Here is a 40,454-nt window from a genome sequence, read left to right as displayed (position 1 = left end):
GCGCAGCCGCCACCCGACAATCTTTGAAACCGCTTACACTATGCCGGATATACCCCGCTTTCAGAATATTCTCTTTGCATGATCGTAATTCTTCTGCTGTTACATTCCCTTTCAGTTAAGTCTGAAATTCATGCAAACGCGATGCATATCAATTAATTTACCTCTATATTTTCAAAGCTTTAATTATTTTTACGGTTACGGGTTAGTGTAACCGATTACACCATTGTGATTTGTCTCACATATTTTTATGAGCCGCTCACCTACTCTTAATATCGATAAAACTGATAACCCAACTGGAGGGCATAATGCCTGACAATAATAAACAGGGGCGTACGTCCAATAAGGCAATGACGTTCTTCGTCTGCTTCCTTGCCGCTCTGGCAGGATTACTCTTTGGCCTGGATATTGGCGTCATCGCCGGTGCATTACCTTTCATCGCCGATGAGTTCCAGATTAGCGCACACACTCAGGAATGGGTGGTTAGCTCCATGATGTTCGGCGCCGCCGTCGGCGCGGTCGGCAGCGGCTGGCTCTCCTTTAAGCTCGGGCGTAAAAAGAGCCTGATGATCGGCGCGATCCTGTTCGTTGCCGGCTCATTGTTCTCTGCCGCTGCGCCTAACGTTGAAGTGCTGATCCTCTCCCGCGTGCTGCTGGGTCTGGCAGTGGGCGTGGCGTCTTACACTGCTCCGCTGTACCTGTCTGAAATCGCGCCGGAAAAAATTCGCGGCAGCATGATTTCCATGTATCAGCTGATGATCACCATCGGTATTCTCGGGGCTTATCTCTCCGATACCGCGTTCAGCTACAGCGGCGCATGGCGCTGGATGCTGGGTGTGATCATCATCCCTGCCGTCCTGCTGCTGATCGGCGTCTTCTTCCTGCCGGACAGCCCGCGCTGGTTTGCCGCCAAACGACGCTTCCACGATGCCGAACGCGTGCTCTTACGCCTGCGTGATACCAGCGCCGAAGCGAAAAACGAGCTGGAAGAGATCCGCGAAAGCCTGAAGGTGAAACAGTCCGGCTGGGCGCTGTTCAAAGAGAACAGCAACTTCCGCCGCGCTGTGTTCCTCGGCGTGCTGTTACAGGTTATGCAACAGTTCACCGGGATGAACGTCATCATGTATTACGCGCCAAAAATCTTCGAACTGGCGGGTTACACCAACACTACCGAGCAGATGTGGGGCACCGTGATCGTCGGCCTGACCAACGTGCTGGCAACCTTTATCGCCATCGGTCTGGTGGACCGCTGGGGACGTAAGCCAACCCTGACGCTGGGCTTCCTGGTGATGGCTGTCGGTATGGGCGTGCTGGGTACCATGATGCACCTGGGCATTCACTCTTCAACGGCACAGTACTTCGCCGTGGCGATGCTGCTGATGTTTATCATTGGGTTTGCGATGAGTGCCGGTCCGCTGATTTGGGTACTGTGCTCTGAGATCCAGCCGCTGAAAGGGCGTGATTTTGGTATCACCTGCTCTACCGCAACCAACTGGATTGCCAACATGATCGTCGGCGCAACGTTCCTGACCATGCTCAACACCCTGGGTAACGCCAATACCTTCTGGGTCTACGCGGGTCTGAACCTGTTCTTTATTGTTCTCACTATCTGGCTGGTTCCTGAAACCAAACACGTTTCACTGGAACACATTGAACGTAACCTGATGAAAGGTCGTCCTCTGCGCGAAATCGGCGCACACGACTAACTGAACGCCGATGAAGGTCCGTAAAGAACCTTCATCGGCGTTATTATTTAATCATTCCATTTTTTAAAATGGTTTTTTTTGTACCATCTTGGTAATTCATTACAATACCTAGAATTTGCTCAGCGAAGTCAATTTCAAAAGTACTTTCAATTGGTTTCGTGAATACATAATCCACGATAAGAGCTTTTATTTTTACTTTAAAATTATCCTTCGGAACTATTAAAAAACCATTTTCAAACTTTTCAATGAACTGTCCCTTTCCATAAGGCAACTCTGGGTTTGCAGCAATAATCCTCCCTCCAATATGTTGTAAGGTGTAGTTCTTATTTTCGTCATCATTTTGTATAATAACTTCATTATTTTGAATTCTAGATAATGAATGTTTTATCTGTGATTCATCAATGTCTGTTTGACTATCAAACCAAGTTTTATCGATCATTACATTAAAAGATCTTGCTGATGGCTGCGTAATAGCTTTCATTTTAAAAACAATTGTTTTTAAAAATGGTTCGCCATCTTCATCAACCCAATCACTATCATTTGTTTCGCGGATCACCAATAAATCTATATTATGTTGTTTAGCTTTTACTTCTGCTCCTTTTTGATAACCTGTTTTGGTTGCATAAATACCTCTTAAATTTGGGATGTCATGTAATTTACCAATGAAAGAATCAATTTTATCGATCGATATGGACGAGCTATAATCTTTACATTCAATGACTGTTTTGTATAGATACCCCCCCAAAGAAAACTCCCAATACAAATCAAATTCTCTTTCAACACCACATCTATCAGTTATTTTTTTGTTTTTCTCGATATTTATATTTCTTATTGAATTTTCACCATCGTAATTTAGCAAAATAACATGAATTTTTTTAACAAACTCTTCATAATCTCTGCCATTATTTTTCATTTACAGTACCTTTAGCTGATGAAGATAAAGATGATAAATCTAATTGTATGTAAATTGCGAAACTTAGATCACTGTTTTATGATGCATAAATGAAAGCTCCCCGTCTCCCCATCGCCATTCAGCAAGCCGTTATGCGCAGCCTGCGGGAAAAACTCGCCCAGGCCAACCTGAAGCTCGGCCGCAGTTATCCTGAACCGAAGCTGGTCTATCAGCAGCGCGGCACCGCGGCAGGCACCGCCTGGCTGGAAGCCTACGAGATCCGCCTGAACCCGGTGTTGATGATGGAAAATCAGCAGGCGTTTATCGGAGAAGTGGTGCCGCACGAGCTGGCCCATCTTCTGGTGTGGAAACACTTTGGCCGCGTCGCGCCGCACGGCAAAGAGTGGAAGTGGATGATGGAGGCGGTGCTCGGCGTTCCGGCACGCCGAACCCATCAGTTCGAGCTGGAATCGGTGCGCCGCAATACCTTTCCCTACCGCTGCCAGTGCCAGCAGCATCAGCTTACCGTCCGCCGCCACAACCGCGTGGTGCGGGGCGAGGCGACCTACCGCTGCGTGAAGTGTGGCGAACCGCTGGTCGCGGAATAATCAACTGAACTATCAGGAACTTTCCTGATCTGACTGATTGCATACAGGAACAACATTCGTTACGTTGCGGGCTCGTTTTGACACGGAGTGTAAGATGTCCCGTAATGTTTCTCTCGCGGTCGCTTTTCTGGCGACGGCGCTTTCCGGCCATGCTCTGGCCGACGGTATTCACAGTTTTTCTCAGGCTAAAACGGCAGGCGTAAAGATTAACGCCGACGTGCCGGGTGATTTCTACTGCGGCTGTAAAATCCACTGGCAGGGTAAAAAAGGGATCGTGGACCTGGAGTCCTGCGGCTATAAGGTGCGCAAGAACGAGAACCGCGCCAGCCGAATCGAATGGGAACACGTTGTTCCGGCCTGGCAGTTTGGCCACCAGCGCCAGTGCTGGCAGGATGGCGGACGTAAGAATTGCGCAAAAGATCCGGTCTATCGCCAGATGGAAAGCGATATGCACAACCTGCAACCCGCCGTGGGTGAAGTCAATGGCGATCGCGGTAACTTCATGTACAGCCAGTGGAACGGTGGCGAAGGCCAGTACGGTCAGTGCGCCATGAAGGTCGATTTCAAAGATAAAGTAGCCGAACCGCCTGCGCGCGCGCGCGGCAGCATCGCCCGTACGTACTTCTATATGCGCGACCGCTACCATCTCAACCTTTCCCGCCAGCAGACGCAGCTGTTCAATGCCTGGGACAAACTCTATCCGGTGACGGACTGGGAATGCCAGCGCGACGAACGTATCGCCAACGTCCAGGGGAATCACAACCCTTACGTCCAGCGGGCTTGCCAGGCGCAAAAGAGCTAACCTACACTACGGCCATTCGCTTATATCGCATGACATATGGAATTTCTGACTATGCGCATTCCTCGCATCTATCACCCTGAACTGATTACCGCTGGCGGCGAAATCGCCCTGTCTGATGATGCTGCAAACCACGTAGGCCGCGTGCTGCGCATGGGTGCAGGCCAGGCCATTCAGCTCTTCGACGGCTCTAATCAGGTTTTCGACGCTGAAATTACGCGCGCCGACAAAAAAAGCGTGCACGTAAAGGTGCTGCGTGGCGAAGTGGACGACCGGGAATCCCCGCTGCACATTCACCTCGGCCAGGTGATGTCGCGCGGGGAAAAGATGGAGTTCACCATTCAGAAATCCATTGAACTGGGTGTAAGCCTCATTACGCCACTTTTTTCTGAGCGCTGCGGCGTTAAACTGGATGCGGAGCGTCTGAACAAAAAGCTCCAGCAGTGGCAGAAAATTGCCATTGCGGCCTGCGAACAGAGTGGCCGTAACCGTATTCCGGAGATCCGCCCGGCGATGGATCTGGAGGACTGGTGTGCAGAAGAGGAAAGTGGGCTTAAGCTTAATCTTCATCCGCGCGCCAGCGCCAGCATCAATACGCTGCCGCTGCCCGTTGAGCGCGTACGCCTGCTGATTGGCCCGGAAGGCGGCCTGTCGGCTGACGAAATCGCCATGACGGCGCGTTACCAGTTTACTGATATTCTGTTGGGACCTCGCGTTCTGCGCACTGAGACAACGGCACTCACAGCCATTACCGCGCTACAGGTACGGTTTGGCGATCTGGGTTGACCCATTAACGGAGAAGAAGATGATTAAGCTCGGCATCGTGATGGACCCCATCGCAAACATTAACATCAAGAAAGATTCCAGCTTCGCTATGCTGCTGGAAGCGCAGCGTCGCGGCTATGAACTCCACTACATGGAGATGAACGATCTTTACCTGATCAACGGTGAAGCCCGCGCACGCACCCGCATCGTTAACGTCGAGCAGAACTACGACAAATGGTACGAATTTGGCACCGAGCAGGATATTGCCCTGGCCGACCTCAACGTCATCCTGATGCGTAAAGATCCGCCGTTCGACACCGAATACATTTACTCCACCTATATCCTTGAGCGTGCCGAAGAGAAAGGAACGCTGATCGTCAACAAGCCGCAGAGCCTGCGCGACTGCAACGAGAAGCTTTACACCGCCTGGTTCTCTGACCTGACGCCGGAAACGCTGGTCACCCGCAGCAAAACGCAGCTGAAAGCATTCTGGCAGAAGCACGGCGACATCATCATGAAGCCGCTGGACGGCATGGGCGGCGCGTCGATCTTCCGCGTGAAGGACGGCGACCCGAACATTGGCGTGATTGCCGAAACGCTGACCGAGCTGGGAACCCGCTACTGCATGGCGCAGAACTATCTGCCTGCCATCAAAGACGGCGACAAGCGCGTGCTGGTCGTAGACGGCGAGCCGGTGCCTTACTGCCTGGCGCGCATCCCGCAGGGCGGCGAAACCCGTGGCAACCTGGCGGCCGGCGGCCGTGGCGAACCGCGTCCGTTAAGCGAAAGCGACTGGGAAATTGCCCGCCGCGTCGGTCCTACGCTGAAAGCTAAAGGTCTGATCTTCGTCGGCCTCGATATCATCGGCGATCGCCTGACCGAAGTGAACGTCACCAGCCCGACCTGCATTCGTGAAATTGAAGCGGAATTCCCGATCTCGATCACCGGAATGCTGATGGACGCTATCGAAAAACGTTTACAGAAATAACCTGTGACAGCGCCTGTGTTTATCCCCATACTGGGCGCTGTCGCTTTTTAAACCAGGAAACAGTACCTCTGACAATGAATTTACAGCATCACTTTCTTATTGCCATGCCTGCTCTCCAGGATCCGATTTTCCGCCGCGCCGTGGTGTACATTTGTGAATACAACGAAGACGGCGCGATGGGGATTATCATCAACAAGCCGCTGGAAAACCTCCAGGTTGAAGGGATTCTGGACAAGCTGAAAATCCCCGCTGAAGCGCGACTGCCGGAGATCCGTCTCGATAAACCGGTGATGCTGGGCGGCCCGCTTGCAGAAGATCGTGGCTTTATCCTGCATACCCCGCCGGTTTTCTCGTCCAGTATTCGTATCTCCGATAACACCGTCGTCACGACTTCTCGCGACGTGCTCGAAACGCTGGGCACGGCAAATCAGCCTTCTGAAGTGCTGGTTGCGCTCGGCTACGCCTCATGGGAAAAAGGGCAGCTGGAACAAGAAATTCTGGACAACGCCTGGCTCACAGCCCCTGCGGATATGAATATCCTGTTTAAAACCCCTATTGCCGATCGCTGGCGCGACGCGGCGAAGCTGATTGGCATTGATATTCTGACCATGCCTGGCGTTGCGGGGCACGCGTAATGAGCGGCACCCTTCTCGCCTTCGACTTCGGCACCAAAAGCATCGGCGTCGCCGTGGGTCAACGGATCACCGGCACCGCCCGCCCGCTCACGGCGCTGAAAGCTAACGACGGCACGCCGGACTGGAACCTTATTGAGCGCCTGCTCAAGGAGTGGCAGCCGGACGACGTGATTGTCGGCCTGCCGCTGAACATGGACGGCACCGAGCAACCGCTTACCGCCCGCGCGCGCAAGTTCGCGAACAAAATCCATGGCCGCTTTGGCGTCTCCGTTAAGCTGCACGATGAACGTCTGAGCACCGTTGAAGCGCGCGCTGGCCTGTTCGAGCACGGCGGCTTCCGGGCGCTGAACAAAGGCAGCGTGGATTCTGCTTCCGCCGTCATTATCCTCGAAAGCTATTTCGAACAAGGTTACTGAGCGCCGGGGCCTACAGCCGCCCCTGCGCCCGCCGCTCTGCCAGACTCTGCTCAAAGTTCTGCATCCCCGCCTGCTGCCCCGTTTGGATAATGCCCGGAAGTTGCCAGGTTTTGCCTTCGCGGATCAGGTTCGCCGCCGCAGAGGTGTTCACCAGTAATTCGTACAGCGCCACGCGCCCGCCCTGGAGATCCTGACGCAGCTTCTGCGCCAGCACCGCGCGCAGGCTTCCCGCCAGCTGATTGCGCACCGGATCTTTTTCCTGTGCCGGGAAGGTATCGACCAGGCGCTCAATGGCCTGCGCCGCCCCGCGCGTGTGCAGCGTGGCTAAAACCAGATGGCCGGTCTCAGCCGCCGTCAGCGCCAGGCGTATCGTCTCGCTGTCGCGCAGCTCGCCAAGCAGAATCACATCCGGATCTTCACGCAGCGCGCTGCGCAGGGCCTCGGCAAAGGACGGGCTGTGCTGGCCTATCTCGCGCTGCTGGATCAGGCAACGTTCGCTCTGGTACATAAACTCCACCGGATCTTCCAGGGTCAGAATATGCCCGTCCGTCTGGTGATTGAGGAAATCGACCATCGCGGCCAGGGTGGTCGATTTTCCGCTGCCGGTGGCGCCGGTGACCAGAATCAGGCCATTGTCATGGGTCAACAGCGCCGGGATCGCTCGCGGCACGCCCAATGCAGAGAGCTGCGGGCACGTCATCGGCAACAGCCGCAGCGCGATCGAAACGCCGTGCATATGCTTAAACGCACTGCCGCGCAGCCGCTGACCGCCTGCGAGGGTAACGGCAAAATCCACCTGCCCGTTTGCCCACCATGCGCCCTGCTGTTCGTCGTTGAGCCACGCTTTTATTAATCCCTCCACATCCGGGGGCGGAAACGGCGCCGGTTCAAGCCGGCCTAACCTGCGCCAGCGCGGTGGCGAATCACTGCACAGGTGTAGATCGGAGACGTTATGCTTTACACTAAGGGCCACAATTTCTTCCACATCCATAGACTACTCCTCGGAAAATGAACGACATTGCGCATAACCTGGCACAGGTCCGGGACAAAATCTCAGCCGCTGCAACGCGTTGCGGCCGTGCTTCAGAAGAAATTACGTTGCTTGCAGTCAGCAAAACCAAGCCTGCGAGCGCCATCGCAGAAGCGATTGCCGCCGGCCATCGCGCCTTCGGCGAAAACTATGTGCAGGAAGGGGTGGATAAGATTCGCGCTTTCCGGGAACAGGGCAATACAGACCTGCAATGGCACTTTATCGGCCCGCTACAGTCGAACAAAAGCCGACTGGTAGCAGAGCACTTCGACTGGTGCCACACCATCGATCGTCTGCGCATCGCCACCCGTCTGAGCGACCAGCGCCCGGCGGAGATGCCAGCGCTTAACGTGCTGATTCAAATCAACATCAGTGATGAAAACAGCAAGTCCGGCATTACGCTGGGCGAGCTGGATGCGCTGGCGGCTGAGGTGGCGGCGCTGCCGCGCTTAACCCTGCGCGGGCTGATGGCAATTCCGGCGCCAGAGTCAAGTTATGAAAGGCAGTTTGCCGTGGCACAGCAAATGGCTGTAGCATTTGAGGCGCTTAAAGCGCGCTATGACACGGTAGACACGCTTTCTCTGGGCATGTCGGACGATATGGAAGCCGCCATTGCGGCAGGCAGCACCATGGTGCGCATCGGCACGGCTATTTTCGGTGCGCGCGATTACACCCAATAATAAGGAAAACTGAGGAACGCCATGAAGACGTTGACTTTCCTGCTCTCAACGGTCATTGAACTGTATACGATGGCGCTGCTGCTGCGCGTCTGGATGCAGTGGGCCCGTTGTGATTTTTACAACCCATTCTCACAATTTATCGTGAAAATCACGCAGCCCGTTGTGGGGCCGCTTCGCCGCATCATTCCGGCAATGGGGCCGATTGACAGTTCATCCCTGCTGATGGCGTTTATTTTGAGCGTTATCAAAGCGATCGTGCTGTTTATGGTCATTACTTTCCAGCCGATTATCTGGATTTCAGCCGTTCTGATCCTCGTGAAAACCGTCGGCCTGCTGATCTTCTGGGTCCTGCTGGTGATGGCGATCATGAGCTGGGTAAGCCGGGGCCGTAGCCCGGTGGAATACGCGTTGATTCAGCTGACGGAACCGCTGCTGCGTCCGATTCGTAGCCTGCTGCCTGCCATGGGCGGGATCGACTTCTCCCCGATGCTCCTCGTTCTGCTGCTGTACGTGCTGAATATGGGTATCGCGGAACTGTTGCAGGCGACGGGCAATATGCTGCTGCCGGGGCTGTGGATGGCGTTATGAGTGCAGTAAGCCCCTGCGCCGACGGGCTGGTTTTACGGCTGTACATTCAGCCGAAAGCCAGCCGCGACAGCATTGTTGGGCTGCATGGCGACGAATTAAAAGTCGCCATCACCGCCCCGCCGGTTGACGGCCAGGCGAATGCGCATCTGACCAAATACCTGGCTAAACAGTTTCGCGTCGCTAAAAGCCAGGTCATCATTGAGAAAGGTGAACTTGGCCGCCATAAACAGGTAAAAATCCTTAATCCGCAATCTCTCCCGACGGAAGTCGCGGCTCTGACAGAACAGGACTAAACCATGCAGAAAGTTGTTCTCGCCACCGGTAACGCCGGTAAAGTGCGCGAGCTGGCCTCGCTATTAAATGATTTTGGGCTGGACGTGGTGGCTCAGACCGAGCTGGGCGTGGATTCCGCCGAAGAGACGGGCCTGACGTTTATCGAAAACGCCATTCTGAAAGCGCGCCACGCCGCGCAGATCACGGGGCTGCCCGCGATTGCCGATGACTCCGGTCTGGCCGTAGATTTTCTCGGCGGTGCGCCGGGGATTTACTCCGCGCGCTATTCCGGGGTGGACGCCACCGACCAGCAGAATCTGGAAAAGCTGCTCGTGGCCCTGAAGGACGTTCCCGACGAACAGCGTACCGCGCAGTTCCACTGCGTGCTGGTCTACATGCGTCATGCGGAAGACCCAACGCCGATCGTCTGTCACGGCAGCTGGCCGGGCGTGATTACCCGTAAAGCGGCGGGCAACGGCGGCTTTGGCTACGACCCGATTTTCTTTGTCCCGACCGAGGGCAAAACCGCTGCGGAACTGACCCGCGAAGAAAAAAGCGCGATCTCCCACCGTGGTCGCGCGCTGAAACTGTTACTGGAAGCATTACGTAATGGCTAATTTGCCGCCTCTGAGTCTTTATATTCATATCCCGTGGTGTGTGCAGAAATGCCCGTACTGTGATTTCAACTCGCACGCGCTGAAGGGCGAAGTGCCGCACGATGATTACGTCGCGCATCTGCTGGCCGATCTGGATGCCGATGTACCGTACGCACAGGGACGTGAGGTAAAGACCATTTTCATTGGTGGCGGTACGCCGAGCCTGCTCTCAGGCCCGGCGATGCAGACGCTGCTGGACGGCGTGCGTGCGCGCCTGAACCTGGCAGCGGATGCTGAAATTACGATGGAAGCCAACCCCGGCACCGTTGAGGCCGACCGTTTTATCGAGTATCAGCGCGCGGGCGTAAACCGTATCTCCATCGGGGTGCAGAGCTTTAGCGAGCCGAAGCTGAAGCGTCTGGGGCGCATTCACGGCCCGGAAGAGGCAAAGCGGGCGGCGAACCTGGCGACGGGACTTGGGCTGCGCAGTTTTAATCTCGACTTGATGCACGGCCTGCCGGACCAGTCGCTGGAAGAGGCGCTGGACGATTTGCGTCAGGCGATTGAACTGAACCCGCCGCATCTGTCGTGGTATCAGCTCACCATTGAGCCGAACACGCTGTTTGGCTCCCGCCCTCCGGTACTGCCGGACGACGACGCGCTGTGGGATATCTTCGAGCAGGGCCACAGGCTGTTAACCGCGGCAGGGTATCAGCAATATGAAACCTCGGCGTATGCGAAGCCGGGCTATCAGTGTCAGCACAACCTGAACTACTGGCGTTTTGGTGATTATCTGGGGATTGGCTGCGGCGCCCACGGCAAAGTGACCTTCCCGGACGGTCGCATTCTGCGTACCGCCAAAACGCGTCATCCGCGCGGATTTATGGAAGGCCGCTACCTGGAGCGTCAGCACGACGTCGAGGCGGCGGACAAGCCATTTGAGTTCTTTATGAACCGCTTCCGTCTGCTGGAAGCCGCGCCGCGCGCCGAGTTTTCGCGTTATACCGGGTTACCGGAATCAGCGATTCGCCCGCAGATTGACGAGGCGCTGGCGCAGGGGTATCTGACGGAATGTGATGATTACTGGCAGATCACCGAGCACGGTAAGCTGTTCTTAAACTCCCTTCTTGAGCTGTTCCTCGCTGAATAATCCTGAAGGCTGATTCAGGATTTTGCATCCCGTTCTGCCGGCTGAGGGAAAGGCTGGCAGAGTGTGGGGATGGAAAAATCAAAACAACTCCGCAAACAAATGACACCCGAAGAATTACGCCTCTGGTATCTGCTCAGAGGTCGCCGCTTCTTTGGGTATAAGTTTCGCCGACAGATGCCGGTTGGGCCGTACATTGTGGATTTTGCCTGCTTTAAGGCGAAGCTCATTGTTGAGCTGGACGGGGGGCAACATCAGGATAAAGAGGCCTATGACTCTCGTCGCACCGAGTTTTTGAATGTGAACGGCTGGGAAGTCGTACGGTTCTGGAATCATGAATTCAGGGCTAATGAGGAGGAGCTGCTGATGGCAATTCTGCAACGATTGCAATGCCTGATGCCCTCACCCTAACCCTCTCCCACAGGGAGAGGGAACTGGTTACTCCCTCTCCCCTGGGGAGAGGGCCGGGGTGAGGGGCCCTGTGCGCAGAGGCGTTACTTCAACGTCCCCACCAGCGCTTTCCGGCTATCTTCCAGCGACACCACGCGCTTACACACGTCTTTGCCGAACTGCTGGAAATCGGCTTCCTGATTCTTCCACTCGTTCTGAATCGAGGTTTGCAGTCCGCCCAGGCTACCCAGTACGCCCTGCAACGGATTACCGCCGCCCTTCAGCACCGCCTGGGCGCCCATCTCGTTAATGCTGTCCTGGAGAATGCCGCCCATCGCCTGGTTCACCAGCTGCTGACCGTCGGCACGCACCTGATCGATCGCCTTATAGTGGAACGTCAGGCCATCAGAGCGCGTCTCGATAATACGGTTCATCTGCTCTTTCAGCTGTTTATCCAGCTTGGTCAGGCGGGTACGCATATTGCTGCTCTCCCCCACCTCTTTAGTGATGATTTTATCCAGCGCCACGCGGCTCTTTTCAACGCGGGTCAGCGCGCCGTTGTTGATCCACGGCAGCGCGGTGCGCAGCTCGGCCTGGTAGTCCATCGCCTGCTCGCGCTGGGCGGCCGTCAGGTTTTGCGGTTTGCCGTTAAAGGTCACGTTGCCATCCGGCGTAATCACCAGATTGCCATTCTCGCCCTTAACCTGCACGGTTTGCGGACTCAACACCACGTCATCGCGCGGGGTGACGCTACATTTATATTCCGCATGGGCGGTGGATCCGATTGCCAGTAAAGCAACAGCCAGCAACGTTTTGCGCATCTTTAACACTCCCTCAGACAAAATGGGCCAGCTAATGCTGGCCCCGTACCTGCTTTATTAGTCCCACCAAACGTCGAAAAGTTCGCTCACGCGGACATCTTCCATCTTGTGGTCTTCAAGCCATTTGCGTACCAGCGCCTGGTGTTCTTCGGTGCATTTACCCACTTCCTGGGTGCAGATCAGACCTTCCCACGCCAGATAGCCGCTACCGTCGAAGGCCAGCTTGTTTGGCTCGATGACCTCGTTGATGAACGCATCAACGTCCTGATCGATCTGCTCAACGCTGGTGCCTTCCGGGAAACGCCAGGCAACGGAGAAGCCCACTTCCTGGAATTCTTCGATGTGCATCTTTTTACGCAGACGACGGCTACGATTCTTTGCCATTATTTCACCCTCTCGAACATTAAGTCCCATACGCCGTGACCAAGACGATGGCCACGCTGTTCAAATTTTGTCACCGGACGTGAATCCGGACGCGGTACGTAGTCGTTGCTCTCGGACTGGTTTTTATACCCGTCCAGCGACGACATCACTTCCAGCATGTGTTCCGCATAAGGTTCCCAGTCGGTCGCCATGTGGAAAACGCCGCCCAGCTTGAGCTTACTTTTCACCAGCTCGGCAAACGGTGCCTGAACGATACGGCGTTTATTATGACGCGCTTTATGCCATGGGTCAGGGAAAAAGAGCTGAACCATGTTCAAAGAATTGTCAGGAATCATTTTGTGCAGCACTTCCACCGCGTCGTGACACATCACGCGCAGGTTCTCAACGCCCTCTTCGTGGGCCGTTGCCAGGCACGCGCCGACGCCCGGCGAGTGTACTTCAATGCCGAGGAAGTTCTGCTCCGGGCGCGCTTTCGCCATTGTGACCAGCGAGGTGCCCATACCAAACCCGATCTCCAGCGTGACGGGCGCGTCGCGGCCAAACAGCTCGGTAAAGTCGAGCGGCTGCTCGCTGAACTCAACGCCCATCACCGGCCAGTAGTTGTCCAGCGCGTGTTGCTGCCCTTTTGTCAGGCGGCCCTGACGGCGGACAAAGCTGCGAATACGGCGCAGCGGGCGACCGTTTTCATCAAATTCCGGTGAAATGACGTCGTTTTTCATAAAAGAGTTGTCTGCTTGTGAGAGTGTTCGGGAAACGGGCATTATCCAAAGTTAAGGCTTCTATGCAAGCATGGGAAAGATCCGGTTTACAGCAGATTGACGCTGTGCTGCAATCTGCGTCCCTGATTATGCGAATCGATGACCATGCAAGCCTCTCAATTTTCAGCCCAGGTGCTGGACTGGTACGACAAATACGGGCGTAAAACCCTGCCCTGGCAAATTGAAAAAACGCCCTACAAAGTATGGCTCTCCGAGGTGATGTTGCAACAAACGCAGGTCGCCACCGTGATCCCTTACTTCGAGCGTTTTATGGCGCGCTTCCCGACGGTCACCGACCTGGCAAACGCGCCGCTGGACGAAGTGCTGCACCTGTGGACCGGGCTGGGCTATTACGCCCGTGCGCGCAACTTGCATAAGGCCGCGCAGCAGGTCGCCACGCGCCACAACGGTAAATTCCCGGAAACCTTCGACGAGGTAGCGGATTTACCCGGCGTCGGGCGTTCAACCGCAGGCGCGATCCTCTCCCTTTCATTAGGCAAGCATTTCCCGATCCTCGACGGCAACGTGAAGCGCGTGCTCGCACGCTGCTACGCCGTTGACGGCTGGCCGGGTAAGAAAGACGTTGAAAAACGCCTGTGGGAGATCGCTGAAGCGGTCACCCCGGCGAAGGGCGTAGAGCGTTTTAACCAGGCGATGATGGATCTCGGCGCGATGGTCTGCACGCGCTCAAAACCGAAGTGCGAACTCTGCCCGGTGAACAACCTCTGCGTGGCGTATGCCAACCAGTCATGGGCGCAGTATCCGGGTAAGAAACCCAAACAGACGCTGCCGGAGCGCACCGGCTATATGCTGCTGATGCAGCACGGCGACGACGTCTTCCTCGCCCAGCGCCCGCCGAGCGGCCTGTGGGGTGGTCTATACTGCTTCCCACAGTTTGAAGATGAAGCCTCGCTTCGGGAATGGCTTGAACAGCGCGGCATTGCGGCAGATACCCTGACGCAGCTGAACGCGTTCCGCCATACCTTCAGCCATTTCCATCTGGATATTGTGCCTATGTGGCTTCCCGTGTCCTCGTTCACCTCCTGCATGGATGAAGGCACCGCTCTCTGGTATAACTTAGCGCAACCGCCATCAGTCGGGCTGGCGGCTCCCGTGGAGCGCCTGTTACAGCAATTACGTGTCGGTGCAATGGTTTAGCATCGGCAACACAAAGAGGAATGAGTATGGCCAGAACCATTTTTTGTACTTTCCTACAGCGCGACGCTGAAGGCCAGGATTTCCAGCTCTACCCGGGCGACCTGGGTAAGCGCATCTATAACGAGATCTCCAAAGAAGCCTGGGGACAGTGGCAGAAAAAACAGACCATGCTGATCAACGAGAAAAAGCTCAGCATGATGAACCCGGAGCACCGCAAGCTGCTGGAGCAGGAGATGGTGAACTTCCTGTTCGAGGGCAAAGACGTCCACATCGAAGGCTATACGCCACCGGAAAAATAATACTCTGCGGCTGTTGCCCGGCGGCGCTTTGCTTGCACGGGCCTACGGTTTTGTAGGCCGGCTAAGCGCAGCGCCACCCGGCGAAAGCAACGACTAAGCAAACACAACACGCACTCCCGGAATGATGAAAAAACTTTTAGCGCTAGCACTTGTTGCGCCGTTGCTTGTGTCTTGTTCTTCCAAAAAGGGCGATAGCTATAACGAAGCCTGGGTTAAGGACACCAACGGTTTTGACATTTTGATGGGGCAGTTTGCCCACAACATCGAAAATATATGGGGATTTAACGAAGTCCTGATTGCCGGACCGAAGGACTACGTTAAGTACACCGACGCCTATCAGACCCGTAGCCACATCAACTTCGATGACGGTACGATTACGGTTGAAACCATCGCGGGGACTGAACCTGCGGCGCATTTACGTCAGGCCATCATCAAGACCCTGCTGATGGGCGACGATCCGGGGTCGATTGACCTCTACTCTGATGCCGATGACATTACCATCTCCAAAGAGCCGTTCCTGTATGGGCAGGTCGTAGACCAGACCGGTCAGCCGATCCGCTGGGAAGGCCGCGCCACCAAATTCGCCGACTACCTGCTGCAAACCCGCCTGAAAAGCCGCACCAACGGCCTGAAGGTGATTTACAGCGTGACCATTAACCTGGTGCCGAACCACCTCGACAAGCGTGCGCATAAGTATCTGGGCATGGTGCGTCAGGCGTCGCGTAAATATGGCGTGGACGAGTCGCTGATCCTGGCGATTATGCAGACCGAATCCTCGTTCAACCCCTACGCGGTGAGCCGTTCCGACGCGCTGGGGCTGATGCAGGTTGTGCAGCACAGCGCCGGTAAAGACGTGTTCCGCTCGCAGGGGAAATCCGGCACGCCGAGCCGCAGCTACCTGTTCGATCCGCAAAGCAACATTGATACCGGCACGGCCTATCTGGCGATGCTGAACAATGTCTATCTCGGTGGAATTGATAACCCAACGTCACGCCGCTATGCGGTGATCACCGCCTATAATGGCGGGGCCGGCAGCGTGCTGCGCGTCTTCTCGAACGACAAGGTGCAGGCTGCGAATATCATCAACAGCATGGCGCCGGGGGACGTGTACGCTACCCTCACCACCCGCCACCCGTCTGCGGAATCCCGCCGGTACCTGTATAAGGTGAATACGGCGCAGAAAAACTATCGTCGTCGATAATCAACACACCTTCTCCTGTAAGGAGAAGGTGTTCTGCTTCTCTCCATCCATACGAAAATGCTATTTGCATCACAATCCAGACTGCAAATTAATGTGGATTGCATTTTTTTGCGGGAGGTAACAAAACATAACCTCGCCTGCTGATAGAATTGCATCAAATAACAACCCTGAATGTTCCTATAACAACACATCTCCCGCTCACTTGTGAGGAAAGTAACATGAACCTTAAGCTGCAGCTTAAAATCTTGTCGTTTCTGCAGTTCTGCCTGTGGGGTAGCTGGCTGACTACACTCGGCTCCTATATGTTTGTGACGCTCAAGTTTGATGGTGCGTCAATCGGTGCCGTCTACAGCTCGCTGGGTATTGCGGCTGTTTTCATGCCAACGCTGCTCGGTATCGTGGCAGATAAATGGTTAAGTGCGAAATGGCTGTATATGCTTTGCCATCTGGTGGGTGCGGGGACGCTGTTTATGGCGGCCGAAGTGACCACGCCGGGGGCGATGTTTATGGTGATCCTGCTTAACTCGCTGGCGTATATGCCAACCCTTGGGCTGATCAACTCCATCTCCTACTACCGCCTGAAATCAGCCGGTCTGGATATCGTCACCGACTTCCCGCCAATCCGTATCTGGGGCACCATCGGCTTTATCATGGCGATGTGGGGCGTGAGCTTCGCGGGCTTCGAGCTGAGCCACATGCAGCTGTATATTGGTGCTGCGCTCTCCGTACTGCTGGCGCTGTTCACCCTGACGCTGCCAACCATTCCGGTGTCTAACCAGCAGAAAAACCAGAGCTGGAGCACCATGCTTGGCCTGGACGCCTTCGCCCTGTTCAAAAACAAGCGCATGGCGATCTTCTTTATCTTCTCCATGCTGCTGGGCGCGGAGCTGCAAATCACCAACATGTTCGGCAACACCTTCCTGCACAGCTTCGATAACGATCCGCTGTTTGCCGGGAGCTTTATCGTTGAGCACGCGTCGGTGATGATGTCCATCTCGCAGATCTCCGAGACGCTGTTCATCCTGACCATCCCGTTCTTCCTGAGCCGCTACGGCATCAAGAACGTCATGCTGATCAGTATCGCCGCGTGGATGCTGCGCTTCGGCCTGTTCGCCTACGGTGACCCGAGCGCGTTCGGCACCGTGCTGCTGGTACTGTCGATGATTGTTTACGGCTGCGCCTTCGACTTCTTCAACATTTCCGGTTCGGTGTTTGTGGAAAAAGAGGTGAAGCCTGAAATCCGCGCCAGCGCGCAGGGCATGTTCCTGATGATGACCAACGGCTTCGGCTGTATTCTGGGCGGCGTGGTGAGCGGTAAAGTGGTTGAGATGTACACCACCAACGGCATTACCGACTGGCAGCCCGTGTGGCTGATCTTCGCGGCGTATTCGCTGGTGCTGTTCTTCGCGTTCCTCGCGCTGTTCAAGTACAAGCACGTTCGCGAACCGCAGGGTGCGCAGCCGATCGCGCATTAATTGTTGTGCCCGGTGGCGCTGCGCTTACCGGGCCTACAAAACCAGACCGTAGGCCGGGTAAGGCGTAGCCGCCACCCGGCTATTTTATTGCAGACAGCACCCACCCCACCGACAGCAAATCCGCGCTGCCGCCCGGACTCAGGTTTCGTTCAATCAACGCCCTATCCATCCTGAGCAACGCATCGCGATCCCAGCCGTTCGCCAGCAGTTCCCGCGCGTAACGTTGTACGTAGCGCAGCCCCTTCATACCGCCGCGCGACACCAGATTGCTGTCCTGGTTGATGGCCATCAGGCGTAACAACAGGTCATGAAGGGAATTCCCCTTCCACTGCTTCAGCGCGTTACGCACCGTGCTGAAGCCGCTTTCTGCCTCGCCGCGCGCGCCGGTGAGACCGTACAGCTGAAACTGCCGCTCGCCCGCCGTTGCCTGCCCGCTGCGCCCGACGAGCTCACGCGCTACCAGCCCACGGCAGATGTTACTTACCTCACAACAGAGGCTGCCGGCGGAGACCGTTTTCACGCGCCCGGCAGCGAAGCAGAGCAAACCGAGGGCAAAAATCCCGCCCTTGTGTGTGTTCACCCCGTCCGTCGCGGCGTACATCGCCTGCTCGCAGGCCATCCCCATCGGGCGGATAATCCGCAGCTGCTGAGCGGCTGGCTTGTCCGCATGTGCCTCGCCCAGCTCCGCAAAACGGGCAAACCACGGCGTAATCGCCGTAATGCTGCGAACAAACAGGGCATGATCCATATCGCGATGGGAACCGTTGTTAAGCTTGTCCACCAGCCCCGGCTTGGGCGTCAGCTCCAGCTCCTGCCACAGCGCCGCTTCGGCAAGCGCGGGCACATCAGTCGGGCGCGGTTTAGTCGCGAGCAAACCAGTCATCGATCGTCTTCTCCACGCGGGAAACTACCTGCTCAACGGGATGGCGCCGCGAACGGGAGCAGGCATGCGCGGGCTCGTCGCAGATCAGGCAGCGCCTGAGGTTTGCCCCCAGCGACTGGCGCCCGACGTGGCCATGCTGAGGACAGATGACATCCAGGTCCCACAGCCTGCCGAGCGGGTGCGTCTGCTCCAGCTCGGCACAGTGCGCTTTGATTTCCGCCGCCGGATGGGCGACGCACCACAAGGCTTCCGGTCCGGTGGGCAGCCACAGCACCTGGCGGTCCAGCACCTGCCAGCGGTTCTCCCACAGCAGCTGGTCGCACATCTGGAGCGCCACGCCCATGGTGTTGCGATAGCGCAGGCTGTCTTTAATGTCCCCGGGCGTGATCAGCGTGAGGGAAATCACCGGTTGTTGATAGTGCGTGAGCATGTCGGCCTGGCGCGCCGCGCGGCGATCTTTCGCCGCCAGCAGTTCGTCCAGGCTGACACCCGCCCGCACGGGTGTCGCAATCGTCATATTCACTCCTTTACCTGTCGCACGGTGTCGATCACGCTGCCGTCGCGGTAGCGGATGACGCCGACGATTTTGTCGGTAAATTCAATCGGTTTCGGTACACCGGTCAGGGAAATCGCCCGCTCGTAGAGCGCATGGATATCCACAACCTTTAATCCTGCCGCCATCAGGCGCTCGCGGATCTCCGGGCGCGCCGGGTTGACCGCAATGCCGTGGTCGGTGACCAACACGTCGATGCTCTCGCCCGGCGTGAGGCGCGTGGTGACGCGCTTGACCACCGTCGGAATGCGGCTGCGCAGCAGCGGCGCGACGACGATGGTCAGGTTGGCTGCCGCCGCCACGTCGCAGTGCCCGCCGGATGCGCCACGCATCACGCCGTCGGAGCCGGTGATGACGTTAACGTTAAAATCAATGTCAATTTCCAGGGCGCTGAGGATCACCACGTCGAGCTGGTCGCAGCTTGCCGCCTTGCTGCCGGGGTTGGCGTAGACGTTGGTGGAGATCTCTACGTGGTTCGGGTTGCGCGCCAGCGAAGCCGCCGCCTGGCCGTCAAAGCACTGGGTGTCGAGCAGCTTTTCGATAAGCCCCTTCTCGTGCAGGTCCACCAGGCTGCCGGTGATGCCGCCGAGCGCAAAGCGCGCCTTTACGCCGCTGCGCTCCATCTTCTCTTCCATAAAGCGGGTGCAGGCGGTGGCCGCCGCGCCGGAGCCGGTCTGCATCGAGAAGCCCGGTTTGAAATAGCCGGAGTGCTCAATCACGTCCGCAGCATAGCGGGCGATCATCAGCTCGCGCGGGTTGCTGGTGACGCGCGCCGCGCCGACGCTGATTTTCGCCGGGTCGCCCACGCTCTCCACCTGCACGACGTAGTCCACCTGGTCCTGCACCAGGCTGGCGGGCATATTCGGGAACGGCACCAGTTCTTCGGTCAGCAGCACCACCTTGCGGGCAAAGTGCGCGTCCACCATGGCGTAGCCCAGCGAACCGCAGCACGATTTTCCGTGCGTCCCGTTGGCGTTGCCAAACGCATCGCTGCACGGCACGCCGAGAAACGCCACGTCGATGTTCAGCTCGCCGTCCTGGAGCAGCTTCACGCGCCCGCCGTGGGAGTGAATCTGTACCGGCTCGTCCATCAGCCCGTGGGAGATGGCGTCCGCCAGCCTGCCGCGCATGCCGGAGGTGTAAATTCGGGTAATCACGCCGCTTTCGATATGCTCGATCAGCGCGTCGTTGCAGGTCATCAGCGAGCTGGAGGCCAGGGTCAAATTTTTAAATCCCATCCGCGCCAGTAGCGCCACAACGGTGTTGATCACCCGGTCGCCTTCGCGAAAGGCATGGTGGAAGGAGATAGTCATTCCGTCCTGCAAGCCGCTGCGCGCTACGGCTTCTTCGAGGGAGGCACAGAGCTTGCGGTTGTGCTTCGCGTCGCTGTCCGCCAGCCAGGGCGTCGCGCTGTGGGCGGTATCAAAGGGTTTCAGGTCCCGCAGATGGGGGAAGTTCACGTGGAGAAGTTCTGTCTGATTCATTTTGTCATCCTTACCGACGCACGCCGGAAGCCGCCGCGCGCTCCAGCACCACCTGCGCGTGGTTAATAATCGGGGCATCCACCATTTTGCCGTTGAGCGACACCACGCCCAGGCCGTTACGCTCGCCCTCTTCTGCCGCTTCAATCACCCTTTTGGCGTGCTCCACCTCTTCCTGCGTCGGGGCGTAGGCGTTGTGCAGCAGGTCAATCTGGCGCGGGTTAATCAGCGACTTGCCGTTGAAGCCCATCTTGCGGATCAGGTCGACCTCGCGCAGGAACCCGGCTTCATCGTTAACGTCTGACCACACCACGTCGAAGGCGTCGATGCCGGCAGCGCGTGCCGCGTGCAGCACCGCGCAGCGGGCATAAAACAGCTCGGTGCCGTCGCCGCGCTCGGTCTGCATGTCCATTACGTAGTCAAAGGCCGCCAGCGCAATGCCGATCAGGCGCGGCGAGCTGCGGGCAATCGCCACGGCATTGATGACGCCAATAGCCGATTCAATCGCTGCCATCACGCGGGTAGAACCCACCTCGCGCCCGCACTCCTGTTCGATACGCTCAAGGTGGCCTTCCAGCTCGTAGATGTCATCCGGCGTGTCGGTTTTCGGCAGGCGGATCACGTCCACGCCCGCATGCACGGCGGCTTCCAGATCCAGCAGGCCAAACGGCGTGCTCAGCGGGTTTATGCGCACCACGGTTTCGATATCCTGATACATCGGATGCTGCAACGCGTGGAACACCAGCATGCGTGCGGTATCTTTCTCGCGCAGGGCCACCGCATCTTCAAGATCGAACATGATGGCGTCTGGCCGGTAGATAAACGCGGTGGAGAGCATGGCGGCGTTGGCACCCGGCAGGAACAGCATACTGCGGCGGAGTTTGCTCATTTCAGCGCCTCCCAGTTGATGGCCTGTTCATCGGCAGCACGCAGAAGCGCGCTTTGCAGGCGGGCGCGGATTGCACAGTCCAGCGCCCCTTTGTCTTCAATAATGATTAATCCCTGATGCACGTTCATGGCGCGCAGCGTGTCGTCGACCACCTGGCGAATGTGCTCGCCAAACTGCTTAATCACTTCACTGTGGATGACAATCTCCAGCTCGCCGTGAGCGGGGGCGATTTTCACCATCAGGTCGCTGGACTCCTGCGTTCCGGCCAGCGCCTCCCTTACAATATTCATGATAAATTCCTGATAGTTATGCGACTTCCGCACTCGCGCGATAATGCGCTTCGAGATGCGCGAAGGTGGAATCCGGGACGATCTCCCGGATCCGGGAAAACTGCTGTGTCTTGAGTAAACGGCGCACTTCAGACGCCGAAATGGCGTTACCGGTGGCCTTGATGCGCGGCATCTCCACCACCTCGATATGCGAGGCCAGCAGATCGTGCAGCGTCTGGTTGTACTGGCGGGTGATATCGCAGAACGGCTCCGAGCCGATAAAGCGGTGCGTGATACCGAGCGCCGGGGCGATGAAGTCCCGGAAGATCAGCACGTCGATCTCGCTCCACGCCTGCTGCACTTTACCGGTCTCTTTCAGAAAGTAGGCCGGAAACGTGGCGCGGGAAATGATGTACTGCGAGCCTTCATGCACCACCACATTCGGCAGATGCGCCACGCCCGCGCGCACCATCTCAAGGCGCGCGCTGAACGGGAAGAACGAGGCGTCTTCACGCACCACAAACAGATGCAGGACGTCGCACTGCGCCGCCGCCTGCTCCACCAGATGGCGATGGCCGAGGGTGAAGGGATTGGCGTTCATCACAATCGCGCCAGTTTTCTCCCCGCCCTTTCGCATCCGGCTTAAGGTACGGCAGTAGCGCGCGATCCCCTGTGGGGTGTTCTCCATCAGCACCGCGTTGTTCCCGCTCTGGGCAATTGGCCAGAAGCCGCTGCGGCCAAAGCGCTCCTTATTGCACGGACGGGTGCAGAGGAAGAGGTGAAAATGGCCGCGCTCCAGCGCCGCATTCTCCACCTCTGCCAGCAGCCGCGCGCTGAGATTTTCCCCACGAAGCTGCTCGTTGACCGCCACGCACTTGATGACGTTGGCAGCCAGCCCTGCGCAACCCACCAGCTGCGCGCCGGACCAGGCTTCAACAAACAGCGTGATGTCGTTGTCCAGGCCAAGGCCGCTGTCTGCCAGCAGGTAGCGGATCTGGCTTAAGCGTTCCGGGTGTTTCGCCACAATGGTATGGCGAAAATCAATGGGTTGCGATTGCATGCTGCCGCCTTACTCAGTGTGCCGCCGCAAGCCCGACGGCTGGCGCTTCCACGATCACGTTGCTCAGATGACCGATATGCTCGATCTCCACCTCAATGCGATCCCCCTCCTTCATAAACAGCGGCGGGTTGCGCTTTTTACCCACGCCGCCAGGAGAGCCGGTAATGATCACATCGCCCGGGCTGAGGCGAGTGAAGGTGCTGATGTATTCGATGAGCTCCGCGACCTTGTGGATCATGCTGCTGGTGTTGTCCTCCTGCACCATGCGGCCGTTAAGCCAGGTGCGGATCGCCAGGCTGTGCGGGTCCGGGATCTCATCCGCCGTCGCCATCCAGGGGCCAAACGCGCCGGTCTGACGCCAGTTTTTACCGGCGGTGAACCAGGTGTGCTGCCAGTCGCGGGCGGAGCCGTCCATATAGCAGCTGTAGCCCGCCACGTGGCGCAGGGCGTCATCGCGGCTGATGTTCTCCCCACCTTTGCCGATGATCACCGCCAGCTCGCCCTCGTAGTCGAATTCGCTGGAGTGGCGCGGCTTCAGCACCGGCTCGTTGTGGCCGGTCTGTGAATCCGGGAAGCGGACAAACAGCGTCGGGGCCGGGTTGTGTTGGTCAAACTCCTTGCGCTTGTCGGCGTAGTTCATGCCCACGCAGAGGATTTTTTCCGGCTGCACGATCACCGGCAAGAAGGTGATGGCGTTCAGCGGCACGTCCACCGCGTCGTTCAGAAAACGGGTGGCCTGCGCCAGACCGTTCCCCTGCAACAGCGCTTTAAGGTCGCCGTAGCGGTCGCCCAGGCGGCGGCCTAAATCAATCACGCCCTCGGCCTGAACGATGCCGTAACTGCGTTTTCCCTGGTATAAAAAGCTTGCGAGTTTCATTGTTTTTTCCTGAATACTTAGACGAGGAAGTTGCCCAGAATCAGCAGTGAGACAGAGACGTTAATCGCGCCGCCGATACGGGTAGCAATCTGGGCGAAGGGCATCAGGCTCATGCGGTTGCCTGCGGTCAGGATCGCCACGTCGCCGGTACCGCCCTGCCCGCTCTGGCAGCAGGAGACGATGGCGACATCAATCGGGTGCATACCGATTTTTTTACCGACGAAGAATCCGGTCGCCACCAGCGCAGACACGGTGCTGATAATCACCAGCAGGTTGCTGACGGTGAACGCCGCGACCAGCTCGTGCCACGGGGTAATTGCCACGCCAACGGCGAACAGGATTGGATAGGTCACGGAGGTCTGGAAGAATTTGTACACCACCTGGGAACCCTCCAGCAGACGCGGAGAAGCGCCGTTGCAGAGCTTCACCAGCACCGCCATAAACAGCATGCCAACGGGCGCAGGCAGGCCAATCAGCTTGTGGCCGAGCATGCCCAGCATGTACAGCAGCACCGCCAGCAGCGCGCCGGAGGCGATAGTGGTCACGTCCGCCTTACCGGAGAACGCAGGCTGAGAGACGGTGGTATCCGCATTCGCGCGGTTAGGCATCAGCTGGCCTTCGCCGGTCAGGTGCGGGTAGCGTTTCCCGAGCTGGTTGAGGCAGCCGGAAATAATGATCGCCGTCAGACCGCCGAGCATCACCATCGGCAGCACGCGGCCAAGCGCCACGCCCTGGTCCATATGCAGCAGGGTGGCATAGCCGATGGAGAGCGGGATCGCCCCTTCCCCGACGCCGCCCGCCATGATCGGCAGAATGATAAAGAAGAAGATCTGGAACGGCTCAAGGCCCAGCGCCAGCCCCACGCCCATGCCAACAATCATGCCGACGATTTCACCGCACAGCATCGGGAAGAAGATGCGCAGGAAGCCCTGGATCAGCACGGTGCGGTTCATGCTCATGATGCTGCCGACGATGATGCAGCAGATATAGAGGTAGAGAATGTTGGTGGATTTGTAGAATTTGGTCGTGGATTCCACCACCACGTCCGGCAGCAGACCGTAGTAGACCAGCGCGGAAGGGATAAAGGTGGCGCAAATCGCCGCCGCGCCGAGCTTGCCGACAATCGGCAGGCGTTTGCCAAATTCGCCGCAGGCAAAGCCGAAGAAGGCCAGCGTGGCCACCATGACCACGATGTCGCTCGGCAGCTTTCCGCCCAGACAATCAATCGCAATCAGCGCGCCCGCCAGAACGAACAGCGGCAAAGGAATAATGCCGATTTTCCAGGTATCCATAATATGCCACCAGCGCTCCTTGAGGGATGGCCGCTGAATATCAATCGGGTCGTGGGTAACAGAGAATGAATCGTCAGTTGTGCTCATAATAAGCCCCTTAGTTATTTTGTGCGTTCAGCTTAGAGTCACAAAGGCTTACTTTATGTGAGGGATGACATATTAAAGGCGAAGTTTTAATGGCCGCTATGGTTTTAATGGTTTCTATTATTTAATGTGATTTACGCCTTATTTATTACCGTGGTTTTTATGGTTTCTTTTCCTAACCGAACAAAGAAATAACATTTATTCAGTTAGCATTCAGAGAATGAGACTTTCGGAAAAATCTTTTACAGACCGTGCTGTGCAAGGGATCACAAGTTTTCGGCAAAGCGGGCATCCTGGCGTTAAAAGATGATATATTCAGCCAACCTGTTGATACCTTGCGTGATAGTTATGAAAGTATCGTTTCAGATCAAGCTGTTTATTTCGCTGGTCGCCTTTTTTTCAGTGCTGTTCGCATTACTGGGCGGATATTATTATGTCGACGTCGGCAGGCAGCTTTATCAGGAAATGAGCGCGCGCGCAAAAATACAGGCTGAAGAGATAGCGCTTATTCCCACTCTGCGAAAAGAAGTCGAACAAAAGGATATCCAGAGCATCCATGACTTTATGCAGAAAATAGCCGCCCACAGCGACGCCAGTTTTATTGTGATTGGTGACAATAAAGGGCTGCATCTTTTTCACTCCGTGTTTGCTGACCGGGTGGGCAAAACGCTGGTTGGCGGGGACAACGACGAGGTATTACACGGCAAAAGCACCATTACCATCCGCAAGGGCGGGTTAGGCATTTCGCTACGCAGCAAAGCCCCTATTTTTAATGATGCCGGGCAGGTGGTGGGGATTGTTTCGGTGGGCTATCTCACAAGCTATCTGGACACCATCACCGTCAACAAGGTGGTCAATATCCTGATTGCCGCCGTGCTGCTGCTTATCGCCCTGTTTATTTTCTCCTGGTTCTTCACCCGCAGCATTAAGAAGCAGATATTCTCTCTGGAACCACGCGAAATCGGCCTGCTGGTGCGTCAACAAAAGGCGATGATGGAATCCATTTATGAAGGGGTGATTGCCATCGATGACGACCTGCGCATCGAAGTGATCAACCAGGCGGCGCGTAAATTATTAGGCTTACGTCAGCCCGCCCGCGAACTGCGCGGTCAGCACATTAGCCAGGTGATCGCACCCGTCCCGTTCTTTAACGCGCAGACCATGCTTGCGAAAGACACTCACGATGAGATCTGTCGCTTTAACGATCTCACGGTCATTGCCAGCCGGGTGCGGATCATGCTGGAAGATGCGTTGCAGGGCTGGGTGATCACCTTTCGCGATCGCAACGAGATCGACTCGCTCAGCGCCCAGCTTAGCCAGGTGAAGCGCTACGTTGATAACCTGCGCATCATGCGCCACGAACAGCTGAACCGCATGACCACGCTGTCCGGCCTGCTGCATATGGGCCGTTATGACGAGGCGATCCGCTACATACAGGCGCAGTCGGAACACGCTCAGGAGCTGCTGGACTTTATCTCGTCCCGCTTTAGCTCCCCGACGCTGTGCGGTTTGCTGCTTGGAAAAGCCGCCCGCGCCCGTGAGAAAGGCGTTGAGCTGAGTTTCGATCCGGCCTGCCGGGTAGATAAACCGTTCCTGCCGCTGCTCGAATCGGAACTTGTCTCGATCATCGGAAATTTGCTGGATAACGCCATCGAAGCGACCCAGCGCGCCCCGCTCCCGCATGCACCGGTAGACGTGCTGATAAAGCTGAACGAGCAGGAATTGATTATTGAAGTCGCCGACCAGGGCGTCGGCATCACACCGGCGATCCGCGACCGGATCTTTGAGCGCGGCATCACCACCAAAACGCGCGGCGATCATGGTATAGGCCTGTATCTGATTGAAAGCTACGTTACGCAGGCTGGCGGCGCAATTGAAGTTGCCGATAACACCCCACGCGGTGCCATTTTCTCACTGTTTATTCCCGCCACGGGAACGGCCCGGCACCCCGCACAGGAACTGGAAGATACCGACTATGCAACATGAACTTATCGACGTACTGATTGTTGAAGACGAGAACGAACTGGCGCAACTGCACGCGGAGCTTATCGGTAAACATCCGCGCCTGAGGCTGGTGGGGATTGCCGCGTCATTGGCCGACGCGCAGCGACAGCTGGAGAGCAAACAGCCGAAGCTGATGCTGCTGGATAACTACCTGCCGGACGGCAAAGGCATCACCCTTATCAGCAACCCGATGCTCGCCCGCGCCAACTGCTCGGTGATTTTCATCACCGCCGCCAGCGATATGGACACCTGTAGCCAGGCCATTCGTAACGGCGCGTTCGACTACATCCTCAAGCCGGTATCCTGGAAGCGCCTGAGCCAGTCGCTGGAGCGTTTTGTGCAGTTTGCCGAGCAGCAGCGCGTCTGGAAGATTGTCGACCAGCAGAACGTGGATTCACTCTATCAGCTACAGGCGAAAAACTATCGTCTGGACAACGGCAGCAAAGGGATAGAGGAGAACACGCTGGCGCGGGTGCAAACGCTGTTCAACAGCAAGGCGGCGCACTGCTTTACGGTGGATGAGGTGGTGAGCGAGACGGGCCTGAGTAAAACCACCACCCGGCGCTATCTGGAACACTGCGTGGAGGTGGGTTTTCTGACGGTGGAGATGCTGTACGGGAAGATTGGGCATCCAAGAAGGATGTACCGCCGCGCAGAAGCCTGACGCAGTATTGTAGCAACTCGCCGGGTGGCGCTAACGCTTACCCGGCCTACGTTCAAACATTCAATACGTACCCATACAGCCGCTTGATCCCGTCCGCATCCTTCTCACTGTACACGCCCTGCAACTCCGGCGAGAAGCCAGGCAGCATATTAATGCCCTCCTCCAGCGCCAGGAAGTAACGCTGTACCGCCCCGCCCCAGACTTCGCCCGGCACCACGCACAGCACGCCCGGCGGATATGGCAGCGCGCCTTCGGCGGCAATGCGCCCTTCAGCGTCACGAATACGCACCAGCTCTACGTTCCCGCGAATGTACTCCTGGTTGGCATCCTGCGGGTTCATCACTACGGCGGGCAGGCTCTCCTGGCGGAACATCGCCTTCTGGAGATCCTTCACGTTAAAGCTGACGTAGAGATCGTGCATCTCCTGGCACAGCTGACGGATCGTGTAGTCGCGGTAACGCACCGGGTATTTCTGATAGATAGTCGGCAGCACATCCGCGAGCGGCGTGTCGTCTTCAATATGCTGTTCGAACTGTCCCAGCATCGCCACCAGCTGCATTAACTTCTCCTCGCTCTCCGCTGGCGTCAGCAGGAACAGGATGGAGTTGAGGTCGCACTTCTCCGGCACAATGCCGTTTTCGCGCAGGTAGTGGGCGAGAATGGTCGCCGGAATGCCGAAATCGGTATAGTGACCTGTTTCCGCATCAATGCCCGGCGTGGTCAGCAGCAGCTTGCACGGATCGACGAAATACTGCTCGCGAGCATAGCCTTCAAAACCGTGCCATTTTGCCCCCGGCTCGAAGCTAAAGAAGCGACGCTCGCTGGCGATGACCTGCGTGGGGTGATCCTGCCAAGGCCGCCCTGCCACCATCGGCGGAATAAACGGCTTGATCATATGGCAGTTGGCGATGATGGCCTTGCGCGCCTCAATGCCCAGCTCGACGCACTCTGCCCACAGCCTGCGCCCGCTTTCGCCCTCGTGGATTTTGGCGTTCACGTCCAGCGCCGCAAACAGCGGGTAAAACGGGCTGGTAGAGGCGTGTAGCATGAACGCATTATTAAGACGCTTGTGCGGACAGAAACGCGACTGGCCGCGAATATGGTTATCCTTTTTATGGATCTGCGACGTTTGCGAGAACCCGGCCTGCTGCTTGTGTACCGACTGGGTAACAAAAATTCCCGGATCGTTCTCGTTCAGCTCCAGCAGAAGCGGAGACGTTTCTGCCATCATCGGGATAAACTGCTCGTAGCCCACCCAGGCGGAGTCAAACAGAATGTAGTCACACAGGTGGCCGATCTTGTCGATCACCTGACGGGCGTTGTAGATCGTGCCGTCGTAGGTGCCAAGCTGAATGATCGCCAGGCGGAACGGGCGGGCCTCGTTGGCCTTTTCCGGCGCCGCCTCGCGGATCAGATCCCGCAGATACGCGTCATCAAAGCAGTGTTCATCGATTCCGCCGATAAAACCAAACGGATTACGCGCGGCCTCAAGATACACCGGCGTGGCGCCCGCCTGGATCAGCGCGCCGTGGTGGTTAGATTTATGGTTGTTGCGGTCGAAAAGCACCAGATCGCCACGGGTCAGCAGCGCATTGGTCACCACTTTATTGGCAGCCGACGTGCCGTTCAGCACGAAGTAGGTTTTATCCGCGTTGAACACCTTCGCCGCGAACTTTTGCGCGTGCTTGGCAGAACCCTCGTGGATCAGCAAATCCCCGAGCTTCACGTCGGCATTGCACATATCGGCGCGAAACACGTTCTCACCGAAGAAATCATAGAACTGTCGCCCTGCCGGGTGTTTTTTGAAAAAAGCCCCGTGCTGGTGACCCGGACAGGCAAAGGTGCTGTTCCCCATTGCGACATACTGGCTCAGGGTGTCAAAAAAGGGTGGCAGCAGGTTCTCTTCATACCGGCAGGCGGCGGATTCCAGTTCCAGGAACTCCTGCGCTTTACCCGAGATAATCGCCGTGACGCCATCAGGCACCTCTCCAGGCTCATGCGAGAACATAAACACCGGTAGCTGAAAGCCCGTACGCTTCAGCAACGCGAGAATGCCGCTGTAGCTTTCAACCACCGTAATGACGACTGCCGCCACATCAGTGAAATCGGTGTTATCCAGCGTCACCTTTTCACGGTGCGTAGAAACTTTGGATACCAGCTCACGGCTGACGGCAATTTTCATGGTTTTCATAAGCGCAAATACCCTCACCGAACGGTGAGACAGGAAGGAGAAAATTCGCGCAATCATGTCACCTTTCATTTTCAGGCGCAAGAAGGAATCAGTATGCATTACGCCTCCCAAAGCTAACCATAATCAGGGCTGAACGTGCCATAATCATGCAATGCCAGTGCTTAAATAACAGGAGTTAAACGTGGTAATTGGACCCTTTATCAATGCGGGAGCTGTACTGCTGGGCGGTGTACTTGGGGCAGTATTGAGCCAGCGGTTGCCGGAGCGTATTCGCGTCTCCATGCCCTCCATTTTTGGCCTGGCGTCGCTGGGGATTGGTATCCTTTTAGTGGTGAAGTGCGCCAACCTGCCGGTAATGGTGCTGGCAACCTTGCTCGGCGCGCTGATTGGCGAATTTTGCTATCTGGAAAGAGGCATAAATAGCGCGGTAGGCAAAGCTAAAAACCTGATTGCCCGACCGGGCAAGGCGAAGCACGGCACGCACGAGTCGTTTATTCAAAACTACGTTGCGATCGTTATTCTGTTCTGCGCCAGCGGTACGGGGATATTCGGTTCGATGCAGGAAGGAATGACCGGCGATCCCAGCATACTGATTGCGAAAGCGTTTCTGGATTTCTTCACCGCCACCATTTTTGCCACTACGCTCGGCATCGCCGTCGCCGCGATTTGCGTGCCAATGCTGCTGATTCAGCTGGCGCTGGCCACCTGCGCCACGCTGATCCTGCCGCTGACGACGCCCGCGATGATGGCAGACTTTACTGCCGTCGGCGGCCTGTTGCTGCTGGCGACAGGGCTGCGCATCTGTGGCATCAAAATGTTTGCAGTGGTGAACATGCTCCCTGCCCTGTTGCTCGCCATGCCGCTTTCCGCGCTCTGGACGCACTTTTTCGCTTAAGTTTGCGGCGAAATGGTGAGAGAGTGTGCAGTCTGCACCGAAAGCAATAAATTTCGTTGACGTCGGAGGGCGGATCGGGTTTAATGCGCCCCGTTGCCCGGATAGCTCAGTCGGTAGAGCAGGGGATTGAAAATCCCCGTGTCCTTGGTTCGATTCCGAGTCCGGGCACCACTATTCAGAAAACCCGCCCTTGAGGCGGGTTTTTGCTTTTGGGCTGATTCAGCAACGTGATACGCCCCTGCTTCCAGTGCCGGCAGGTTTATCTCATGAAGCAAATGGTTTGAGCCCGCCGATGCCCGGCGTATGCACTCTTCCACCCTGTCCCATCAAATTCTGGCGATCGTGGTACAGTGGGGAGGCCTGCGTGCCGATCAGATCTGGTCGCAGCTATGCCAACAAGGGCGATTTCAAAAAGTCAGAATCGATGACTTCAAAACGTTATTGAAGCATATGGGGGAGCACCAGTTTCTGACCCAGCTATCAAGCGGTGGACTGGTTCTGGGCGTCGAAGGCAAACGACAGGTGAATCAATATACCTTTTATGCAGTGTTCAGCACGCCGGAAGAGTTTCGTATTGTGGCGGGGAACAAAACACTGGGCTCCATTCCCGTTGATTCACGACTGATGCCTGACCTACACATTATTTTTGGCGGTCGACGCTGGAAGTAAACCGATACAATAGTGATAAAAAAGTCATCTATATCGAGGCGACAAAGGGCGGGCAGCCGCCGTTATTTGGCGGACAAGGGATGTTCATTCATGATGTTGTCCGCCAGGAAATGCTCACCATTTATCGGGAGGGCGACTATCGCATTACCGTTGGCGATCGCAAGGCCAATTTTGCCGATACCACGGGCAGAAACCTGTTTGATGAAGGGCGGCGCTGTTTTCACAATAATAATCTGCCTTTGGAATGTTTTATTCAGCAGAGCTGCATATCTACACTCTTCCCTGGCTGGGCGATCAAACCGTAAACACGCTGTCGGCATTGCTTTTCCTGCGCGATTTCAAGGCGGGCTCATTTGCTGGTGTGGTTGAAGTAGAAAAAACTACGATCTCGGAGGTTAAACAGGCGTTATCCAGCGCACTTCTGGAAGGTTTGTCTTCCGAATCCCGTCTTGCCAAAAGCATCGCTGAAAAGTGCCTCGAAAAATATGATGAGTATTTACCAAAGACATTGCTGACGCAGGAGTATTGGTTACGTGTTTTAAATGTTGAGCGCGTGACGGAGTGGTTGCAGGGACATTTGTAGGTTAAAGGCCTGCTCATCAGATAAAAATACACGGCAAACAACAAAATATTTCAATCTGATGCATTCAACATAACCATTTTCAAAATTTCACCCTGCATTTTTTGCTGCCTCAGTGCCTGATGTTTTTCCAAAACCAACAGATAGTCACGAAAATGGCAATGTATTTCACCTTTTAATAATTCAGGTAAGAATTTTAACTGCACATCAGGAAACATCACTGGAGAGGATTTTTTTAACACCGAATCTGGCGAAGGTAATAGCATACAATGATAACCTTCATTCATCGCGATACTGACCCCCTTCGGGTCAAAATCGCCAAAATAGATCGCAGTTTTCCCTGTTTTCAACCAGTAACGCTTCAACGCAACAGCCCCCTTGCTATATGCCCGATCGCCACGGTAAATAATCAGGGGCGAATGGAAGTCGCATTGGGAATAGTCAAAAAGCGCCAGATGGTAGAAACAATCCTGATTCTCCACCACAATAAGAACATCAAACTGTGTCAGCGCAATATTACGCCAATCCGTATCGACAACCTTAATAGTCATCCCCAACTCACTGACTAAGGGCTGATTAAGATGGAGCAGTACCCGATGCTGCTGTGGTCGAATTCCCGCCGCTTTAATTTCCTGGTCGCTTAACTGCGCACTCTCGATACGATTTTGTTCGCTAATATCGTCACGAAAATTTGCCTGTTTGAGACGTTGCTGGGTCTCTGAAATCTTATTCAGCAATGCCATTGTAAAAATGAAATCAGGCAGCAATAAACTGTTAGTCGGAATCAAATCCAGCGCAGTACACCAACGCAAAACCTGAATCACGATTTTACCGTCTGTATTTTTCTTCTCGCAATTTTTCGCTTTCAGCCGGTGATCAAGCTTTTTCAGCCAGACGAGCGCGTTATACGATAGCGGTTCTGCTTCTGTCATTTTACCCTCACGCCAATACTCACATCCGATATAATACGCAGATCGTTTACCGGGCTGGCCTGACACTCATCACAACGCAGCCAGAATCGCGGCTTATCCGCTAACGGCAATGATTGATATTCCGTAATAACCTGGTAAAGCCATAGCTCACTGTCCCAGTTCAGATGATTTTCCGTCAGATAATGCAGCGCGCTCACCGGCCCTGATTGCCCGGCAGCGAAAACATATAAGTCCTCAACATCCATTTTAAGCGCAATCTGACGAGCAGCGACCTCCTCATCAATGGGAGGTATTACTGAGCCCGCACTTTTTGGCACAGGCGGAAGCATGACCGATGCCCGAGGCAAAGCGAGTAACATCTCCGCCATCACTTGTCGATCCACGGGCCTGTCGAGCGAAATGGAGGCTTGCAGTGAAAGTGAAGCCGCAATGTTGAATATATCCGGCACTTCCCGGCGTTCAGGGTAGCTGGCGGGTTGATATTGTGGATGCTGGCGCAAAAAAGCAGCCATATTCGTCACTAACAATGTACGTGACTGCTGTTGGCGAAATTTAGCCATCAGATCCACCAGTCGCTGCTGAACGGCCAGTAGTGAACTATGGTGAAGACTTACACGCAATTGTAACTGGCTCACTAATAATTTGCGCAGTGAACTATTATTTTCAGCAAACTCGATCAATTCTTCGAAAACGATCAAATCTAGTCCATCAAGCAATCGACGAACCTGGTTTTGCGCCCGCGCATTCTCGTTAATTTTTTCATTCAGACTGCTGACGAAACCGAAGTCATTATTCAGACGATGCCAGAGGCTGTCGATGGCCTCTTCAAATTGCCCGCTGAGATCGTGAACGAGCTCAGTCAGCCTCTGCATTTGCCGTTCAGCAATACTATAATCGCCTTTATAATAAGCATCGCGCCAGGCCTGCACCTTATTGCGGATCTGCTCCAGCTTTTCTGCTACATCCGCATTAATCTGCCGTCGGCTCTCATCAGCAACCATACTGGCGATAAGTTCGCTCACCAACGGGCGTAACATCAGCGGCTGTTGCTCATCAGGACGCCACACAATACGCGCAGCGATCAGCTTTTTTAATGCCTGGTCGCTAAAAGCCGTTTCATTAATAAACCCATCGACATAACCCTTCATTAAGACGTGATGGTGTTTTCCTAATAATGCCAACCGTTCAGCACCGTTTTTAAACAGACCGGATAACGGAGAAATATCCTGTGCCATTATAAAAGCTCCTGCTGAACAGGCGGTGTATCTTCAACCGGTAAACGCTCTTCATCACGGATAAATCGGATCACGTCAATCAAATAATCAATTTTCCCGGTGGCAATAAATATCTGTTGCTCGGCGTTAGGTTGTCTGACATAACCATGCTCTTTCAAACGTCGGAAAATTTGCTTGAGCTGAAGATCAATGGAATCACTCTTACAATTGAAAAAACGATCGCTGGAAAGCTGATTCAGACGCTGTTGCAGGCTCTGATTATCCTCTACACGCGTCATAATTTCCGACAACCTGATGTAGTCGCCGGCTGTCAGCGTACTCTCCCGCCCTTGCGTCTCCTGTATGAGCTGTAACCACTCAAGCAGAGGCAGCAGAGAGAAGATGATGTCCTTAAACTGATTCATAAGCTGGCTTCGGGTATCGCGATTCATCTCACAAAAGCCCGCATAATAGACAGTTTGCGTTTCATTACTGACAATTCTGTAATTAAGAGGGCGCAAATAGCTATCCATCGCTTGCCGGGTACTCTCATCCTGTAAATGACGATAAGCATCCGGGTCGTTGATACGACAAATAAATTCCCCTGTCAGCAGCCTTTTGATTAAAGGTCCATGTTCCAGCATTACATTGCCTCCTGTTCCATCTGCGCCAGTCGGGCAGCCAGGCGGCTCACTTTCGGCTGAATCCTTTTCAGCCTGCGCTGAGTCGGCTCAAGCTGATCGGCATCAAGCAAATAACGATGCTTAAACAGCATTAACACATCAGACTCCGCATTCGGAAAAGCGCCTACAATCACAATATTATTATTGCTACAGGCAATAAATAATTTCTCCACATTGTGGTAGGCCAGCGTGCCGATTTCATCAATAGGCCAGTGAATAACGGCGTCTGATTTACCCCTTAACAAACGCGTGAACGCTAAAAGATATTTGCACAAGATCAGATAGGCCATACCGTGGCTTGATGCTTCCAGTAGTTGGCGATCGTTTTTGATGACAATATCTTCCCCTCCTTCATTAAGATGAAGTTCGAGGTTTAATAACGATTCCATAGTGAAACGCTCATCGGCATGAAGCAGCTCAACCACATCCATAAGGGCATTCAAATAGCTTTCGGGAGGAATTTGCTGACCAGACGAGCGCCAGTCACTATAGTTTTTAGCGAAGCGCTTTAATGGTTTCCAGAATCGTAATTGGTCGATAGTCGATAAAATGCGAACCTCTGATTTATTGATGCCTTCCAGTTGTAAATCGTCGGTAACCGCATCGCTTAAGCGTCGACTTTGTTGCGAAATCCGGCGATTAATATCACTGAAAACATCAAAGAATTTTTTCAGATCGCCACCGATATTTTCTCCCATCTCCAGCAATTGTTGCTGTTTATCTTTAAGAAGCTGTAGTAGTTTCTCGAGTATTGGCAACTGCTGCCGGGTCCTTGAAGGGTCGGGTAATTTAACAATCTCAGAGTCCAATAATTCAAGGAAAGTAGGGTCAGCATCCTGATTAAAGTGTGACTTAAACTCATTCAGTTTGCTCTCCAGCGTGCGGGTCACGCTGGCGTGTTGCTCCAGCATATCGCTGGTACGTGACATACGTTCATCAATATCAGCAGCTGCGTCAATATGAGTCGGAATCATTTCGGCCAAAGGCAAAGGTGATAATCGATCCAGTAATATTTTTAACTGACCGACAAACTCACTGGCCTGTCGTATCTGCATCTCATACTCTTTTTTCTCATTATTAAGCCTGTCTTTTTTATTCTGATACTCTGCCTGTACTTGCTGTTTTTTCTGCAACAGTTCACGATTTTGTTGAGAGAGTGCACTTTCTTTATTCTGTTGTTCCTGGCGCAACGTCCCGTAATCAACTTTGATAAAACGCAGCCATTCGGTTAACTCATCCCGACGAGACTCCACTTCCTGAATCTCTTTTTTAAGCGTTTCAATACGCTGCCGTAGTACTTTGACTTCGCGGGGATCAATTCCCTTCTTCGCTAAATTATCGTCCATCGCCTGCTGGAAGATCTTAATCTGCTCCTCCATATCGGCGTATTTTTTATTTATCTGGCTAGACAGTTCCTCAATCTTCTCATCAATAAGCTGCTGCTCACTTTGCAAGTCAATATTTAATTGTAAGGTTTGCGTATTATATTCTTCCGTCAACGCACCAATATCTTGTTCTTTCTGCTGCGTTAATTCGGCATGTGCTTTGTCTAAAGCGCTTAAAAGGGCACGTTTTTCCTGCCGACGTTGTTGCTCCAGCGCATCATGCTTTGCGATTAAACGCGATCGAGCATCGCGAGCATAGACAACTTCCCGGCTTTGACGCTGATGTTGCCTTTCACACTCCTCCGCTTGCGATTTCAAACGGTTAACGTTCTGATGATGCTCCTGAAAAGTGGCTTCGGCCATGTTCTTCACTTCTTCAGCACGGGCTCTGGTTTGCTCTGCCTTATCAAGACTGTGTCGAATTGAAGCCTCATCTTGCGCAAAATCCTGCATATCTAACACGCTTAAATCCAGTTGCAGGCCGTACAGCGATTCCGACAGCTCGCCTGTTTCTGGTAGCAAATCTTTGCGTTCCAGCAGATTTTCATTCAGAACCTTACCCAGATTCTGTTCCCAGCCCTCATAATGTAAACGCAGAAAGTGACGTAAAGTACCCTGTTCAGGATCCAACTGACGATGCAGCCGCAGCAGTTGTTCTTCAGTCTGATGTAAGTTAGCACGGGCGTTGTGCAGCTGTTGCTCTACACTATCTTGCTTTATACGAGCCTCAGACAGCGTTGTCAGTGCATTTTGTCGCTGCTCAGTCAGTTGCAATAATCGCTCCTGAGCTTGCTCAATGCGTAGCTCAGCAAACTGGCGCTCTTCATGCTCTTGAACTGTTAACTGGGAATGTTTAAGCTCAATGCTAACAGCCATTCGATCGCCTGAAATCTTCTCCAGTTGTTCACCGTAGTGATTTTCCTGCTGTTGTTTTCGCTCTTCGAAGCGCTGCCAAAGTATCTCTTTCTGACTGTCAGATTTATTCCTGACCGCCTCTTTTTCCCGCTGGCAGTCCTGAATTTTTTGTTGGGTCAGCCGTTCCTGGCGGTAAACACTCTCTTTTAGTTTTGCTTTGTGCTGTTCAAATTCTCGGGAAAGTTCACCAACCAGCTCCTGCATAAGCTGGAATTGTTCGCTTTGCACAGAAAGCGCCTCGCGCCATTGAGGTAACTCTTCCATGTGTGTCTGTAATAGGCGTATCTCTTTGCGTTCATAACAGTCGTATTGATTCTGGACATGATCCAGCCATGCCTGAATCGTTTTCAGGTCGCTTTGCGTTTCGCTTAACCTATCATTCAGTGCATTACGCTGTTGATTAAAGCTATCCTCTAATTGAACAAGCTCCCCACGACGCTGGTGAAGCAACTGCTCTGCATCCGCGCGTTTCTGCTTCTGGATTTGTTCATCATTTCTTAACAAGGGTTGGAGCGCGGCTAGCTGTGCCTCTGTATCATCCAACTTGAGACCCAGGTGCTGTATGAACTCAAACTCCTGTTGTAATTTATCGTAGCGCAGCGACTGGCGCATTTTTTGGATCCATTCCCGCGCAAAGCCGCTTTTTACTTTTGTTTGCGGGAGCGTCACGCCATCATCGGCAAAAATCGCCGCCAGCATGGTTTTGAGCGTTTCCATCTTGCCTTCACCGGCATGAACGGCGCTCACTAATTTCTCAATATGCCTGAGCTTATGATTACCACTTACCAGACTAAACGATGCCGCCAAACGACGAAGCCTCATCGTCTCCGTCGAATTGCCGCGTAATGACGCGACATCATTTTGAATGATGCTACGGTACTCATTGGTTGAACCTATTTTGGCGGAAACTGAGACGTCATCCCGGTTGCGCATCTGAGCAGACCATTCGTTATAACTCAGTCCTTTCGCGCCATCCTCCGTATAGCGAAGGAAAAAGTCTGGATGATAAGGCGCGCGAACAAAACGATATTCAACACCTCCCTCACTTTTACCCGTCAAGACAACCAGGCAATTGTCGCCCGTTTCTCGCTGGAATTCATAAATGATATAGCTATTGCTACAAGGGAGATAAAATTCGTCGAACTTCTTGCGCGTTCTTGGTACGACTTTATTGGGCTGTTCACCGTAGAAGACCGGGACGAGGCGTTGCAGAGTTGTTTTTCCGGAAGCATTAGTTCCACAAATATTGGTATGCTGATCCAGTTGAATTTCAACAACGCCAGGCAGGTGAGTGTGTATAAGAATGATGCGAAGCAGTTGTGGCATGATACCTCCCTGAACATAAAATAACCCGTGGATAGTACACCTAAAATTCTTTTTAAACATTGGGTTGTTTCACAATTAGATCAGGAGGCAGGCGATGAAAAAGTCTTTACGTTCTACGATCTTAGAAAGGGAATCGTACCAAAGGTTCAAACCGAACTACTTTCTTGATTACCAATCCATCATTATGATTTAACAGCAAAAATGCGGAGCACACGTAGGGTCTTAACAATAAGTAGCAGGAAAATTTATGATAGAAATAAATTAGTAAGGAATTGAATGTTCCCAAGACAGGCACCACCTTTCATCTTTTTATGCTTCTTATGTTGTTTCTATAAGTTTTATTTTCAGGGAGTTAGCATAAAAACCATATCAGTGCGTACCCTTTTCTCTGTACGCATCTGGAAAAATCCTGGGTCAGATTACGGGGCATTCAGTTTGATGAATGTAGTGGCCCATTATGTTGTCTGATTCCCATATCCGCTCTACAAATCTCTTTTGAATAATCCTATAAGTTAGCCAATGCTCATGGCCTGTACGTTATAGTATCTACTACTGTTCACGCTTGTGGTATTTATTCTCGCTTTGCCGAAGCTGATTATAGACATTACGGGTGCCCATTCGCTGTACAAACCGATGAGCGAAAACACCATTATAATGGCGCTGCGTACTATTGGCTACGAGACCAAAACAGGGGTAAGCGGCCATCCTGAGTTCATCAGGCGCTTCTTTCAGGCCATGAAGCATGGCGCTGTCAACAACAGCACCGCTGCCCTTCTCTATAAAGCAGGGCAATACAATCAGGCGTCAAAAAATTATACTTTTCAGCACAGGATCAGCGCCATTGATGGCTGAAAATTTCAGCTTAAATCTATCCTTCTCGCCCGTTTTATATTTTACCTCGCAGGAAAGATAATAATTCATTTCTTTAATATTAATACCCTTAACCCTTGTATCAATATCATTGACAATAAAACCAGCCATTAATCCGTAGAAATTCCTTCCCAAGTCCATTTTTATTATGGCATTCCTTATATTTCCAGCTTCCTCTCCGGAATCGGAATTAATATTGAAGGTGTTATACTGATTCATCAACCCCAAAGCAACATTAATGCATTTCTTTCTGTCATTATAAGTAGTTACAGCACTCCATGTAAAAGCAAATAAGCCAGCAATTGATAACATTTTTATTGCCTTAATTGCAAAACCAATATCAAATACTAAATAATGACGGTTAATGTAGTTTATAATAACTACTGTCACTACAGTAATCAAAGATAAAGAAAACACTGTTGCCATATACGACACCACAAAAAAAACAATATTAACTTTATGTTCATTCGTAAACAAAGATTTTACATTCATTTTTTACCGCCTTCTCCATTAGCCTTTTCGATGTTATCACCTACACCTTCCGAAACGAGACCAGAAGCATAATCGCCAAATATGTTGGATAAAAAAGGAACCTTCCCCAACAATCCACTTACTGCTGTTCCCAGTCCTGCACCAGTAACGGCCCCAGGAGTGTCGCCTTTGTTAAGATAAGTTGTGCCCATGGCTATTAGGCTGTTTTCTATAATCGATCTACCAGGCGATAAAGCCCCTGTCAAACTAGCCCAAAATGTATCTTTGAAATTTATCTCCTCATTTTCTACATATTGATATGTCAAATTAGCTACACATGAGACAGAACTATTTGAGATAACTTTACCTGCTGATGCTGCAGGCCCAAAAATAGCTAAAGATGAAACGAGTGGTGCCCCCACCATCCACCCAAACACATACTCTGATAAAGGATTGTACATCCCTTGCAGTTTAGAAAAATCATTTAGTGTTGATTGTCGTTCGCTTTCGGGTAAATAAGAAACTGAATCAACTCCGTGGAATGTCCCCTGCATTGCCGGGCCAAAAAAAGTGCCAAAAGTCGTTGGAGACAACCCTAGGGGATCTGTAACTATGATCGGATCTAACGAGTAATTGTAAACATTCCACCCGCCCATCAATC

The 40,454-nt window shown here is 54.0% G+C and carries 42 protein-coding genes, 1 tRNA gene and 1 pseudogene; 23 read left to right on the top strand and 21 right to left on the bottom strand.

The annotated features are described in order from the left end of the window. The first annotated feature begins 305 nt into the window (after positions 1-305). Positions 306-1,703 (top strand): galactose/proton symporter, encoded by a 1,398-nt coding sequence (gene galP, locus IM267_RS08020; protein ID WP_193033146.1) that lies wholly within the window; start codon positions 306-308, stop codon positions 1,701-1,703. Between the two features lie 43 nt (positions 1,704-1,746). Here galP and IM267_RS08015 read toward each other — a convergent pair whose 3' ends face one another. Next, positions 1,747-2,616: a restriction endonuclease gene (locus tag IM267_RS08015; RefSeq protein WP_193033145.1), complete on the bottom strand. Its 870-nt coding sequence runs from the start codon at positions 2,614-2,616 to the stop codon at positions 1,747-1,749. Between the two features lie 89 nt (positions 2,617-2,705). Between IM267_RS08015 and IM267_RS08010 the strand changes: the two genes are divergently transcribed. From IM267_RS08010 to ruvX, 6 genes are all read left to right on the top strand, one after another. Beyond that, complete coding sequence (locus IM267_RS08010) at positions 2,706-3,203, top strand: SprT family zinc-dependent metalloprotease (protein WP_193033144.1); 498 nt, start codon at positions 2,706-2,708, stop codon at positions 3,201-3,203. Between the two features lie 94 nt (positions 3,204-3,297). Beyond that, on the top strand, positions 3,298-4,005 hold the full coding sequence (gene endA, locus IM267_RS08005; RefSeq protein WP_063867834.1) for a deoxyribonuclease I: 708 nt from the start codon (positions 3,298-3,300) through the stop codon (positions 4,003-4,005). A gap of 51 nt (positions 4,006-4,056) precedes the next feature. Continuing rightward, the gene (gene rsmE / locus IM267_RS08000; protein ID WP_063451235.1) at positions 4,057-4,788 is read left to right on the top strand and encodes a 16S rRNA (uracil(1498)-N(3))-methyltransferase; all 732 of its coding nucleotides are present in this window, start codon (positions 4,057-4,059) and stop codon (positions 4,786-4,788) included. Between the two features lie 19 nt (positions 4,789-4,807). Then, positions 4,808-5,755, top strand: coding sequence for a glutathione synthase (gshB, locus tag IM267_RS07995; protein WP_063451234.1), 948 nt, complete (start codon positions 4,808-4,810; stop codon positions 5,753-5,755). A 74-nt stretch (positions 5,756-5,829) separates the two neighbouring features. Next, a complete protein-coding gene (locus IM267_RS07990) occupies positions 5,830-6,390 on the top strand; it encodes a YqgE/AlgH family protein (RefSeq protein ID WP_022649353.1) in 561 nt (186 codons plus the stop codon). Then, positions 6,390-6,806, top strand: coding sequence for a Holliday junction resolvase RuvX (ruvX, locus tag IM267_RS07985; RefSeq protein WP_006811925.1), 417 nt, complete (start codon positions 6,390-6,392; stop codon positions 6,804-6,806). Before IM267_RS07990 ends, ruvX begins: the two co-directional genes overlap by 1 nt. A 10-nt stretch (positions 6,807-6,816) precedes the next feature. Here ruvX and IM267_RS07980 read toward each other — a convergent pair whose 3' ends face one another. After that, on the bottom strand, positions 6,817-7,797 hold the full coding sequence (locus tag IM267_RS07980) for a type IV pilus twitching motility protein PilT (RefSeq protein ID WP_193033143.1): 981 nt from the start codon (positions 7,795-7,797) through the stop codon (positions 6,817-6,819). A gap of 17 nt (positions 7,798-7,814) precedes the next feature. Between IM267_RS07980 and IM267_RS07975 the strand changes: the two genes are divergently transcribed. From IM267_RS07975 to IM267_RS07950, 6 genes are all read left to right on the top strand, one after another. Beyond that, positions 7,815-8,516, top strand: a complete 702-nt coding sequence (locus IM267_RS07975) for a YggS family pyridoxal phosphate-dependent enzyme (RefSeq protein ID WP_063451232.1) — start codon at positions 7,815-7,817, stop codon at positions 8,514-8,516. A 21-nt stretch (positions 8,517-8,537) separates the two neighbouring features. Further along, positions 8,538-9,104, top strand: coding sequence for a YggT family protein (locus IM267_RS07970; RefSeq protein ID WP_063451231.1), 567 nt, complete (start codon positions 8,538-8,540; stop codon positions 9,102-9,104). After that, positions 9,101-9,397 (top strand): DUF167 family protein YggU, encoded by a 297-nt coding sequence (gene yggU, locus IM267_RS07965; protein WP_112791632.1) that lies wholly within the window; start codon positions 9,101-9,103, stop codon positions 9,395-9,397. Before IM267_RS07970 ends, yggU begins: the two co-directional genes overlap by 4 nt. Positions 9,398-9,400: 3 nt before the next feature. Continuing rightward, entirely contained in the window at positions 9,401-9,994 is a 594-nt protein-coding gene (locus IM267_RS07960) for an XTP/dITP diphosphatase (RefSeq protein WP_193033142.1), read from the top strand. Next, on the top strand, positions 9,987-11,123 hold the full coding sequence (gene hemW / locus IM267_RS07955) for a radical SAM family heme chaperone HemW (RefSeq protein WP_193033141.1): 1,137 nt from the start codon (positions 9,987-9,989) through the stop codon (positions 11,121-11,123). The genes IM267_RS07960 and hemW overlap by 8 nt, the downstream gene beginning before the upstream one ends. 69 nt (positions 11,124-11,192) lie before the next feature. Beyond that, complete coding sequence (locus IM267_RS07950) at positions 11,193-11,531, top strand: endonuclease domain-containing protein (protein ID WP_193033140.1); 339 nt, start codon at positions 11,193-11,195, stop codon at positions 11,529-11,531. Between the two features lie 83 nt (positions 11,532-11,614). Here IM267_RS07950 and IM267_RS07945 read toward each other — a convergent pair whose 3' ends face one another. Genes IM267_RS07945 through trmB form a run of 3 tightly spaced genes read right to left on the bottom strand, consistent with a single transcriptional unit; the run spans position 11,615 to position 13,434 of the window. Beyond that, complete coding sequence (locus IM267_RS07945; protein ID WP_107533729.1) at positions 11,615-12,331, bottom strand: DUF2884 domain-containing protein; 717 nt, start codon at positions 12,329-12,331, stop codon at positions 11,615-11,617. Positions 12,332-12,388: 57 nt separating this feature from the next. Beyond that, positions 12,389-12,715, bottom strand: a complete 327-nt coding sequence (locus IM267_RS07940; RefSeq protein WP_006178455.1) for a YggL family protein — start codon at positions 12,713-12,715, stop codon at positions 12,389-12,391. After that, on the bottom strand, positions 12,715-13,434 hold the full coding sequence (gene trmB / locus IM267_RS07935) for a tRNA (guanosine(46)-N7)-methyltransferase TrmB (RefSeq protein WP_022649361.1): 720 nt from the start codon (positions 13,432-13,434) through the stop codon (positions 12,715-12,717). The genes IM267_RS07940 and trmB overlap by 1 nt, the downstream gene beginning before the upstream one ends. Positions 13,435-13,578: 144 nt before the next feature. On the opposite strand from trmB, the gene mutY reads away from it, so the two are divergent. The 4 genes from mutY to IM267_RS07915 all read left to right on the top strand — a co-directional run bounded on the left by mutY (position 13,579) and on the right by IM267_RS07915 (position 17,606). Next, positions 13,579-14,631, top strand: a complete 1,053-nt coding sequence (gene mutY / locus IM267_RS07930) for an A/G-specific adenine glycosylase (protein ID WP_107535621.1) — start codon at positions 13,579-13,581, stop codon at positions 14,629-14,631. Positions 14,632-14,657: 26 nt separating this feature from the next. After that, positions 14,658-14,930, top strand: coding sequence for an oxidative damage protection protein (locus tag IM267_RS07925; RefSeq protein ID WP_003862425.1), 273 nt, complete (start codon positions 14,658-14,660; stop codon positions 14,928-14,930). 124 nt (positions 14,931-15,054) lie between these two features. Next, entirely contained in the window at positions 15,055-16,131 is a 1,077-nt protein-coding gene (gene mltC, locus IM267_RS07920) for a membrane-bound lytic murein transglycosylase MltC (RefSeq protein ID WP_063451224.1), read from the top strand. Positions 16,132-16,349: 218 nt separating this feature from the next. Continuing rightward, a complete protein-coding gene (locus tag IM267_RS07915; protein ID WP_193033139.1) occupies positions 16,350-17,606 on the top strand; it encodes a nucleoside permease in 1,257 nt (418 codons plus the stop codon). Between the two features lie 79 nt (positions 17,607-17,685). Here IM267_RS07915 and citG read toward each other — a convergent pair whose 3' ends face one another. The 8 genes from citG to IM267_RS07875 are packed head-to-tail and all read right to left on the bottom strand — an operon-like array spanning position 17,686 to position 24,997. Further along, positions 17,686-18,489 carry a triphosphoribosyl-dephospho-CoA synthase CitG gene (gene citG, locus IM267_RS07910; protein WP_193033138.1) on the bottom strand — a complete coding sequence of 268 codons (804 nt, stop codon included), beginning with the start codon at positions 18,487-18,489 and terminating at the stop codon, positions 17,686-17,688. Further along, positions 18,467-19,006 (bottom strand): citrate lyase holo-[acyl-carrier protein] synthase, encoded by a 540-nt coding sequence (gene citX, locus IM267_RS07905; RefSeq protein ID WP_193033137.1) that lies wholly within the window; start codon positions 19,004-19,006, stop codon positions 18,467-18,469. Before citX ends, citG begins: the two co-directional genes overlap by 23 nt. 2 nt (positions 19,007-19,008) lie before the next feature. Then, on the bottom strand, positions 19,009-20,526 hold the full coding sequence (gene citF, locus IM267_RS07900; RefSeq protein WP_193033136.1) for a citrate lyase subunit alpha: 1,518 nt from the start codon (positions 20,524-20,526) through the stop codon (positions 19,009-19,011). A 10-nt stretch (positions 20,527-20,536) separates the two neighbouring features. Beyond that, entirely contained in the window at positions 20,537-21,412 is an 876-nt protein-coding gene (gene citE, locus IM267_RS07895) for a citrate (pro-3S)-lyase subunit beta (protein ID WP_112791624.1), read from the bottom strand. Beyond that, positions 21,409-21,702, bottom strand: coding sequence for a citrate lyase acyl carrier protein (citD, locus tag IM267_RS07890; protein WP_107533737.1), 294 nt, complete (start codon positions 21,700-21,702; stop codon positions 21,409-21,411). Before citD ends, citE begins: the two co-directional genes overlap by 4 nt. Before the next feature lie 16 nt (positions 21,703-21,718). Next, positions 21,719-22,741 carry a [citrate (pro-3S)-lyase] ligase gene (gene citC, locus IM267_RS07885; RefSeq protein WP_193033135.1) on the bottom strand — a complete coding sequence of 341 codons (1,023 nt, stop codon included), beginning with the start codon at positions 22,739-22,741 and terminating at the stop codon, positions 21,719-21,721. A 13-nt stretch (positions 22,742-22,754) separates the two neighbouring features. Then, positions 22,755-23,618, bottom strand: coding sequence for a fumarylacetoacetate hydrolase family protein (locus IM267_RS07880; protein WP_015571851.1), 864 nt, complete (start codon positions 23,616-23,618; stop codon positions 22,755-22,757). Between the two features lie 17 nt (positions 23,619-23,635). Continuing rightward, a complete protein-coding gene (locus IM267_RS07875) occupies positions 23,636-24,997 on the bottom strand; it encodes a 2-hydroxycarboxylate transporter family protein (RefSeq protein ID WP_063867806.1) in 1,362 nt (453 codons plus the stop codon). 345 nt (positions 24,998-25,342) lie between these two features. On the opposite strand from IM267_RS07875, the gene IM267_RS07870 reads away from it, so the two are divergent. After that, on the top strand, positions 25,343-26,980 hold the full coding sequence (locus IM267_RS07870) for a sensor histidine kinase (RefSeq protein ID WP_193033134.1): 1,638 nt from the start codon (positions 25,343-25,345) through the stop codon (positions 26,978-26,980). Then, complete coding sequence (locus tag IM267_RS07865; protein ID WP_047367414.1) at positions 26,970-27,662, top strand: response regulator; 693 nt, start codon at positions 26,970-26,972, stop codon at positions 27,660-27,662. Before IM267_RS07870 ends, IM267_RS07865 begins: the two co-directional genes overlap by 11 nt. Positions 27,663-27,714: 52 nt before the next feature. Here the strand turns inward: IM267_RS07865 and IM267_RS07860 are convergent, their stop codons facing one another. Beyond that, positions 27,715-29,853: an ornithine decarboxylase gene (locus IM267_RS07860; protein WP_193033252.1), complete on the bottom strand. Its 2,139-nt coding sequence runs from the start codon at positions 29,851-29,853 to the stop codon at positions 27,715-27,717. Between the two features lie 181 nt (positions 29,854-30,034). Between IM267_RS07860 and IM267_RS07855 the strand changes: the two genes are divergently transcribed. The 3 genes from IM267_RS07855 to IM267_RS21545 all read left to right on the top strand — a co-directional run bounded on the left by IM267_RS07855 (position 30,035) and on the right by IM267_RS21545 (position 31,417). Beyond that, positions 30,035-30,748, top strand: coding sequence for a DUF554 domain-containing protein (locus tag IM267_RS07855; protein ID WP_064909939.1), 714 nt, complete (start codon positions 30,035-30,037; stop codon positions 30,746-30,748). 95 nt (positions 30,749-30,843) lie between these two features. Continuing rightward, positions 30,844-30,919 (top strand) — tRNA-Phe (locus IM267_RS07850). Between the two features lie 132 nt (positions 30,920-31,051). After that, the gene (locus tag IM267_RS21545; protein WP_370551727.1) at positions 31,052-31,417 is read left to right on the top strand and encodes a hypothetical protein; all 366 of its coding nucleotides are present in this window, start codon (positions 31,052-31,054) and stop codon (positions 31,415-31,417) included. Between the two features lie 62 nt (positions 31,418-31,479). On the opposite strand, the gene IM267_RS21540 is transcribed toward IM267_RS21545, so the two are convergent. Further along, positions 31,480-31,641 carry a hypothetical protein gene (locus IM267_RS21540; protein WP_245167751.1) on the bottom strand — a complete coding sequence of 54 codons (162 nt, stop codon included), beginning with the start codon at positions 31,639-31,641 and terminating at the stop codon, positions 31,480-31,482. Positions 31,642-31,661: 20 nt separating this feature from the next. Here IM267_RS21540 and IM267_RS21535 point away from each other — a divergent pair, with 20 nt between their 5' ends. Further along, positions 31,662-32,000, top strand: coding sequence for a hypothetical protein (locus IM267_RS21535; RefSeq protein ID WP_370551726.1), 339 nt, complete (start codon positions 31,662-31,664; stop codon positions 31,998-32,000). 50 nt (positions 32,001-32,050) lie between these two features. Here IM267_RS21535 and IM267_RS07840 read toward each other — a convergent pair whose 3' ends face one another. The 6 genes and pseudogenes from IM267_RS07840 to IM267_RS07815 form a co-directional block, all read right to left on the bottom strand. Next, a complete protein-coding gene (locus IM267_RS07840) occupies positions 32,051-32,929 on the bottom strand; it encodes a Wadjet anti-phage system protein JetD domain-containing protein (RefSeq protein ID WP_193033133.1) in 879 nt (292 codons plus the stop codon). Then, positions 32,926-34,164, bottom strand: a complete 1,239-nt coding sequence (locus IM267_RS07835) for a hypothetical protein (protein WP_193033132.1) — start codon at positions 34,162-34,164, stop codon at positions 32,926-32,928. The genes IM267_RS07840 and IM267_RS07835 overlap by 4 nt, the downstream gene beginning before the upstream one ends. Further along, a complete protein-coding gene (locus IM267_RS07830; protein ID WP_193033131.1) occupies positions 34,164-34,787 on the bottom strand; it encodes a hypothetical protein in 624 nt (207 codons plus the stop codon). Before IM267_RS07830 ends, IM267_RS07835 begins: the two co-directional genes overlap by 1 nt. Then, the gene (locus tag IM267_RS07825) at positions 34,787-38,452 is read right to left on the bottom strand and encodes an ATP-binding protein (RefSeq protein WP_193033130.1); all 3,666 of its coding nucleotides are present in this window, start codon (positions 38,450-38,452) and stop codon (positions 34,787-34,789) included. The genes IM267_RS07830 and IM267_RS07825 overlap by 1 nt, the downstream gene beginning before the upstream one ends. Positions 38,453-39,256: 804 nt before the next feature. Continuing rightward, complete coding sequence (locus IM267_RS07820; protein ID WP_193033129.1) at positions 39,257-39,748, bottom strand: hypothetical protein; 492 nt, start codon at positions 39,746-39,748, stop codon at positions 39,257-39,259. 62 nt (positions 39,749-39,810) lie between these two features. After that, positions 39,811-40,454: pseudogene (locus IM267_RS07815) on the bottom strand (hypothetical protein); the annotation flags it as partial.

Origin of the sequence: Enterobacter cloacae complex sp. P15RS, from assembly GCF_014895905.1 — a bacterium.
Lineage (GTDB): Bacteria > Pseudomonadota > Gammaproteobacteria > Enterobacterales > Enterobacteriaceae > Enterobacter > Enterobacter quasihormaechei.
Note: the sequence above shows the minus strand (reverse complement) of the source record. Positions and strands in the feature narration are given on the sequence as shown.

Bases quoted from the DNA above. Each gene is read 5' to 3' on its own strand.
- IM267_RS07945 (WP_107533729.1), bottom strand. From the start codon at position 12,331: ATGCGCAAAACGTTGCTGGCTGTTGCTTTACTGGCAATCGGATCCACC.
- IM267_RS07880 (WP_015571851.1), bottom strand. From the start codon at position 23,618: ATGAAACTCGCAAGCTTTTTATACCAGGGAAAACGCAGTTACGGCATC.
- IM267_RS07840 (WP_193033133.1), bottom strand. From the start codon at position 32,929: ATGACAGAAGCAGAACCGCTATCGTATAACGCGCTCGTCTGGCTGAAA.
- ruvX (WP_006811925.1), top strand. From the start codon at position 6,390: ATGAGCGGCACCCTTCTCGCCTTCGACTTCGGCACCAAAAGCATCGGC.
- IM267_RS07860 (WP_193033252.1), bottom strand. From the start codon at position 29,853: ATGAAAACCATGAAAATTGCCGTCAGCCGTGAGCTGGTATCCAAAGTT.
- IM267_RS07820 (WP_193033129.1), bottom strand. From the start codon at position 39,748: ATGGCAACAGTGTTTTCTTTATCTTTGATTACTGTAGTGACAGTAGTT.
- IM267_RS07975 (WP_063451232.1), top strand. From the start codon at position 7,815: ATGAACGACATTGCGCATAACCTGGCACAGGTCCGGGACAAAATCTCA.
- IM267_RS07825 (WP_193033130.1), bottom strand. From the start codon at position 38,452: ATGCCACAACTGCTTCGCATCATTCTTATACACACTCACCTGCCTGGC.
- mltC (WP_063451224.1), top strand. From the start codon at position 15,055: ATGAAAAAACTTTTAGCGCTAGCACTTGTTGCGCCGTTGCTTGTGTCT.
- IM267_RS07875 (WP_063867806.1), bottom strand. From the start codon at position 24,997: ATGAGCACAACTGACGATTCATTCTCTGTTACCCACGACCCGATTGAT.
- IM267_RS07925 (WP_003862425.1), top strand. From the start codon at position 14,658: ATGGCCAGAACCATTTTTTGTACTTTCCTACAGCGCGACGCTGAAGGC.
- IM267_RS07830 (WP_193033131.1), bottom strand. From the start codon at position 34,787: ATGCTGGAACATGGACCTTTAATCAAAAGGCTGCTGACAGGGGAATTT.
- galP (WP_193033146.1), top strand. From the start codon at position 306: ATGCCTGACAATAATAAACAGGGGCGTACGTCCAATAAGGCAATGACG.
- gshB (WP_063451234.1), top strand. From the start codon at position 4,808: ATGATTAAGCTCGGCATCGTGATGGACCCCATCGCAAACATTAACATC.
- trmB (WP_022649361.1), bottom strand. From the start codon at position 13,434: ATGAAAAACGACGTCATTTCACCGGAATTTGATGAAAACGGTCGCCCG.
- IM267_RS07940 (WP_006178455.1), bottom strand. From the start codon at position 12,715: ATGGCAAAGAATCGTAGCCGTCGTCTGCGTAAAAAGATGCACATCGAA.
- IM267_RS07990 (WP_022649353.1), top strand. From the start codon at position 5,830: ATGAATTTACAGCATCACTTTCTTATTGCCATGCCTGCTCTCCAGGAT.
- citX (WP_193033137.1), bottom strand. From the start codon at position 19,006: ATGACGATTGCGACACCCGTGCGGGCGGGTGTCAGCCTGGACGAACTG.
- IM267_RS07970 (WP_063451231.1), top strand. From the start codon at position 8,538: ATGAAGACGTTGACTTTCCTGCTCTCAACGGTCATTGAACTGTATACG.
- citF (WP_193033136.1), bottom strand. From the start codon at position 20,526: ATGAATCAGACAGAACTTCTCCACGTGAACTTCCCCCATCTGCGGGAC.
- citG (WP_193033138.1), bottom strand. From the start codon at position 18,489: ATGACTGGTTTGCTCGCGACTAAACCGCGCCCGACTGATGTGCCCGCG.
- IM267_RS07960 (WP_193033142.1), top strand. From the start codon at position 9,401: ATGCAGAAAGTTGTTCTCGCCACCGGTAACGCCGGTAAAGTGCGCGAG.
- mutY (WP_107535621.1), top strand. From the start codon at position 13,579: ATGCAAGCCTCTCAATTTTCAGCCCAGGTGCTGGACTGGTACGACAAA.
- endA (WP_063867834.1), top strand. From the start codon at position 3,298: ATGTCCCGTAATGTTTCTCTCGCGGTCGCTTTTCTGGCGACGGCGCTT.
- IM267_RS21545 (WP_370551727.1), top strand. From the start codon at position 31,052: ATGCACTCTTCCACCCTGTCCCATCAAATTCTGGCGATCGTGGTACAG.
- IM267_RS07870 (WP_193033134.1), top strand. From the start codon at position 25,343: ATGAAAGTATCGTTTCAGATCAAGCTGTTTATTTCGCTGGTCGCCTTT.
- IM267_RS07950 (WP_193033140.1), top strand. From the start codon at position 11,193: ATGGAAAAATCAAAACAACTCCGCAAACAAATGACACCCGAAGAATTA.
- rsmE (WP_063451235.1), top strand. From the start codon at position 4,057: ATGCGCATTCCTCGCATCTATCACCCTGAACTGATTACCGCTGGCGGC.
- IM267_RS07915 (WP_193033139.1), top strand. From the start codon at position 16,350: ATGAACCTTAAGCTGCAGCTTAAAATCTTGTCGTTTCTGCAGTTCTGC.
- citE (WP_112791624.1), bottom strand. From the start codon at position 21,412: ATGAGCAAACTCCGCCGCAGTATGCTGTTCCTGCCGGGTGCCAACGCC.
- hemW (WP_193033141.1), top strand. From the start codon at position 9,987: ATGGCTAATTTGCCGCCTCTGAGTCTTTATATTCATATCCCGTGGTGT.
- IM267_RS08010 (WP_193033144.1), top strand. From the start codon at position 2,706: ATGAAAGCTCCCCGTCTCCCCATCGCCATTCAGCAAGCCGTTATGCGC.
- IM267_RS07980 (WP_193033143.1), bottom strand. From the start codon at position 7,797: ATGGATGTGGAAGAAATTGTGGCCCTTAGTGTAAAGCATAACGTCTCC.
- yggU (WP_112791632.1), top strand. From the start codon at position 9,101: ATGAGTGCAGTAAGCCCCTGCGCCGACGGGCTGGTTTTACGGCTGTAC.
- IM267_RS08015 (WP_193033145.1), bottom strand. From the start codon at position 2,616: ATGAAAAATAATGGCAGAGATTATGAAGAGTTTGTTAAAAAAATTCAT.
- IM267_RS07865 (WP_047367414.1), top strand. From the start codon at position 26,970: ATGCAACATGAACTTATCGACGTACTGATTGTTGAAGACGAGAACGAA.
- citD (WP_107533737.1), bottom strand. From the start codon at position 21,702: ATGAATATTGTAAGGGAGGCGCTGGCCGGAACGCAGGAGTCCAGCGAC.
- citC (WP_193033135.1), bottom strand. From the start codon at position 22,741: ATGCAATCGCAACCCATTGATTTTCGCCATACCATTGTGGCGAAACAC.
- IM267_RS07835 (WP_193033132.1), bottom strand. From the start codon at position 34,164: ATGGCACAGGATATTTCTCCGTTATCCGGTCTGTTTAAAAACGGTGCT.
- IM267_RS21535 (WP_370551726.1), top strand. From the start codon at position 31,662: ATGTTTTATTCAGCAGAGCTGCATATCTACACTCTTCCCTGGCTGGGC.